At 70.8% G+C, this 49,698-nt stretch carries 51 protein-coding genes, 1 pseudogene and 1 riboswitch (1 of these 53 cut by a window edge); of the genes and pseudogenes, 21 read left to right on the plus strand and 31 right to left on the minus strand.

Features of this window, described 5'->3' with window-relative positions; translation table 11 throughout:
• The 5 genes from ACFVYL_RS27925 to ACFVYL_RS27945 form a co-directional block, all read right to left on the minus strand.
• On the minus strand, nucleotides 1-183 hold the start of the coding sequence (locus tag ACFVYL_RS27925) for an enoyl-CoA hydratase/isomerase family protein (RefSeq protein ID WP_389720573.1). 870 nt of this gene lie to the left of the window's left edge; the window shows 183 of its 1,053 coding nt (coding positions 1-183); its start codon is at nucleotides 181-183; its stop codon lies beyond the left edge, outside the window.
• 17 nt (nucleotides 184-200) lie between these two features.
• Complete coding sequence (gene meaB / locus ACFVYL_RS27930) at nucleotides 201-1,208, minus strand: methylmalonyl Co-A mutase-associated GTPase MeaB (RefSeq protein ID WP_389720576.1); 1,008 nt, start codon at nucleotides 1,206-1,208, stop codon at nucleotides 201-203.
• Nucleotides 1,209-1,226: 18 nt separating this feature from the next.
• Nucleotides 1,227-3,428 carry a methylmalonyl-CoA mutase gene (gene scpA, locus ACFVYL_RS27935; protein WP_389720579.1) on the minus strand — a complete coding sequence of 734 codons (2,202 nt, stop codon included), beginning with the start codon at nucleotides 3,426-3,428 and terminating at the stop codon, nucleotides 1,227-1,229.
• Nucleotides 3,428-5,275 (minus strand): methylmalonyl-CoA mutase small subunit, encoded by a 1,848-nt coding sequence (gene mutA / locus ACFVYL_RS27940; protein ID WP_389720582.1) that lies wholly within the window; start codon nucleotides 5,273-5,275, stop codon nucleotides 3,428-3,430. Before mutA ends, scpA begins: the two co-directional genes overlap by 1 nt.
• A 157-nt stretch (nucleotides 5,276-5,432) precedes the next feature.
• The gene (locus ACFVYL_RS27945; RefSeq protein WP_389720585.1) at nucleotides 5,433-6,221 is read right to left on the minus strand and encodes a GNAT family N-acetyltransferase; all 789 of its coding nucleotides are present in this window, start codon (nucleotides 6,219-6,221) and stop codon (nucleotides 5,433-5,435) included.
• A gap of 367 nt (nucleotides 6,222-6,588) precedes the next feature.
• Here ACFVYL_RS27945 and ACFVYL_RS27950 point away from each other — a divergent pair, with 367 nt between their 5' ends.
• Together ACFVYL_RS27950 and lysA are read left to right on the plus strand one after the other, a co-directional pair.
• Entirely contained in the window at nucleotides 6,589-6,996 is a 408-nt protein-coding gene (locus ACFVYL_RS27950) for an SAV_915 family protein (RefSeq protein ID WP_389720588.1), read from the plus strand.
• 44 nt (nucleotides 6,997-7,040) lie between these two features.
• Nucleotides 7,041-8,426, plus strand: a complete 1,386-nt coding sequence (gene lysA / locus ACFVYL_RS27955) for a diaminopimelate decarboxylase (RefSeq protein WP_389720591.1) — start codon at nucleotides 7,041-7,043, stop codon at nucleotides 8,424-8,426.
• Between the two features lie 61 nt (nucleotides 8,427-8,487).
• On the opposite strand, the gene purB is transcribed toward lysA, so the two are convergent.
• Entirely contained in the window at nucleotides 8,488-9,930 is a 1,443-nt protein-coding gene (gene purB, locus ACFVYL_RS27960; protein ID WP_389720594.1) for an adenylosuccinate lyase, read from the minus strand.
• 84 nt (nucleotides 9,931-10,014) lie between these two features.
• A complete protein-coding gene (locus ACFVYL_RS27965) occupies nucleotides 10,015-10,794 on the minus strand; it encodes an SGNH/GDSL hydrolase family protein (RefSeq protein ID WP_389720597.1) in 780 nt (259 codons plus the stop codon).
• A gap of 224 nt (nucleotides 10,795-11,018) precedes the next feature.
• Between ACFVYL_RS27965 and ACFVYL_RS27970 the strand changes: the two genes are divergently transcribed.
• Nucleotides 11,019-11,282 (plus strand): holin, encoded by a 264-nt coding sequence (locus tag ACFVYL_RS27970; protein ID WP_389720600.1) that lies wholly within the window; start codon nucleotides 11,019-11,021, stop codon nucleotides 11,280-11,282.
• Nucleotides 11,283-11,329: 47 nt separating this feature from the next.
• Here the strand turns inward: ACFVYL_RS27970 and ACFVYL_RS27975 are convergent, their stop codons facing one another.
• The 5 genes from ACFVYL_RS27975 to ACFVYL_RS27995 all read right to left on the minus strand — a co-directional run bounded on the left by ACFVYL_RS27975 (nucleotide 11,330) and on the right by ACFVYL_RS27995 (nucleotide 17,747).
• Nucleotides 11,330-12,343, minus strand: a complete 1,014-nt coding sequence (locus tag ACFVYL_RS27975) for a hemolysin family protein (protein WP_389720603.1) — start codon at nucleotides 12,341-12,343, stop codon at nucleotides 11,330-11,332.
• Nucleotides 12,340-13,674: a hemolysin family protein gene (locus ACFVYL_RS27980; RefSeq protein ID WP_389720606.1), complete on the minus strand. Its 1,335-nt coding sequence runs from the start codon at nucleotides 13,672-13,674 to the stop codon at nucleotides 12,340-12,342. The genes ACFVYL_RS27975 and ACFVYL_RS27980 overlap by 4 nt, the downstream gene beginning before the upstream one ends.
• A gap of 173 nt (nucleotides 13,675-13,847) precedes the next feature.
• Nucleotides 13,848-14,273, minus strand: coding sequence for a GNAT family N-acetyltransferase (locus tag ACFVYL_RS27985; protein WP_389720609.1), 426 nt, complete (start codon nucleotides 14,271-14,273; stop codon nucleotides 13,848-13,850).
• 77 nt (nucleotides 14,274-14,350) lie between these two features.
• Nucleotides 14,351-16,915: an ABC transporter permease gene (locus tag ACFVYL_RS27990; protein WP_389720611.1), complete on the minus strand. Its 2,565-nt coding sequence runs from the start codon at nucleotides 16,913-16,915 to the stop codon at nucleotides 14,351-14,353.
• Between the two features lie 10 nt (nucleotides 16,916-16,925).
• Nucleotides 16,926-17,747, minus strand: a complete 822-nt coding sequence (locus ACFVYL_RS27995; protein WP_389720614.1) for an ABC transporter ATP-binding protein — start codon at nucleotides 17,745-17,747, stop codon at nucleotides 16,926-16,928.
• Between the two features lie 163 nt (nucleotides 17,748-17,910).
• On the opposite strand from ACFVYL_RS27995, the gene ACFVYL_RS28000 reads away from it, so the two are divergent.
• Nucleotides 17,911-18,159, plus strand: a complete 249-nt coding sequence (locus tag ACFVYL_RS28000) for an antitoxin (RefSeq protein WP_389720617.1) — start codon at nucleotides 17,911-17,913, stop codon at nucleotides 18,157-18,159.
• A gap of 4 nt (nucleotides 18,160-18,163) precedes the next feature.
• Nucleotides 18,164-18,535 carry a fic family toxin-antitoxin system, toxin component gene (locus ACFVYL_RS28005; RefSeq protein ID WP_389720619.1) on the plus strand — a complete coding sequence of 124 codons (372 nt, stop codon included), beginning with the start codon at nucleotides 18,164-18,166 and terminating at the stop codon, nucleotides 18,533-18,535.
• Nucleotides 18,536-18,618: 83 nt separating this feature from the next.
• Here ACFVYL_RS28005 and ACFVYL_RS28010 read toward each other — a convergent pair whose 3' ends face one another.
• Together ACFVYL_RS28010 and ACFVYL_RS28015 are read right to left on the minus strand one after the other, a co-directional pair.
• Entirely contained in the window at nucleotides 18,619-19,506 is an 888-nt protein-coding gene (locus tag ACFVYL_RS28010) for an SDR family oxidoreductase (protein ID WP_389720622.1), read from the minus strand.
• Between the two features lie 105 nt (nucleotides 19,507-19,611).
• Nucleotides 19,612-20,493 carry an SDR family oxidoreductase gene (locus tag ACFVYL_RS28015; protein ID WP_389720625.1) on the minus strand — a complete coding sequence of 294 codons (882 nt, stop codon included), beginning with the start codon at nucleotides 20,491-20,493 and terminating at the stop codon, nucleotides 19,612-19,614.
• Between the two features lie 85 nt (nucleotides 20,494-20,578).
• On the opposite strand from ACFVYL_RS28015, the gene ACFVYL_RS28020 reads away from it, so the two are divergent.
• Nucleotides 20,579-21,157, plus strand: a complete 579-nt coding sequence (locus ACFVYL_RS28020; protein ID WP_389720628.1) for a TetR/AcrR family transcriptional regulator — start codon at nucleotides 20,579-20,581, stop codon at nucleotides 21,155-21,157.
• Nucleotides 21,158-21,444: 287 nt separating this feature from the next.
• On the opposite strand, the gene ACFVYL_RS28025 is transcribed toward ACFVYL_RS28020, so the two are convergent.
• Complete coding sequence (locus ACFVYL_RS28025) at nucleotides 21,445-22,122, minus strand: class I SAM-dependent methyltransferase (RefSeq protein WP_389720631.1); 678 nt, start codon at nucleotides 22,120-22,122, stop codon at nucleotides 21,445-21,447.
• A 118-nt stretch (nucleotides 22,123-22,240) separates the two neighbouring features.
• Between ACFVYL_RS28025 and ACFVYL_RS28030 the strand changes: the two genes are divergently transcribed.
• A complete protein-coding gene (locus tag ACFVYL_RS28030) occupies nucleotides 22,241-22,987 on the plus strand; it encodes a DUF1838 family protein (RefSeq protein WP_389720634.1) in 747 nt (248 codons plus the stop codon).
• Between the two features lie 118 nt (nucleotides 22,988-23,105).
• Here ACFVYL_RS28030 and bioD read toward each other — a convergent pair whose 3' ends face one another.
• The 3 genes from bioD to bioB are packed head-to-tail and all read right to left on the minus strand — an operon-like array spanning nucleotide 23,106 to nucleotide 26,380.
• The gene (bioD, locus tag ACFVYL_RS28035) at nucleotides 23,106-23,858 is read right to left on the minus strand and encodes a dethiobiotin synthase (protein ID WP_389720637.1); all 753 of its coding nucleotides are present in this window, start codon (nucleotides 23,856-23,858) and stop codon (nucleotides 23,106-23,108) included.
• Nucleotide 23,859: 1 nt separating this feature from the next.
• On the minus strand, nucleotides 23,860-25,140 hold the full coding sequence (locus ACFVYL_RS28040) for an adenosylmethionine--8-amino-7-oxononanoate transaminase (RefSeq protein ID WP_389720640.1): 1,281 nt from the start codon (nucleotides 25,138-25,140) through the stop codon (nucleotides 23,860-23,862).
• Nucleotides 25,133-26,380, minus strand: a complete 1,248-nt coding sequence (gene bioB, locus ACFVYL_RS28045) for a biotin synthase BioB (protein WP_389720643.1) — start codon at nucleotides 26,378-26,380, stop codon at nucleotides 25,133-25,135. Before bioB ends, ACFVYL_RS28040 begins: the two co-directional genes overlap by 8 nt.
• Before the next feature lie 120 nt (nucleotides 26,381-26,500).
• Between bioB and ACFVYL_RS28050 the strand changes: the two genes are divergently transcribed.
• A complete protein-coding gene (locus tag ACFVYL_RS28050; protein WP_389720646.1) occupies nucleotides 26,501-27,718 on the plus strand; it encodes an 8-amino-7-oxononanoate synthase in 1,218 nt (405 codons plus the stop codon).
• 34 nt (nucleotides 27,719-27,752) lie between these two features.
• Here ACFVYL_RS28050 and ACFVYL_RS28055 read toward each other — a convergent pair whose 3' ends face one another.
• Nucleotides 27,753-27,896, minus strand: a complete 144-nt coding sequence (locus ACFVYL_RS28055; protein ID WP_389720649.1) for a DUF397 domain-containing protein — start codon at nucleotides 27,894-27,896, stop codon at nucleotides 27,753-27,755.
• A gap of 90 nt (nucleotides 27,897-27,986) precedes the next feature.
• Nucleotides 27,987-28,850 carry a helix-turn-helix domain-containing protein gene (locus ACFVYL_RS28060; protein ID WP_389720652.1) on the minus strand — a complete coding sequence of 288 codons (864 nt, stop codon included), beginning with the start codon at nucleotides 28,848-28,850 and terminating at the stop codon, nucleotides 27,987-27,989.
• 272 nt (nucleotides 28,851-29,122) lie between these two features.
• Between ACFVYL_RS28060 and ACFVYL_RS28065 the strand changes: the two genes are divergently transcribed.
• Nucleotides 29,123-29,575 carry an ATP-binding protein gene (locus tag ACFVYL_RS28065; RefSeq protein WP_389720655.1) on the plus strand — a complete coding sequence of 151 codons (453 nt, stop codon included), beginning with the start codon at nucleotides 29,123-29,125 and terminating at the stop codon, nucleotides 29,573-29,575.
• Between the two features lie 59 nt (nucleotides 29,576-29,634).
• On the opposite strand, the gene ACFVYL_RS28070 is transcribed toward ACFVYL_RS28065, so the two are convergent.
• The 3 genes from ACFVYL_RS28070 to ACFVYL_RS28080 all read right to left on the minus strand — a co-directional run bounded on the left by ACFVYL_RS28070 (nucleotide 29,635) and on the right by ACFVYL_RS28080 (nucleotide 31,597).
• Nucleotides 29,635-30,108, minus strand: a complete 474-nt coding sequence (locus tag ACFVYL_RS28070) for a C40 family peptidase (protein WP_389720658.1) — start codon at nucleotides 30,106-30,108, stop codon at nucleotides 29,635-29,637.
• Nucleotides 30,109-30,111: 3 nt separating this feature from the next.
• A riboswitch (cyclic di-AMP (ydaO/yuaA leader) is annotated at nucleotides 30,112-30,288 on the minus strand.
• 357 nt (nucleotides 30,289-30,645) lie between these two features.
• Nucleotides 30,646-30,954: a hypothetical protein gene (locus ACFVYL_RS28075; RefSeq protein WP_389720661.1), complete on the minus strand. Its 309-nt coding sequence runs from the start codon at nucleotides 30,952-30,954 to the stop codon at nucleotides 30,646-30,648.
• A gap of 7 nt (nucleotides 30,955-30,961) precedes the next feature.
• The gene (locus tag ACFVYL_RS28080) at nucleotides 30,962-31,597 is read right to left on the minus strand and encodes an ATP-dependent Clp protease proteolytic subunit (RefSeq protein WP_389720664.1); all 636 of its coding nucleotides are present in this window, start codon (nucleotides 31,595-31,597) and stop codon (nucleotides 30,962-30,964) included.
• A 214-nt stretch (nucleotides 31,598-31,811) separates the two neighbouring features.
• Between ACFVYL_RS28080 and ACFVYL_RS28085 the strand changes: the two genes are divergently transcribed.
• The 7 genes from ACFVYL_RS28085 to ACFVYL_RS28115 all read left to right on the plus strand — a co-directional run bounded on the left by ACFVYL_RS28085 (nucleotide 31,812) and on the right by ACFVYL_RS28115 (nucleotide 37,245).
• A complete protein-coding gene (locus ACFVYL_RS28085) occupies nucleotides 31,812-32,090 on the plus strand; it encodes a type II toxin-antitoxin system Phd/YefM family antitoxin (protein ID WP_389720667.1) in 279 nt (92 codons plus the stop codon).
• Nucleotides 32,091-32,488: 398 nt separating this feature from the next.
• Nucleotides 32,489-32,791, plus strand: coding sequence for an urease subunit gamma (locus ACFVYL_RS28090; RefSeq protein WP_389720670.1), 303 nt, complete (start codon nucleotides 32,489-32,491; stop codon nucleotides 32,789-32,791).
• A gap of 49 nt (nucleotides 32,792-32,840) precedes the next feature.
• The gene (locus ACFVYL_RS28095) at nucleotides 32,841-33,152 is read left to right on the plus strand and encodes an urease subunit beta (protein ID WP_389720730.1); all 312 of its coding nucleotides are present in this window, start codon (nucleotides 32,841-32,843) and stop codon (nucleotides 33,150-33,152) included.
• A complete protein-coding gene (locus tag ACFVYL_RS28100) occupies nucleotides 33,145-34,866 on the plus strand; it encodes an urease subunit alpha (protein ID WP_389720673.1) in 1,722 nt (573 codons plus the stop codon). The genes ACFVYL_RS28095 and ACFVYL_RS28100 overlap by 8 nt, the downstream gene beginning before the upstream one ends.
• Nucleotides 34,867-34,896: 30 nt before the next feature.
• Nucleotides 34,897-35,571, plus strand: a complete 675-nt coding sequence (locus tag ACFVYL_RS28105; RefSeq protein WP_389720676.1) for an urease accessory protein UreF — start codon at nucleotides 34,897-34,899, stop codon at nucleotides 35,569-35,571.
• A gap of 145 nt (nucleotides 35,572-35,716) precedes the next feature.
• A complete protein-coding gene (gene ureG, locus ACFVYL_RS28110; RefSeq protein ID WP_389720683.1) occupies nucleotides 35,717-36,400 on the plus strand; it encodes an urease accessory protein UreG in 684 nt (227 codons plus the stop codon).
• On the plus strand, nucleotides 36,382-37,245 hold the full coding sequence (locus ACFVYL_RS28115) for an urease accessory protein UreD (RefSeq protein ID WP_389720686.1): 864 nt from the start codon (nucleotides 36,382-36,384) through the stop codon (nucleotides 37,243-37,245). The genes ureG and ACFVYL_RS28115 overlap by 19 nt, the downstream gene beginning before the upstream one ends.
• A gap of 124 nt (nucleotides 37,246-37,369) precedes the next feature.
• On the opposite strand, the gene ACFVYL_RS28120 is transcribed toward ACFVYL_RS28115, so the two are convergent.
• Both ACFVYL_RS28120 and ACFVYL_RS28125 read right to left on the minus strand, forming a co-directional pair.
• Nucleotides 37,370-38,449 (minus strand): aromatic acid exporter family protein, encoded by a 1,080-nt coding sequence (locus ACFVYL_RS28120; RefSeq protein WP_389720689.1) that lies wholly within the window; start codon nucleotides 38,447-38,449, stop codon nucleotides 37,370-37,372.
• Between the two features lie 295 nt (nucleotides 38,450-38,744).
• Nucleotides 38,745-39,608: a SigB/SigF/SigG family RNA polymerase sigma factor gene (locus tag ACFVYL_RS28125; protein WP_389720692.1), complete on the minus strand. Its 864-nt coding sequence runs from the start codon at nucleotides 39,606-39,608 to the stop codon at nucleotides 38,745-38,747.
• A 238-nt stretch (nucleotides 39,609-39,846) separates the two neighbouring features.
• Here ACFVYL_RS28125 and ACFVYL_RS28130 point away from each other — a divergent pair, with 238 nt between their 5' ends.
• Together ACFVYL_RS28130 and ACFVYL_RS28135 are read left to right on the plus strand one after the other, a co-directional pair.
• On the plus strand, nucleotides 39,847-40,491 hold the full coding sequence (locus ACFVYL_RS28130; protein ID WP_389720695.1) for a GNAT family N-acetyltransferase: 645 nt from the start codon (nucleotides 39,847-39,849) through the stop codon (nucleotides 40,489-40,491).
• A gap of 97 nt (nucleotides 40,492-40,588) precedes the next feature.
• On the plus strand, nucleotides 40,589-41,647 hold the full coding sequence (locus ACFVYL_RS28135) for a hypothetical protein (RefSeq protein WP_389720698.1): 1,059 nt from the start codon (nucleotides 40,589-40,591) through the stop codon (nucleotides 41,645-41,647).
• Nucleotides 41,648-41,771: 124 nt separating this feature from the next.
• Here ACFVYL_RS28135 and ACFVYL_RS28140 read toward each other — a convergent pair whose 3' ends face one another.
• Nucleotides 41,772-42,002, minus strand: coding sequence for a formylglycine-generating enzyme family protein (locus ACFVYL_RS28140; RefSeq protein ID WP_389720701.1), 231 nt, complete (start codon nucleotides 42,000-42,002; stop codon nucleotides 41,772-41,774).
• A gap of 54 nt (nucleotides 42,003-42,056) precedes the next feature.
• Nucleotides 42,057-42,647, minus strand: a complete 591-nt coding sequence (locus ACFVYL_RS28145) for a TetR/AcrR family transcriptional regulator C-terminal domain-containing protein (protein ID WP_389720733.1) — start codon at nucleotides 42,645-42,647, stop codon at nucleotides 42,057-42,059.
• A gap of 97 nt (nucleotides 42,648-42,744) precedes the next feature.
• On the opposite strand from ACFVYL_RS28145, the gene ACFVYL_RS28150 reads away from it, so the two are divergent.
• Both ACFVYL_RS28150 and ACFVYL_RS28155 read left to right on the plus strand, forming a co-directional pair.
• Nucleotides 42,745-43,995, plus strand: coding sequence for an FAD-dependent monooxygenase (locus tag ACFVYL_RS28150; RefSeq protein WP_389720704.1), 1,251 nt, complete (start codon nucleotides 42,745-42,747; stop codon nucleotides 43,993-43,995).
• A gap of 96 nt (nucleotides 43,996-44,091) precedes the next feature.
• Nucleotides 44,092-44,949 (plus strand): maleylpyruvate isomerase family mycothiol-dependent enzyme, encoded by an 858-nt coding sequence (locus ACFVYL_RS28155; RefSeq protein ID WP_389720707.1) that lies wholly within the window; start codon nucleotides 44,092-44,094, stop codon nucleotides 44,947-44,949.
• 70 nt (nucleotides 44,950-45,019) lie between these two features.
• On the opposite strand, the pseudogene ACFVYL_RS28160 reads toward ACFVYL_RS28155, so the two are convergent.
• The 4 genes and pseudogenes from ACFVYL_RS28160 to ACFVYL_RS28175 form a co-directional block, all read right to left on the minus strand.
• A pseudogene (locus tag ACFVYL_RS28160) lies at nucleotides 45,020-45,292 on the minus strand (DoxX family protein); the annotation flags it as partial.
• A 184-nt stretch (nucleotides 45,293-45,476) separates the two neighbouring features.
• Nucleotides 45,477-46,070 carry a hypothetical protein gene (locus ACFVYL_RS28165; RefSeq protein WP_389720710.1) on the minus strand — a complete coding sequence of 198 codons (594 nt, stop codon included), beginning with the start codon at nucleotides 46,068-46,070 and terminating at the stop codon, nucleotides 45,477-45,479.
• Nucleotides 46,071-46,321: 251 nt separating this feature from the next.
• Nucleotides 46,322-46,783, minus strand: coding sequence for a hypothetical protein (locus ACFVYL_RS28170; protein WP_389720712.1), 462 nt, complete (start codon nucleotides 46,781-46,783; stop codon nucleotides 46,322-46,324).
• 333 nt (nucleotides 46,784-47,116) lie between these two features.
• On the minus strand, nucleotides 47,117-47,473 hold the full coding sequence (locus ACFVYL_RS28175; protein ID WP_389720715.1) for a beta/gamma crystallin domain-containing protein: 357 nt from the start codon (nucleotides 47,471-47,473) through the stop codon (nucleotides 47,117-47,119).
• 504 nt (nucleotides 47,474-47,977) lie between these two features.
• Between ACFVYL_RS28175 and ACFVYL_RS28180 the strand changes: the two genes are divergently transcribed.
• Entirely contained in the window at nucleotides 47,978-49,621 is a 1,644-nt protein-coding gene (locus tag ACFVYL_RS28180) for an alpha/beta hydrolase (RefSeq protein ID WP_389720718.1), read from the plus strand.
• Nucleotides 49,622-49,698 lie beyond the last annotated feature (77 nt).

Below are 49,698 nucleotides of genomic sequence, written 5' to 3' on the forward strand. Positions count from 1 at the left end.
GGCACCGGTGAGCACCACCGTCGCCACCGCCTCGTCGCTCTCCCACGCGTCGAGGGCGTCCTGGATGATCCGGATCATCGCGTGGTTCAGGGCGTTGATGGCGCGGGGCCGGTTCAGGACGAGATGCGCGGCACGGCCCGCGCGGCGCAGCAGGACGGGGGCGTCGTCGGGGGTGGCGCTCATGGTGCGGGTGGCTCCGTTCACGTGGGGCGCGTCGCGGGGCGGTCGCCCTGGAACGCGTCGAGGATCTGCTCGGCGGCCGAGGTGGCCGTCAACGTACCCTCCCGCACCCGCTGTTCCAGCTCAGGGGTGGCGCTTCGCACGGCAGGGCTGTCCCTGAGCCTGTCAAGGAGCGCGTCCCGCACCATCGCCCACGTCCAGTCGATCTGCTGGTCGCGGCGCTTGGCGGCGAGCCGGTCGGTCGAGTCGAGCAGCGTCCTGTGCTGCTCGATCCGCTCCCACAGGGTGTCCAGGCCGCTGGACTCGCGGGCACTGCACGTGAGCACCGGAGGTGTCCACGCGGAGTCGGCCGGATGCATCAGACGCAGCGCGCCGGCCAGCTCACGCGCGGCCGAGCGCGCGTCGCGTTCGTGCGGGCCGTCCGCCTTGTTCACGGCGATCACGTCCGCGAGCTCCAGGACACCCTTCTTGATGCCCTGCAGCTGGTCGCCGGTGCGGGCGAGGGTCAGCAGCAGGAACGTGTCGACCATGTTCGCGACCGCCGTCTCCGACTGCCCGACCCCCACGGTCTCCACGAGCACCACGTCGTACCCCGCGGCCTCCATCACCACGATCGACTCCCGGGTCGCCTTGGCGACCCCGCCAAGGGTCCCGGCGGAAGGAGACGGCCGCACGAAGGCCGCCGGATCCAGCGAGAGCCGTTCCATCCTGGTCTTGTCGCCCAGGATGGAGCCGCCCGTCCGCGTGGACGACGGGTCGACGGCGAGCACCGCGACCCGGTGCCCGAGCGAGGTGAGCATCGTGCCGAGCGCGTCGATGAACGTGGACTTGCCGACGCCGGGCACCCCGCTGATGCCGACCCGCCGCGCCCGCCCGCTGTGCGGAAGCAGCTCGGTCAGCAACTCCTGTGCCAGCGCCCGGTGCTGCGGCCTGGTCGACTCGACGAGGGTGATGGCGCGCGCGATGAACGCGCGCTTCCCGTCGAGGACGCCCTTCGCATACGTGTCGATGTCGATCGTCACAGGCATGAGTCGGCGCTCACCGGCTCACAGTTCGTGGCCGAGATCGGCCGCAAGACGGTTCACCAGGTCGTACGCCGCGTCCGGGATGACCGTGCCGGGCGGGAAGACGGCGGTGGCACCGGCCTCGTGCAGGGCGTCGACGTCCTGCGGCGGGATCACCCCGCCCACCACGATCATGATGTCGTCGCGGCCCTCGGCGGCGAGCTCCTCGCGCAGCGCGGGCACCAGGGTGAGATGGCCCGCGGCGAGCGAGGAGACCCCGACGATGTGCACGTCCGCCTCGACGGCCTGGCGCGCGACCTCCGCCGGGGTCTGGAACAGCGGGCCGACGTCGACGTCGAAGCCCAGGTCGGCGAAGGCCGACGCGATCACCTTCTGGCCGCGGTCGTGGCCGTCCTGGCCCATCTTGGCGACCAGGATGCGCGGCCTGCGCCCCTCGGCCTCGTCGAAAGCGTCCACGAGCGTGCGGGTCCGCTCGACGGACGGCGACTGGCCTGCTTCGGTGCGGTACACACCGGAGATCGTACGGATCTGGCCCGCGTGCCGCCCGTACACGCTCTCCAGTGCGTCGGAGATCTCACCGACCGTGGCCTTCGCGCGGGCCGCGTCCACCGCGAGCGCGAGCAGGTTGCCCTCCAGGCCCTGGCCGGGGCCTCGCTCGGCGGCCGCTGTCAGCGTGCGCAGCGCGTCCTGGCAGGCCGCCTCGTCGCGCTCCGCGCGCAGCCGCCGCAGCTTGGCGATCTGCTGGGTGCGCACCGAGGAGTTGTCGACCTTGAGGACCTCGATCTGCTCGTCGCTGTCCACCCGGTACTTGTTGACGCCGATGACCGGCTGGCGCCCCGAGTCGATGCGGGCCTGCGTGCGCGCCGCTGCCTCCTCGACGCGCAGCTTCGGGATGCCGGCGTCGATGGCCTGCGCCATGCCGCCCGCCGCCTCGACCTCCTCGATGTGCTGCCAGGCACGGCGTGCCAGGTCGTACGTGAGCTTCTCGACGTACGCGCTGCCGCCCCACGGATCGATGGTCCGGGTCGTGCCCGACTCCTGCTGGATCAGGAGCTGGGTGTTGCGGGCGATGCGCGCGGAGAAGTCGGTCGGCAGGGCGAGCGCCTCGTCCAGGGCGTTCGTGTGCAGCGACTGGGTGTGGCCCTGGGTGGCCGCCATCGCCTCGACACATGTGCGCGTGACGTTGTTGAACACGTCCTGCGCGGTCAGTGACCAGCCCGACGTCTGCGAATGGGTGCGCAGCGAGAGGGACTTGGCGTTCTTCGGGTCGAACTGCTTCACCAGCTTCGCCCACAGCAGGCGCGCCGCGCGGAGCTTGGCGACCTCCATGAAGAAGTTCATGCCGATCGCCCAGAAGAAGGAGAGCCGCGGCGCGAACGCGTCGACGTCAAGGCCCGCTTCCTGTCCCGCCCTCAGGTACTCCACGCCGTCGGCGAGGGTGTACGCGAGCTCCAGGTCGGCCGTCGCACCCGCTTCCTGGATGTGATAGCCCGAGATCGAGATGGAGTTGTAGCGCGGCATCTTCTGCGAGGTGTACGCGAAGATGTCGGAGATGATCCGCATCGAGGGCTTCGGCGGATAGATGTAGGTGTTGCGGACCATGAACTCTTTGAGGATGTCGTTCTGAATGGTCCCGGCCAGCTTCTCGGGCGGTACGCCCTGCTCCTCGGCGGCCACGATGTAGAGCGCGAGCACGGGAAGCACCGCGCCGTTCATCGTCATCGACACGGTCATCTTGTCCAGCGGGATGCCGTCGAAGAGCTGACGCATGTCGTAGATCGAGTCGATGGCGACGCCCGCCATGCCGACGTCGCCCGTCACGCGCGGGTGGTCGCTGTCGTAACCGCGGTGCGTGGGCAGGTCGAAGGCGACCGAGAGGCCCTTCTGGCCGGCCGCGAGATTGCGGCGGTAGAAGGCGTTGGACTCCTCGGCGGTGGAGAATCCCGCGTACTGCCGGATCGTCCAGGGCTGGTTCACGTACATCGTCGGGTAGGGGCCGCGCAGGTACGGCGCGACACCCGGGTACGTGCCGAGGAAGTCGAGGCCCTCCACATCGGCCCCGGTGTACAGCGGCTTGACCGCGATGCCCTCGGGCGTCTCCCACAGCAGATCGCTCTCGGACCGGCCGGTGGATTCCTTCACCGCCGTGCGCCACTGCTCGTGCGAGCCCTCGGCGCCCGCGCCGGGGCCGAGGTCGATGGAGGAGAAGTCGGGGATGCGCATTACGCCACTCCCATGCGGTCGAGGGTGGAGGAGAGCACGGCGACGGCGTCACAGCCCGCGAAGACGTACGCGTCGACACCGGCGTACTCCCCGCGCCCGGCCAGGAAGACCCGCTCGGCGCCCGCCGACTTGAGGGCCTGCGCGACCGCGTCGGCCTGTTCGGCGTAGAGCGCGTCGCTGGAGCACAGACACGCGACGCTCGCGCCGCTGGCCCTGAAGGCATCGGCGGCCGTCCCGGGATCCACCGACGCCGGCTCGTGCACGGCCTCGATGCCGCCCGCCTGGAAGAGGTTCGAGGCGAAGGTGGCCCGCGCGGTGTGCGCGGCGGCGGGGCCGAGCGCGGCGAGGAACACCCGAGGCCGCGCGCCGGTCTGCGCCAGGTGCGCGTCCGAGCGGGCGCGCAGGGCTTCGTACGCCTCGTCGCGGCGCACCCGGGGCAGGCCGCCGGGGGGCGCGGACGGCGCCGGATCGCGCTCCACGGGACGCTCGGTGAGCTGGGGGAACTCGCTGACGCCGGTGATGGGTTCGCGGCGCGAGACGAGCTTCTTGCTCCGCTCGGCCCAGGTGGCCGCGAGGCGCTCGCCGATCATCCCGGACCGCAGGGCCGCCGCCTGGCCGCCCGCTCGCTCGATCTCCTGGAAGAAGTCCCAGCCCGCCTGCGCGAGTTCGTCGGTGAGGCGCTCCACGTACCAGGAGCCGCCCGCCGGGTCGATGACGCGCGCGAGGTGCGACTCCTCGATGAGGATCGTCGACGTGTTGCGGGCGATCCGGCGTGCGAACGCGTCGGGCAGGCCCAGCGAGTGGTCGAACGGCAGCACGGTGACGGAGTCGGCGCCCCCGACACCCGCCCCCAGGCAGGCCACCGTCGTGCGCAGCATGTTCACCCACGGGTCACGACGGGTCATCATCACCGACGACGTCACCGCGTGCTGACGCTGCGCGCCCGCCGCGGGGGCCCCGCACACCTCGGCCACGCGGGCCCAGAGGCGCCGCGCCGCGCGGAGCTTGGCGATGGTCAGGAACTGGTCGGCGGTCGCCGCGTAGCGGAACTCCAGCTGCGCGCAGGCCTCTTCGACCGGGAGCCCGGCGGCGGAGAGCTCGCGCAGGTAGGCGACGCCGGTGGCGATCGAGGCGCCCAGCTCCTGTGCCGCCGAACCGCCGGCCTCGTGGTAGGGCAGCGCGTCCGCCGTGAGCGCCCTGAGGGCGGGGTATCGCCGCGCACACAGCTCTGCGAGCTCCACGGCCCCGGCCGGGTCCAACGCCTCGCCGGTGCGGGCCTCGTGGGCCAGGACGTCCGCGCCGAGCGTGCCGCGCGCCGACGCGTCGGGGACGCCCGCCGCCTCGTACAGGCCGAGCAACGCGTGGGCGGCGGGGGCGAATTCCGCTCCCGCGTCGAGCGCCACGGGGGCGAGGTCGAGATAGACGCCCTTCAGGGCCGACGCCAGAGCGGACACCGGGACACCGTTCGCGCCGACGCCGAGCCATACCGACGTGACGCCGTGCTCCAGGTCCGCGAGTACGGCCTCGTTCGTCCGGGCGGGGTCGGTGCTCGCGTGGCGCTGCCGCACGTCCCAGCCCGTGGCCGCGTTGCCGCCGGCCGTGCCACCCCGTACGAAAGGGGCAAAGCCGGGATGTCCGACATCGGATGCGGCGTCGCGGGCGGTGTACAGGGGACGGGTGGTGAGCCCGTCCTCGAGAGCGGTGGACAGTGCTTCTTCGGCGGCCGGGCCCGATACGTCTTTACCCGACTTGCGCAGCACGCCTTCCACAAGGCGGTGCCACTGCTCATGGGTTGCATCGGGGAACTCGGCGGCCAGCGAAAGCCCGTCGTCAGGCAGGACCGTCATGCCCCGATGCTAGGGCGCAACCCCTGGCACGCGGTGCCATCAAGGGCTGTGACCTTGCCCTCTCCTGATCGCTCTTGATCTCGAACGAGCAGACGACTATTGATTGCCGCTATCGACTGCCGCGGGCATCGAGCCGTCCGTCGGCGGGCCCGGCTCGTCAGGCGGAGGCACGCGTGGTGTGCCGGGGGCGGGCGACGGGCTTGCCCGTGACGTACTGGACGTACTCCCGGTGCAGCCGGAAACCCGCCGTCCAGGCCAGCAGCCGGCTGGGCCGGTTGTCGCGGGCGCAGGACCAGCTCGCGGTGCGGCCGCGCGCGGTGACGTCCGCGCACAGAGCGGTCACGCAGGCCAGCGCGAGACGCTCGCGCCGACGCTCGGGCGTGGTGAGCACCGCCACGTCCTCGTACACCTCACCGGTGAAGTAGCTGCAGGCCACGGCGGCGATCTGACCGCCTCGGTCGACCGCGCCCCAGCCGTGCCCGGATGCGGCCAGACCCTCGGGACCGCCCCAACTGTCATGGATCCAGGACGCGTCGGGGGAGAGGGCGGCGAGCGCGGGGGCGTCGGCGGACGTCAGCCGGCGGACGGTCACACCCCGGGGCGTCCGGGGCGGCTCGGCCTGCTCACGGTGTACGTACACCATCCGCTCGGCCGGTACGAGCCGGTCGAAGGCGGCGCCGAGCACCGGCAGGAAGCGGTCGGGAGCCTCGACGTGGCTGTGCGCGAAAGGGGCAAGCAGGTCCGGGGCGACACTGCCCGCGTCGCCGCGCAGCAGCACGTGGCCCGCGCAGGAGACCGCCACGGCCCGGGGGTCGAGCGCGCGGTCGGCCCACCAGCGCCCGGTGCCGACGGCCGCGACGTGCTCGGGCAGGGAGCCGGGGCCGGGCGTGCCGGGAGCGAACCAGCGGGGCACGGCGGGCAGGTGGTGCGGGGGAAGCTCGATCATCAGCGGCTCCTGCGGAGTGAGGCCTACGGGTGAAACGGGTGCGCTGGTCGGCGGGGCCGTGACCGGCGGTCGGCTGCCTCGGCGCCGTGTTCCCGCTCCGTTGGACATCCAACTGTCCCGCGCCCGCGGACTCAAGAGCGCCCCATCGACTTTGACTCGACCCGAACGAGTGGACACCCCATGCGTCGGCATTGCGTCAGAGGACGGCGTCGATGCGTCAACGTCGCATCATGAAGGGTCGGTTGGCACCCTGTGCCGGGCATAACGTCACCGTATGCCGCGGCATTCCACGGATCCGCGGTGCCGTACCCGGTTTTTCGCATTCCCAGCTTCCCAGCTTCCCTGCTGTCCCCTCTGGAGGAACCCCATGGCAGAGCTCTTGTGCGGCGAGGACCCCGAGCCCTGTGAACCCGGCCCGGCCGGGCCGCTGTTCGTCCCCGTCCGGCCGGGACCCGCGGGCTGGGTGGCCCGCTTGTTCCGCACGCCCGTCGGCGGGCGCACCGCCGTCGCCTTCACCAGCGCGGAGCTGCTGAGTACCGCGCTCGGTTCCCGGCAGCCGTGGATCAGGCTCTCCGAACCGGCGCTGCGCTCGCTCACCGAGCCGCTCGGTGTCGCCGGGGTCACCGTCGACCCGCGCCTCGCCGCGCACCCTGTCGGCCCTCGGCCGCTGCGGCCCGGCGATCGGTACGACGCCGTCCGGCGGCTCCGGGACCCGAGGACGGCGGACGCCCTGCGGGTCACCGGCACGGCGGCCCAGGCCCTGTGGATCGGCTGAGGCCGAGTGGACCGGCTCAGGCCGAGCCGAAGAGAGAAGCAAACATGACCACACTGCGCGTACCCCCGATCCCGGCCGTGCCCGCCCCCGCGGCCCCGGTGGCCGCCCCGGCCGACGCCGTCACCGGGCACGACGACGACCTGTCCGTCTGGCCCGCCTCCACCACCCGGCTCGCCCGCGGCGACCTCGCCGTCGGCGGCGTGCCGCTCACCGGCATCGCCGAGCGCTTCGGCACCCCCGCCTACCTCGTGGACGAAGGTGACATACGCGCCCGCTGCCGCGCCTACCTGCGCGCCTTCCCGGACGGCGAGGTGCTCTACGCCGCCAAGGCGTTCCTGTGCCGCGCCATGGCGCACTGGATGCACGAGGAGGGCCTCGGACTCGACGTGTGCTCGGCAGGCGAGCTGGAGCTCGCCGTCACGACGGGCTTCCCCGCGGACCGCATCGTGCTGCACGGCAACGCCAAGAGCCCCCAGGACCTGCAGGCGGCCCTACGGCTCGGGGTCGGCCGGATCGTCATCGACAGCGCGTCGGAGATCGCCCGCCTGGCCGCGGCCGTGCCCCCGGGCAGTCGGCAGAAGGTGCTGGTCAGGGTGGTGCCGGGCATCGCGGCCGGCGGGCACGCCAAGATCCGCACGGGCACCGACGACCAGAAGTTCGGCCTGTCCATCACGGACGGCTCCGCCCAGCACGCCGTCGCCCGCATCCTCGGCCAGCCGACGCTCGAACTGGTGGGCCTGCACTGCCACCTGGGCTCGCAGATCACCACGGAGAAGCCGTTCCTCGCCGCGGTGCGGCGCATGGTCGGGCTGATGGCCCGGATCGAGGACCAGCACGGCGTCACTCTCCCCGAACTGGACCTCGGGGGCGGCCACGGCATCGCCTACCGACCCGGCGACGAGTCCCTCGACATCGCCACGCTCGGGCGCAAGGTGCGGGCCGAGCTGACCGAGGCCTGCGCGGCGGCCGGTCTCCCGGTGCCGCGCCTGATCGTGGAGCCGGGGCGGGCCGTCGCGGGCCCCGCCGGGGTGGCGCTCTACCGGGTCCTCGCCGTCAAGCGGACCAGCGGGCGGACGTTCGTCGCCGTGGACGGCGGGATGAGCGACAACCCGCGCCCGGCGCTCTACGGCGTGCGGTACGTGCCCCGCCTGGTCGGACGGTGCTCCACGGCCGGGCCCGCGCCGGTGACGGTCGTCGGCCGGCACTGCGAGGCGGGCGACATCCTCGCCTCGGACGTCCCGCTGCCCGGCGACGTACGGCCCGGGGACGTGCTCGCCGTCCCGGTCGCCGGGGCGTACCACCTGTCGATGGCCTCCGGTTACAACCTCGTCGGCCGCCCGCCCGTGGTCGCCGTCTCCGGCGGGCACGCCAGGCTGCTGGTCCGCCGCGAGTCCCTGGAGGACTTCCGCAGCCGGGACGTGGGCCTGTAGCGGGACGCGCGACGGCCCCGGGCGGTCGTGCCCGGGGCCGTCGTGTCACGCGTGGGGACCGTCAGAGAATCGCGCCCGGCGTGTAGGCCGCGGCCTCGGGGTGCTCCTTCAGGAGCGCCTCGATCTGCGCGACGACCATGCCCACCTGGTCGCTCGCGGCGCCGGTGAAGGACAGCTTGTCGGCCATCAGCTCGTCCAGCTCGGCGCGGTCCAGCGGGATGCGGGAGTCGGCGGCGAGCTTGTCGAGCAGTTCGTTGCGCTCGGCGCCCTGCTCCCGCATGGCCAGCGCGGAGGCGACCGCGTTCTCCTTGATGGCCTCGTGGGCCTCCTCGCGGCCGACGCCCGCGCGCACCGAGGCCATCAGGACCTTGGTGGTGGCGAGGAAGGGGAGGTAGCGGTCGAGCTCGCGCGCGACGACGGCGGGGAAAGCCCCGAACTCGTCGAGCACGGTCAGGAAGGTCTCAAGGAGCCCGTCGAGCGCGAAGAACGCGTCGGGCAGGGCGACCCGGCGCACGACGGAGCAGGAGACGTCGCCCTCGTTCCACTGGTCGCCCGCGAGCTCGCCGGTCATCGAGGCGTAGCCGCGCAGGATGACGGTGAGGCCGTTGACGCGCTCGCAGGAGCGGGTGTTCATCTTGTGCGGCATCGCGGACGAGCCGACCTGACCCGGCTTGAAGCCCTCGGTGACCAGCTCGTGCCCGGCCATCAGGCGGACCGTCTTGGCGATCGAGGACGGCGCGGCGGCGACCTGCACGAGCGCGGTGACGACGTCGTAGTCGAGGGAGCGCGGGTAGACCTGGCCGACCGAGGTGAAGGCGGTCTCGAAGCCCAGGTGCGAGGCGATGCGCTGTTCCAGGTCGGCCAGTTTCGCGGCGTCGCCGCCGAGCAGGTCGAGCATGTCCTGGGCGGTGCCGACCGGGCCCTTGATGCCGCGCAGCGGGTAGCGGTCGATGAGCTCGTCGAGGCGGCGGTAGGCGACGAGCAGCTCGTCGGCGCCGGTCGCGAAGCGCTTGCCCAGCGTCGTCGCCTGCGCGGCGACGTTGTGGGAGCGGCCCGCCATGACCAGCTCGGCGTACTCGCCGGCGAGCTTGCCGAGGCGGGCGAGAACGGCGACGGTGCGGGAGCGGATCAGCTCCAGGGAGAGCCGGATCTGCAGCTGCTCGACGTTCTCGGTGAGGTCGCGGGAGGTCATGCCCTTGTGGACGTGCTCGTGCCCGGCGAGGGCGTTGAACTCCTCGATACGGGCCTTCACGTCGTGGCGCGTGACCTTCTCGCGCTCGGCGATGGAGGCCAGGTCGACCTGGTCGAGCACGCGCTCGTAGTCGGTGATGGCGGCGTCAGGAACCTCGATCCCGAGGTCCTTCTGCGCACGCAGCACGGCGAGCCAGAGCTGACGCTCCAGCCTCACCTTCTGCTCGGGCGACCAGAGGGTGGCGAGCTCGGCGGAGGCATAACGTCCGGCGAGGACGTTCGGGATACGGGGCTTTGCGGGCGCGGCAGTCACGTGTACGGATTCTACTGGGCGTTCATGCAGGCCAGCGCCACGCCCCCGTTCGTTCGAAGCTACGAGAGCGGGCGGCGCGCACTGCTACGAGAACGGGTCCTCGTAGGGCAGCAGTTCAGGGCGCTTGGGGGAGCGGCCGTCGCCGGAGGAGCGGCCGGTGAGGCGGCGGCCTATCCACGGGCCGAGGTGCTGCCTGGCGAAGCGGGCGTCGGCGACACGGCGCTTGGCCCAGCCCGGCGGCACGGCGGCGGGCAGCGGGCTCTGCCAGTCGTCCTCCGGGTCGTAGCCGAGCGCCTGCCAGACGGCCTCGGCGATCCTGCGGTGGCCCTCGGCGGTGGGGTGCAGCCGGTCCACGTCCCACAGGCGCTGGTCGCCGAGGACGGCCGCGCCGTAGAGGTCCACGACGAGCGCGCCGTGCCGTTCGGCCAGGTCCTCGACGTGGGAGTAGAGCTCCTCCATGCGCGGACGGAACCGCTGCATCACCGGTCCGTTCCGTCCCGGGCTGCGCATCAGGACGAGCTGCTTGCAGGACGGGGCGAGCCGTTCGACGGCCTCTTCGAGCAGGCCGCGCACGCGTCCCATGTCGCACTTGGGGCGCAGCGTGTCGTTGAGTCCGCCCACCAGGGTGACCACGTCGGCCTGCATCGCGGCCGCGACGTCCACCTGCTCGTCGACGATCTGGCCGATGAGCTTGCCCCGCACCGCGAGGTTCGCGTAGCGGAAGCCGGGGCTGTGCGCCGCCATCCGGGCGGCCAGGAGATCGGCCCACCCGCGGTAGCTGCCGTCGGGCAGCAGGTCCGACATTCCCTCGGTGAAGGAGTCGCCCACCGCGACGAGACTGGTGTAGTTGGCATTCATCTGCATGGCGGGAGTGATGTTATCCCGCCGGAGCCGACCGCGCCCGGCGTCACCGGGTCCCGGGCCCGGTGACGCCGGGCCACCACCGTTTCCCCGATGTCGGCGAAACGCCTCGATCGCGCGCAGCCCCTCCTCCGTACTGGGGGCTCAGGGGTGCGAAGGATCTGGGCAGCGTGGTCCGGCGGCGGTATGCCATAGGCACGCCGTCGTCACGAGAGAGCGAGCCCGCCATGTGGAACGCAGCCTTCTGGAAGGCCACCACCGAACGCGCCGTCCGCACCTTCGCGCAGGCGCTGGCCGCCGTGCTGGTGGCGGGGGCCACCAGCCTGCTCGACGTCGCGTGGGACGCCGCCTTCGCGACGGCGGGACTGGCCGCGGTCCTCGCGGTCCTGACGGCCATCGGGGCCTCGGAGGCCGGGGCGGCGGGCCCCGGCCTCACCGAGCAGCCGACGCGGCCGAGCACGAAGGCGGGCACGGGCGAACCCGCCGTGTGACGCGGCCGACGAAGCTCTCGTCGGCCGCGCCGCGCCCGCCGAGGGGCTCACGCGGGCTGGCCGAAGAGCTCCCGCAGCACGTCCTCCATCGTGACCATGCCGGCGAGCCGGCCGTCCGCGCCGAGCACCGCGGCCACGTGGGTACGGCTGCCGCGCATGGCGGTCAGCACGTCGTCCAGCGGCGTGGTCTCGCGCACCTGGGCGATCTTGCGCATCTCCGGCACCCGGAACGGCAGATCGCGCGGCGCCCGGTCCAGGGCGTCCTTGACGTGCAGGTAGCCGACGATGCGACGGCCGTCGTCGACGACGGGGAAGCGGGAGAACCCGGACTCGGCGGAGAGCTGCTCCAGCTTCTCCGGAGTGACGCCCACGCGCGCGTAGACCACGTCCTCCAGCGGCAGGACGACGTCCCTGACAGGGCGGCGGCCCAGTTCCAGGGCGTCGCGCAGCCGCTCCTGCGCACGGTCGTCGATCAGACCCGCGTCACTGGAGTCCTTGACCATGCGGGCGAGGTCCTCGTCGGAGAAGCTCGCCGACACCTCGTCCTTGGCCTCCACGCGCAACAGTTTCAGCAGGCCGTTGGCGAAAGCGTTGATCGCGAAGATCACCGGACGCAGCGCCCGCGCGAGCGCTACCAGCGGCGGCCCGAGGAGCAGCGCCGAGCGCACCGGCTCGGCGAGCGCGATGTTCTTGGGGATCATCTCGCCGAGCAGCATGTGCAGATAGGTCGCCACGACCAGCGCGATGACGAACGAGACCGGGTGGATCAGACCGTGCGGCACCCCGACCGCGTCGAACACCGGCTCCAGCAGGTGCGCGATGGCCGGCTCCGCCACGATGCCGAGGACCAGGGTGCACAGCGTGATGCCCAGCTGCGCGGCCGCGAGCAGCGCCGAGACGTGCTGCAGACCCCACATCACGCTCTTGGCGCGCCGGTCCCCCTCCTCCGCGTGCGGCTCGATCTGGCTGCGGCGTACGGAGATGAGAGCGAACTCGGCGCCCACGAAGAAGGCGTTGACGACGAGCGTCGCCAGGGCGATCAGCAACTGGATGGCGATCATCGGGCATCCTCCTCGTGGTCGTCGGTGGCCGAAGGGGCGTGCAGCATGACGCGGGCGGCGCGGCGCCCCGCGGCGTCGACGACGTCCAGTCGCCAGCCGCCGACCTCGACGCCGTCACCGACGGCGGGGATGCGGCCGAGCTCCGTCGCGACGAGCCCGGCGAGCGTCTCGTACGGCCCGTCGGGCACCCGCAGCCCCACCCGCGCGAGCTGGTCGGTGCGTGCCGCGCCGTCGGCGGAGTAGAGCGTCCTGCCGTCGTCGTCGGTGCCGGCGGCGGCGATGTCGGGCGTCTCGTGCGGGTCGTGCTCGTCGCGCACCTCGCCGACGACCTCCTCGACGATGTCCTCCAGGGTGGCGACACCGGCGGTGCCGCCGTACTCGTCGATGACCACGGCCATGGTGCGCTTGCCCGAGAGCCGGTCGAGGAGCCGGTCGACGGTCAGCGTCTCCGGTACGAGCAGGGGCTCACGCATCCGTTCGGCGACGGACACGCGGTGCCTGCGCTCGGCGGGCACGGCGAGCATGTCCTTGATGTGGGCGACACCGACGACCGTGTCGAGGTTGCCGCGGTACACGGGGAAGCGGGAGAGGCCGGTGGCGCGCGTGGCGTTCGCGACGTCCTCGCAGGTCGCGTGCACGTCCAGGGCCATGACCTGGACCCGGGGCGTCATCACGTTCTCCGCGGTGAGGTCGGCGAGGTTCAGCGTGCGCATGAACAGCTCGGCGGTGTCCGCCTCCAGGGCGCCCTCCCTGGCGGAGTGCCGGGCGAGCGCGATCAGCTCCTTGGGGCCGCGCGCGGAGGCGAGCTCCTCGGTGGGCTCCAGGCCGAAGCGGCGGACGGACCGGTTCGCGGTGTTGTTCAGATGGGCGATGAACGGCCGGAAGGCGGCGCTGAACAGGCGCTGGGGCGTCGCGACCCGCTTGGCGACGGCGAGTGGCGAGGAGATCGCCCAGTTCTTGGGGACCAGCTCGCCGATGACCATCAGGAAGATCGTCGACAGGGCCGTGCCGAGGACCAGGGCGACGGAGGAGGCCGCCGACGAGGGGATCCCGAGGCCGCGCAGCGGTCCCGCGATGAGTTTGGCGATGGAGGGCTCGGAGAGCATGCCGACCACCAGGTTGGTGACGGTGATGCCGAGCTGGGCGCCGGAGAGCTGGAACGTGAGGTTCTTGACGGCTTTGAGCGCGCCGGGAGCGCCGCGCTCGCCCCGCTCGGCGGCCCGTTCGAGCTCGCTGCGCTCGACCGTCGTGAGGGAGAACTCCGCGGCGACGAACACGCCGCACGCCAGGCAGAGCAGCAGCGCCACGAGGAGCAGGAGCACTTCGGTCATCGGGTCACCTCCGTCCCATGATCGGGCAGGGGCGGGAGGAATGCGCGATGTCGGGTACTGGGAGGCTCGCCCATGGGCGGACGCTCACACCTTTCAGTCGATACGAGTAATGGGTCCATGGTAAAGGACGGGCAAAGGGGTCCGTACCCGAGGCGGGCGCGAGGGCCCGCACCTCAGTCCGCGAGGGGCTTCACCCAGCGGCTCCACTGCGGCTGGGGAGCGTAGCCCGCCGCGCGCCAGGCGTGGTGGGCGAGATCGTTGCGGTCCAGGACCATCGCGTCGCCACGGCGGCCACCGAGCCGTACGAACCGCTCCTCCGCCGCGGCGAGCAGCGCCGAGCCCACGCCGCGACGGCGGTGGTCCGGGTGCACGGCGAGCCGGTAGAGGTGGCAGCGCCAGCCGTCGAAACCGGCGATGACCGTGCCCGCGAGCCCGCCGCCGCACTCGGCGAGGATCAGCGCCTCGGGATCGCGGGCGACGAGCCGTGCCACCCCGGAAAGGTCGTCGCTGATGCTCGTGCCCTCCGCGGCGTCCTTCCAGAAGGCCAGCACCGCATCGAGGTCCCCGGGCCCGGCGGCCCGTATACGAAGATCGTTCATAGGGGTCATCCCATCACCGGCGGCCCCGGCGGCGCGTGGGAATTCCAGCATGCGGGCCGGGGCCCCGCGTCGGCCGCTCACTCGTGCGCGATGGCCGCCAGTACGTTCATGCGGGAGGCGCGGAGCGCGGGCAGCAGCGCCGCGGCGAGTCCGACGACCACCGAGCCGATCACCACCGCGAGGATGGTCGTCCAGGGGAACGCCAGCTCCTTCATCCCCTGCAGTGCGAGGACCTGCTGGACGGCGACACCCCAGACCAGACCGAGCGCGAGCCCGAGCAGCGCCCCGAACACCGCGATCACCACCGACTCCAGACGGATCATCCGGCGCAGCTGACGCCGGCCGAGACCGATGGCGCGCAGCAGCCCGATCTCCCGGGTGCGCTCGACGACCGACAGGGCGAGGGTGTTGACCACGCCGAGGACCGCGATGACGATCGCGAGTCCGAGGAGCGCGTAGACGAGGTAGAGCATCACGGCAATCTGCTGCCGGATCAGCTCCTTGTAGTCGGCCTGGTCGCGCACCTGTACCTGCGGATACGGGTCGAGGGTCTTGTCCAGGCGCTCGCGCAGGGTGTCCGCGTCCGTGCCCGGCGCCGCGTTGACGAACAACGCGGAGTCCTGGCCGCCCGGCACGTACTTCTCGACCGTGCCGAACCCGAGGAACAGCCCGCCCTCCACGCCGAACCCCTCGGCGGAGTCCTGGTCGGTGAGCGCGCCGACCGTCAGCTTCGCCGCTCGCTCGCCGGGGAACCTCGCGGGCAGCGCGTCACCGACGCGCACCTTGTGCTTCGCCGCGAAGTCCTTGTCCATGCCGATCCGGCCGGGCGCGAGCGCGGCACGTGAACTCCCCTGCGTGTACGTGACCTTGGCGACGTCGTCGAGCCGCGGACCGTAACCCGCGGCGGTCGTCTCGACCTTCTTGCCGTCGGGCAGCGCCAGTTCGATGGGGGTGAAGCGCTGGCGCACGACGAGGCCCGCGCCGTCGGTGCGCTCGACCTTCCCGGTGATCTCCGACGAGAACGGCATGAAGTTGCTGTTCTGCACCACGAAGTCGGCGCCGAGTGTTTTGTCTATCTGCCGGTCGAACGACTTCGTCATCGAGGCGCTGGCCACCGAGAGGCCGCCGACCAGCGCGAGCCCCACCATGAGCGCGGCTGCCGTGGCGCCCGTGCGGCGCGGGTTGCGCAGCGCGTTGCGCTGGCTCATCCGGCCGACCGAACCGAAGACCGCGGGGAACACGCCGCCGAGGACCCGGATCACCGGACGGACCAGGAGAGGGCCCGCGATGACCGTGGCGATCAGGGTCAGGACGATGCCGAGCCCGAGCAGGGACGCCGCCGACGAGGTCTTCTCCGCCCGCGCACAGCCCACCAGGGCGGCGGCGCCGGCCGCCCCGACGACGGAGCCCGCGGCGGCCCGCACCTTCAACGGCCGCCCCACGCCCGCGATCTCGGCGTCGGCGAGCGCCGCCATCGGCGAGACGTGCGCGGCCCGCCGGGCCGGGAGGTACGCGGCGACGAACGTGACGCCGACCCCGACGACGTACGCGGCGACGGGCGTCGCCCAGCCGACGACCATCTCTGTGGACTTCAGGTTCATCCCGAACAGGCCCATCAGCTCGATCAGGCCGAGGGCGAGGCCGATGCCCGCGGCGAGGCCCAGCGTCGCGCCGACCAGGCCGAGCAGCAGCGCCTCGACGAGGACGGAGCGGCGCACCTGCCTGCGGTCGGCGCCGAGCGCGCGCAGCAGCCCCAGTTCGCGGGTGCGCTGCGCGATGAGCATGGAGAAGGTGTTGACGATCAGGAAGATGCCCACGAGTACGGCGACGCCGGCGAAGCCGAGCATGACGTACTTGATGACGTCCAGGAAGCCGCCGAGCTCGGACGCGGCGGAGTCGGCCTGTTCATCGGCCGTCTCCAGGTCGTAGCCGGAGCCGAGTTCGGCGGCGATCCGCTGCTTGAGGGCGGTGTCGGAGACGCCGTCGGCGGCCGTCACCGAGATGCCCGTCGCCGCGTCCGTCGAACCGAGGAGCTCGCGCTGGGCGGTCGGGGTGTCCAGGAAGACGAGGGCGGCCCCGGGGTTCGTCGTGGTGAACGTGGCGATGCCGACGACCTCGACCTTGAACGAGCCGGGGCGCGCGAGGACGGTGAGCGTGTCGCCGATCTCCACGTCCTTCTTGTCGGCCGTGTCCGCGTCGATCATCGCCTGACCGGCGCCGCGCGGGGCGTGGCCCGAGGTGAGCTCCACGGGGCTGCGGTCGGTGGGGTACCAGTTGGTGGCGATGGTGGGGGCGCCGGTCGTCGGGCCCACGGATTCGTTGTCGCGGTCGACGATGGTGATGTTCTCGACCTTCGTGTCGACGTGCGCGTCCGCGACCCCGGCGACCTTGGCCACCCGCTCCTTGAGGCGCGCGGGCACCGTCGGTGTCTGCCCGGACGGCACCGCCTCGTCGAGGTCCTCCTTGGGCTCGACCGTCACATCGGCCGACGTGGAGGCGAACAGCCGGTCGAAGGTGCGGGTCACCGTGTCCGAGAAGATCAGGCTGCCCGCGACGAACGCCACCGAGAGGATCACGGCGAGCGCGGAGAGCATGAGCCGGCCCTTGTGCGCGAGGAAGCTCCTCAGCGTCGCCTTCAGCACCGCGGCCGCCTCAGCTCTGTTCGGACGGACGGTCGGTGGGCGCGTGCGCGCCCGGTGGTGCCATCGCCTGCAGGGCGTCGAACCGTTTCATGCGTTCGAGGACGGTGTCGGCCGTCGGGCGTTCCATGTCGTCCACGATCCGCCCGTCGCCGAGGAAGAGGACCAGGTCGGAGTGGGCGGCCGCGCCGGGATCGTGGGTCACCATCACCACTGTCTGGCCGAGCTGGTCCACCGCGTCACGCAGGAACCCGAGTACTTCGAGCCCGGCCCGCGAGTCGAGGTTGCCCGTCGGCTCGTCGGCGAAGATCAGCTCGGGCTTGGCGGCGAGGGCCCGTGCGCAGGCCACCCGCTGCTGCTGGCCGCCGGAAAGCTGCGCGGGACGGTGCCCCAGACGGTCCCGCAGGCCCAGCGTGTCGATGATGTGCTCCAGCCAGTCGTGGTCGGGCCGCTGCCCCGCGATGTCCATCGGGAGCGTCATGTTCTCCAGGGCGTTGAGCGTGGGGATGAGGTTGAACGACTGGAACATGAACCCGATCCGGTCCCGCCGCAGCCGGGTCAGCTCGCGCTCCTTCAGGCCCGTGATCTCCGTGTCCCCGAGCCACACCTGGCCCGCGGAGACGCTGTCGAGCCCGGCCAGGCAGTGCATCAGCGTGGATTTTCCCGAACCGGAAGGGCCCATGACCGCCGTGAAGCGCTCGCGCGCGATGTCCACGTCGACCGAGTCGAGGGCGAGGACGGTCGTCTCGCCCGAGCCGTACGCCTTGGTGAGGCCGCGGGCGCGGGCGGCGGGCCCGGAACGGCCCGTGAACGGCGCCGAAGCAGGTGTGGACAAGGCGGCCTCCTGGGTTGTGGCCGGGCCAACTCCCATGACTCCGCCGAGAGTAGTGGGCCACCTGGGCGTCCGGTATCCCTCCGAGGTCGCGCCCCACAGACGTATGTAAGGGGCATGGTCCTGCGCCCTTGTCGCGCTAGCACCTGGACGCTAGCTTGACGGTATGGCGAAGACCCAGTTGAACGTGCGGGTGGACGAGGACACCGCCCGGGCCGCGCGGGAGCGCGCCCTGGCCCGGGGCATGAGCGTCAACCGCTACATCGAAGAACTCGTCAAACAGGACTCGGGCGAAGTGGGACACACCTTCGTCGAGGCCGCCGCCGACTTCATGAAGCAGTACGAGTCCGTCTTCGCCGAGGAGTTCGGCGTCGAGCGCGAGGGCCGCCGCCCGGTGCGTGAAGGTCGTCGCTGAGCCGTTGGACCTCAGAATCGACCTTGCCTGGCTCTTGATGATCGCCGAACACAAGACGCCCGGTGACCCGCAGGTCACCGACTGGGGCGCGCTCGTCGCCGCCGTCAGCCGCCACGAGGCGGAGATATTCGGCCTGCCCGTCTACGAAACCCCGCACGACCGCGCGGCAGCACTGCTCCAGCTCCTGCTCCACATCCCCGCGCTCGAACGCTCCAACGCGCTCTTCGCCGCCTCCGTCGCGTACGCCTACCTCGTCTCCAGCGGCCTGAAGGTCGTCACCTCGCCCGAGCAGGTGCGTGACCTCGCCCGCCTGGTGAAGGAGGACGGCGTGAGCGTGCACACCATCGCGGAGGAACTGCGTCAGTGGAGTCTGTGAGCCGACAGGCTCTGAGAGGGAAGTAGGTTCGGCTATGCGCCTTTCAGGTGTTGAGCGGTCTTTTTAGGATTGTTGGCGATGTATCACCGCTCGATGTCGTGAGGTTGGAGGCCTGGCCGAGAGCCGTGGAAGTCGTTGGCGTGGTCGACGGCCCATTGGGCGTAGGTGTGTGCTGGCGCGCCGGTGATTTTTTCGACGATGGCGGAGGTCAGGGCCGGGACGCCGTTGGCGGCGGCCCACTGACTCACGATCGCCTCGGCCACGATCGGATGCATTGTTCTGCCGACTTCCGCGCGAGCCTGCTTGTCGGAGATGTGTTCAATCCGGATGGGGCGGTCGATGGCCTCGCCGATGTGCTCGACCTGGCGTCGCAGGGTCAGGGACTCGGCCCCGTAGATGGTGTAGGTCTGGTGCGAGTGGCCCGGTTCGGTCAGGGCGGTGACCGCGAGCGCCGCGATGTCCTTCTCGTGTACCGGCGCCGACTGTGCGAGCGGATAGGGAAGACGGACAACGTTGTCGGTGCGGATTGATTCGGCCCACCAGGTGCGGGTGTTGGTGGCGAATGTCCCCGGCCTGAGGAACGTCCAGTCCATACCGGACCGTTGGATGGCCTGCTCGATCGTTCGATTCAGGAGGGGGACCGGATGGTCGGCATCGGGGTCCAGGACCGCCACCGACGAAAGCAGAACCACCTGGCGGATCCCCGCAGCTGCGGCCGTCGCGGCGACCTTCTCGATGTCGTAGGGCTTTTGGGGGTTGAGCATTCCGTAGAGGAACAGCTTGTCGGCGCCGTCGAGCGCTGCGCGCAGCGTCTCGGGACGGTCCAGGTCGGCGGCGACAGCTTCCAACCCGGGTGTCCGGCCTGCGGCTGGGGTTCTGCTGACTGCTCTGACGTGTTCGCCGGCGGCCAACAGGCCGTCAGTCACGTGTCGGCCCACGTTTCCGCGAGCGCCGAAGACAACTACCACCATGACGGGATCTCCTGTTATTTGTAGACATGAATTGCCGCATAAAGTGCATTTCCAGTGAAAATCCACTTTCGGCACCGGTATGTCGACAGTGCGGGACGGTTGCCCTTAGGGCTGGATGTTCTCCAGGTCCTCCAGAAGGCGCGGGTGCTTCGGCTCCCAGCCGAGAGCCTGCCGGGTGTGGGCGCTGGACGAGGGCTGGTCGGTCGCGAAGATCGGGCCGAGAGGGCCGTAGGTCTCCGATGGCACCGACTCGACCGGCAGGCCCAGCCGTCGGCCGATGACCGCAGCGATGTCACGCACCCTGTCTCCCTCATCGTCCACGGCGTGCCAGGCGGTACCGGCTTGCGCCTGTTCCAGGGCGAGCCGGAAGAGGACTGCCGCGTCGAGCGCGTGCACGGCCGGCCAACGCTGTGTGCCGTCGCCCGGGTAGCCGGACACTCCGGTCTGGCGTGCGATGTTGGTCAGCAGCCCGGCGAACCCGCCCGTGCCCTGGTTGTGAACCGTGCGCGGCAGGCGTACGGCCGTGCTCCGGACCCCGCGCGAGGCCAAGTCCAGGACCGCCGTGACCGCGCGACCGCGACCACCGACCGGCCCGTCGGTCGATACCGGGTCGGCCTCGGTGGAGACGCGGCCCGGCACATCGGGCGTACCCGAGACGGTGACGAAGGGGCGGTCGCTGCCGACGAGTTCCTCGCCGAGGGCCGCGAGGGCGGCACTTTCCTCGGCGACCGCATTTGCCAGGGCGTCGGGGCTGCTGAAGTCGTTGCCGAACGCAAGGTGGATCACCCCGTCGGCCTGAGCGACGCCGGCCCGAAGGATGTCCAGATCGGTGAGACCTCCCCGGAGCGGCTCGGCGCCGGCCGCCTCGGCGGCCAGTGCGGACGCGTCGGAGCGGGCTAAGGCAAGGACGGTGTGGTCGTTGCCGAGCAGTTCGGCGACGACGGCGGAACCGATCAGACCGGTGCCGCCGGTGACGAAGACGCGCATGGAACTCTCCCGGAAGTGATGGGACTCTTGTCCCGTCACTCTAGCAGGGTGATGGGACAAGAGTCCCATCACGTAGGATGGGCCCATGGGTAGATGGGAACCAGGGGCGCGCGAACGCCTCGTCGTGGCTGCCGTCGACCTGTTCACCGAGCAGGGGTACGACGCCACGACGGTCGCGCAGATCGCCGAGCGTGCCGGAGTCACCAAAAGCACCTTCTTCCGGCACTTCCCCGATAAGCGCGAGCTGCTGGTGGCCGGGCAGGAGACGCTGAGCCGGCTGCTGGCCGAGGGGATCGCCGAGGCGCCCGGTAACGCCAGCCCGCTCGAGGCGGTCGCTGCCGGCCTCGAGCGCGCCTCGAGCGCGATGGGCCCCACGAGTCGGGAACTCGCCCCTCGCCTGAAGGCGGCCGTTGCCGCCAGCACCGAACTTCAACAGCGTGACGCCCTCAAGAGCGTCAGCCTCGCGGCCGCGGTGACAACCGCCCTGGTCGCCCGCGGTGTGCCCGATCCGACTGCGGCTCTCGCGAGTGAGCTGGGCCTCCTCGCCTTCAAACGGGGGTTCGCCGAATGGTCCGAGGGCGACCGTGATGGCAAGGACGAGCTCGCCGGGTACATCCTGGCGGCCCTGGACGAGCTGCGTGCGGCGAGCGCATCGCTGGGCTGACCGGACAACCTCACCCGCTCATCGGCTGCTTGCGCCTTGACCTGTCACTCGTCACCGCGGCCGAAATCCACGGAAAGTGATTTGCCAACACCCTGCCGACCTCGCCGCTGCCTCGGACTCAGAGGGCCGGTATGTGGGTTGATAGGCTGGTGGTCGCTCACGAAGGACACTCCAGCACGGCAGAACTCCCCGATCAGCGCTGATGGGCCTGCGCCACACGTTCCGGTGACGTCAAATGTGACATCACGTCACTTGGCCCTCTGAGGCCTTGAGGGCTCGGCCGTACCTCAGTGAGCGGCGCCGTCCGGGCGCACGGCCGTACCGAGCACGCAGTACGACGTGGGCAGGCGCGGCCCCTTCGCGGGTACGAGGAGACGACGGTGCTCGCCGATCTCGAACCCGGCCGCGCGCAGCGCCCCCAGCGTGTCCCGCCCCACGTGGCAGCCGCCGAACAGCGGCGGCCACACCGTACGGTCCAGGACGCCCTGGGTGGCGGCCATCAGCGTGCCCGGCGCGCGGCCGTGCTCGAAGAACCGCAGCTCACCGCCGGGCCGTAGCACCCGCCGCAACTCGCCCAGGGCCCGCGGCACATCGCGCACGCTGCACAGCACCAGCGAGACGACGGCCGCGTCGAACGCCTCGCTCTTGACCGGCAGTGCCTCGGCGGCGCCCGGCACGACGTCGACGGGCACGTCCGCACGCAGGGCCGCGGACACCGCCAGCCGCCGCAGGATCCGCTCCGGTTCGATCGCCACGACCTCGGAGACCGCGCCCGGATAGTGCGCGAAGTTGAGGCCGTTGCCCGCCCCCACCTCGATGACCCGCCCGGAGAGCCCGGCGAGCAGTTCCCGCCGGTACGCGCCGATCACGGGTTCGGCGGCCACACTCTGTCGTGCGTAGAAGCGGGCGAAGACGGGGTGGTGCACGGCGTCCCGGGACACGGACCTGGTGGAGCGAGCCGACATGGGCCCTCCTCGGCGAAAGCGAGCGGATACCGCCATGGTGCCCCCGAAGGGACCGTTCTCCGCCGCATCGGCTGGAGGTGCTGTCACCGGGCGCGGGAGATCGCGCACAGTACTCCGTATGACGACACCCGCAGAGTCTCTCCGCTCCTTCGCCCGTGCCCGGGCTTCGCTGGATGGTGAGGAGGTCACGTACTGGTGGTCAGGAAACGTGTACTCCTGGGCGCCCGACGAGCCGTACCAGCGCCTCTTCGGCTTCGAAGGGCTCAACGTCGCCCGCCTCGTCCAGGACCCAGAGGACGGTCCGGACACCTATCAACTGCTCAGCCGTGAGGCCGCGTTCTACCTGGACCCTGCCACCCGCGAGATCCTGGAGAGCTGGCAGGACCTGCCGGTGGTGCACATATGGAACGACCCCGCGAACCAGAAGTGGCGCCCCTTCCCGGTCCCGACGACCGACCTCGGCGACCAGGTCTGCTTCAGCCTGGAAATCCCGCTGGCCTACCCCTCGCCGCTGCCGGTGGCCCAGTACCCGCGCCATTCGGCCGGCGACACGTACCAGGCCCTGGAGCTCTTCCAGTTCTTCGTGGACCGCGCCGATCTGGCCACGGCGGCGCCCGGCGTCCCGGCCACCATGTCGTGGACCCGGATGTCGCAGTGGCTCCCGTGGATGGCGCGCGGTCAGCGGCCCGGTGGCCTCACCTACCACTGCCGGGGCCGCAAGCTCGGCTCGTACGCCGAGGTCCCCGAGCGCACGCGCGCCTACATAGCCGACCGGCATCCGGAGTTCGCCCGCGCCCCGGAGAAGTGGAGCGAGCCGAACGAGACCAGCTGGACGTACTTCCGCAAGCTCAACCCGCCGAAGTAGCCGCCTGGCGCCTGCCGTCCACCGGAGGGGGCGGGGCGGCCGGAGTGAGCCGAGCCGGCGGGGCGGGCGGCGCGGCCACGACCGCCCCGCCCGCCCGGCGCCCCGACAGTGCAGCGGCTCAGCGCTCCCGCGCCCCCTCCGCCGACCACGCCGCAGGCGCCTCCCGCTCCGTGAACGCCGCTCCGTTCCACGTGCCGCCCAGTTCCGGGCCCAGCCAACTCCCGGACCGCGTACGGAAGTCGGGGCCTTCGAGGGTTCCGGAACCTGCCGGGATCGCGCCGAGCAGACGCCTGCCCGATGCCTCCGGGAGGTCGGCGAGGTTGCACCGGGAGGCCAGGTCCGGCGCCGCGGGCCAGCTGCCGACGACGACGCCCAGCTGCTCGATCCCGCGCGCCCGCAGCGCCTCCGTGGTCAGCGTCGTCGCGTTGAGGGTGCCCAGCCCCGCGGTGGCGACCACGAGGACCGGGGCGCCGAGCAGCCGGGCCGTGTCGGCCAGCGTGCCGCCCTCGTCGTCGAGACGGACGAGCAGGCCGCCCGCGCCCTCGACGAGGACCAGGTCGTGCTCCGTCGCCAGCTTCGCCGCCGCGTCGGCCACGTCCGCGGGACGTACGGGCTCCAGGCCGGCCCGGCGCGCGGCGGTGTTCGGCGCAAGGGGCTCGGGGAACCGGGCGAGTTCCAGCGTCGTGACGGCCTCGCCCGCCAGCCGCGCGACCTCCTGCGCGTCGCCCGGCTCGCCCGGCGCGACCCCGGTCTGGGTGCCCTTGAGGACGGCGACGCTGCGGCCCGCCGCGAGCGCGACGGCGGCCACCGCGGCCGTCGTCACCGTCTTGCCGATCTCCGTGCCCGTCCCGGACACCACGATCACTGTCATGTCAGCCCTCCTTCGCCGCGGCGCACACCGCGCGCGCGATCCGCGCCACGTCGTCGTCCCCCGTGATGAACGGCGGCATCGTGTAGATCAGGTCGCGGAACGGCCGCACCCATACGCCCTCGCGCACCGCGGCCCGCGTCGCCGCCGCCATGTCCACCGGATGGTCCAGCTGGACGACCCCGATGGCGCCGAGGACACGGACCTCCCGTACGGAGGGCAGGCCGGCCGCCTCGGCCAGGCCCTCGCGCAGACCCGACTCGATGCGCTTGACCTCGCTCTGCCAGTCCTGCCCGATGAGCAGGTCGATCGAGGCCCCGGCCACCGCGGTGGCCAGCGGATTGCCCATGAACGTCGGGCCGTGCGCGAGGACCGGCACCTTCCCCTGGGAGATGCCGTCCGCGACCCGCGGCGTGCACAGGGTCGCCGCCAGCGTCAGATAGCCGCCGGTCAGCGACTTGCCCAGGCACATCACGTCGGGCGTGACGCCCGCGTGGTCCGCCGCGAACAACGCCCCGGTGCGGCCGAAGCCCGTCGCGATCTCGTCGAAGACGAGCAGCACGTCGTGCGCGTCGCACGCCTGGCGCAGCACCCGCAGATAGGCGGGGGAGTGGAAGCGCATGCCGCCCGCGCCCTGCACGACCGGCTCGACGATCACGGCCGCGAGCTCGTGGGCGTGGCGTCCGATGATGTCGTGCAGATGGGTCGCGTACGCCTCCTCGTACTCCGAGGGCGGGGCGTCCGCGAACACCTGACGCGGCAGGACGCCCTGCCAGAGTTCGTGCATGCCGCCCTCGGGGTCGCAGACGGCCATCGGCTGCCAGGTGTCCCCGTGGTAGCCGCCGCGCCAGGTCAGCACCCGCTGCTTGGCCGGCCGGCCGAGCGAGCGCCAGTACTGGAGGCACATCTTGAGGGCGACCTCGACCGAGACGGAGCCGGAGTCGGCGAGGAAGACATGCTCAAGACCTTCGGGCGAGATGTCGACAAGACGCTTCGCGAGCCGGACGGCGGGTTCGTGCGTGAGCCCGCCGAACATGACGTGGCTCATCCGGTCCAGCTGGCCGCGCACCGCGTCGTTGAGCACGGGGTGGTTGTAGCCGTGGATCGCCGACCACCAGGACGACATGCCGTCGATCAGCTCGGGACCGCCGTCCGCGAGGCGCAGCCGGACGCCGCTCGCCGACTCGACGACCAGGGGCTCCTGGCGGCCCGGCATCGGCCCGTAGGGGTGCCAGACGTGCTGCCGGTCGAGTGCGAGGAGCTCGGAGGTGGAGAGGTCAGGCATTGGGCGCGAGATCCGTTCCCGCACCCCGGCGCCGCACCGCCACCAGGTCCGTTCGTGCCCCGGCGGGCTCGGCCACCGCCTCCGCGGCGGGCTCAGCCACGGGCTCCCCGGCGGGCTCGGCCGCCCCGCAGGGGCCGCAGCCGCCACCCGCGTGCGAGCCGCAACCGGCCTCGTCGTGCGAGCCGCAGCCCGCCTCCGCGTGCGAGCCGCAGCCCCCCGCGGCGGCCGCCGCGTCCACGCGGTGCTGCGGCAGCGTCACCTGATCCGTGCCCTCGACCTCGAAGCCGGCGTCGGCGATCATCTCCAGGTCCGTCTTGCCCGCCTGGCCCTCACTGGTCAGGTAGTCGCCCAGGAAGATGGAGTTGGCGAGGTTCAGGGCGAGCGGCTGCATAGAGCGGAGATGGACCTCGCGACCGCCCGCGATGCGCACCTCGATGTCCGGGCAGACGAAGCGGACCATGGCGAGGATCCGCAGGCACCGCTGCGGCGTGAGGTTCCACTCCTTGGCCAGCGGCGTGCCCTCGAAGGGGATCAGGAAGTTCACCGGCACGGAATCCGCGTCGAGCTCGCGCAGCGCGTACACCACGTCGACGAGGTCCTCGTCGCTCTCGCCCATGCCCGCGATCAGCCCCGAGCAGGCAGAAAGGCCCGCCGAGTGCGCCTTCTGGACGGTGTCGACACGGTCGGCGTACGTGTGCGTCTTGGTGATGTCCGCGTACGTCGCCTCGGACGTGTTGAGGTTGTGGTTGTAAGCGTCCGCGCCCGCGCCGCGCAGGCGCTCCGCCTGGCCGTCCGAGAGCAGACCGAGGCAGGCGCACACCTCGACGCCCTCGTTCTGCTCCTTGACCGCCGCGATGGTCTGGGCCACCCGGTCGACGTCGCGGTCCGTCGGGCCGCGGCCGCTGGCCACCAGGCAGACCCGCTTGGCGCCGCCCGCGACCCCGGCCGCCGCGGCCTGCGAGGCCTCGTCCGGCTTCAGCCAGGTGTACTTGAGGATCTCGGCCTTGGAGCCGAGGCGCTGCGAACAGTACGAGCAGTCCTCGGGGCACAGCCCCGACTTGAGATTGACCAGATAGTTGAGCTTCACCCGTCGCCCGAACCACTGCCGCCGCACCTTCCCGGCGGCGGCCACTACGTCCAGGAGATCGTCGTCGGAGGTGGCCAGTACGGCCAGCGCCTCTTCGCGGGTCGGCAGTTCGCGCCGAAGTCCCTTTTCCACCAGCGTGTTCAGCAGGTCCATGGCGCTGATCCTTACGCACGGCAGCCTGCCGGGCCAAGGAGAGTTCGCACAACAGAAACGCTTTGAGGTGTAAGTATTGCCACACCCTGGCCGGGTGGCACGGCGGCTAAGGTCTGTGCAATGTCTACAAACAGGCACCCCGTGACGAGCGCGTCCACCGCGCCGAGCCACGCGCCGGGCGGCGCATCCGGCGCCGAGCCGGGCGCGGCGTTCGGCTGGCTCGACGAACAGGCGCGGCTGCGCGCCGACGCCGGCCTCGTGCGCATCCTGCGGCCGCGCCCCGCCGACGCGGGCGCCCTCCTCGATCTGGCGGGAAACGACTACCTCGGCCTGACCCGGCACCCGGAGGTCACCGAGGGCGCGGCCGCCGCGGCCCGGCGCTGGGGCGGCGGCGCCACCGGATCCCGGCTCGTCACGGGCTCCACGGAGCTGCACGCGGAACTGGAGCGAGAGCTCGCCGAATTCTGCGGCTTCGAGGCGGCGCTCGTCTTCTCCTCCGGCTACGCGGCGAACCTCGCCGCCGTCACCGCACTCGCCCCCGGCGATTCGCTGATCGTCTCCGACGCGGGCAACCACGCGTCCCTGATCGACGGCTGCCGCCTCGCCCGCGCGGCGACGCAGGTGGTGCCGCACGCCGATCCCGAAGCGGTACGCAAGACGCTCGGCGCCCACGACGGCCCCGCCGTCCTGGTGTCCGACTCGGTGTTCTCGGTCGACGGGGACATGGCGCCGCTGGCCGAACTGGCCGCCGCCTGCCGCGAGTCCGGGGCCGGGCTGATCATCGACGACGCCCACGGGCTCGGCGTGCTCGGCGACGGCGGCCGGGGCGCACCGTACGCCGCGGGGCTCGCGGGCGCGCCCGACACCGTGGTCACCCTCACCCTCTCCAAGTCCCTCGGCAGCCAGGGCGGCGCCGTCCTCGGCCCGGCCAGGGTCATCGAGCACCTGGTGAACGCGGCCCGCACCTTCATCTTCGACACCGGCCTCGCACCCGCCGCGGCCGGCGCCGCGCTCGCCGCCCTGCGCCTGCTGCGCCGTGAGCCCGAACGCGCGGCCCGTGCCCGTGAGGTCGCGGCCGAGCTGCACCGGCGCCTCACGGCCGAAGGCCTCTGTGCGGTACGGCCCGACGCCGCCGTCGTCTCGGTGCGCGCCCCCTCACCGGAGCAGGCCGTCCGGTGGGCGGCCGACTGCCGGGCCGATGGCCTGGCCGTGGGCTGTTTCCGTCCGCCGTCGGTGCCGGACGGCATCTCACGGCTGCGGCTGACCGCCCGCGCGGATCTCACCGACGAGCAGATCGCCGGTGCCGTACGGGTGATCAGCCGCCGCGCACCTCGATGAGCCGCTCCGGGTCCGCATGGGGCCCGGGCCGCGCTCAGCGCAGGCTGTCGACGAACGTCTCCCAGGGGCCGGGGGAGATGAGCAGGGCGGGACCTGCGATGTTCTTCGAGTCACGCACGGCCCGCAGGCCGGTCGGCTGACCCGGGTCGAGGGTGGCGGTCTCGACACAGTTGTTCATTCCGTTGCTGTAGCTGCTGCGCTGCCACCGCGCACCTTGAAGCGTTGTGCTGGAAGGTACGTACCGAGGCATTGCGGTCATGGTGCCTCCTTACGCGCCGTCGCCTAGTCCGGCGATGAATACCGTTGATTCCTCGGGTGAAAGCGCCTGTACCTGAAGGGAGTTGAAGGCCTCCGTGTACGCCTGGAGGTCTTCTTTCCGTTCGAGGTAGAGGCTACTCGTCAAATGGTCGAGAACAACCACATCCAGATCAGCAATGTCCGGAAATGAAAAGATAACGAAAGAACCGATCAGGCCTGCATGCTCACCGGCGGCGAACGGCAGTACCTGAAGCCGGACATGAGGCAGAAGTGACACCTCCCGCAAGCGCGCCAACTGCCCCGCGAGAACCTGCGCCCCGCCCACCGGCCGCCGCAGCACCGCCTCGTCCATGACCACGCTCAGCCGCACCGGCGGATCCGCGCGCAGCACGTCCTGGCGGGCCAGACGCACCTCCACGAGCGCGTCGACCTGCTTCTCCGGCAGCCCGCCGAGCGCCGCCCGGGTCACCGCACGCGCGTACTCGGGGGTCTGCAGCAGACCCGGGACCACGGTGGTTTCGAGCGTGCGCACCCAACGCGCCTGCGACTCCAGGCTGATGAAGTCCCGGTAGGTGGCGGGCAACAGGTCGCGATACGCCTTCCACCAGTGATGACGCCCCGCACCGGGATCGTCGGCCCCCGCGAACGCGATGAGCAGCTCGCTGCGCCGGGAGTCCCGCACCTCGTACGCCGCGAGCAGCCGCCGCACGTCGGAGGCCTTCACGCCGCTGCGGCCCGTCTCGATCCGGCTCACTTTCGACTGGTGCCAGCCGAGCCTGGCGGCAGCCTCACTGCTGGTGAGACCCGCCTCGTTGCGCAGGGTGCGCAGTTCGGCGCCGAGCTGGCGGCGACGCACCGCGGGGCCGTACTGCATGCCCGTCTCCTTCCGGCCGGAGCCGTCGGATCTTCCGGCGGCGAGGCGGGGCAGTAGGCGAGATTAGAGGAAGTGCGAGTCCCTCGCCCAAATACGCTCTGCCGTAGCAGAGTTCACCGCATCGAGCGACAGATATATGCACATCTCGGTGGATCGCCACGCGTGCCCGGCCAAGGAGTGGCAGTCTGGCGCGAAGCACCAGTCCGGGACGGTCCTTGAGTCATCCGCCGCGAGTCGGGGACCGGTCCCGGTGGGAAAGGGACAACGTCGCCATGGCAGATCACCAGGAAGCCTCCGTCACCCTGCCGAGCGATCCTGCCTCGGTCCCCGCCGCCCGGAAGTACGTCTTGCGTGTGCTCTCCGAATGGGGCCTGCCCGGCGACGCCGAGGTGACCGACACGATCCGGCTCATCGTCTCCGAACTCGCCACGAATGCCGTGCAGCACACCCTGGGGCAGTCGCCCACGTTCACCGTCGACATCGAACTGGACCGGGACGAGCAGCTGCGCATCGGCGTCACCGACAGCCACCCGCGCTATCCCAAACGGCTTCCCGCGGCCGTCCAGCAGGACAACGGCCGCGGCCTGGTCATCATCCGCTGGCTGACCGCCGAGTGCGGCGGCAAGCTCTCGGTCAGCCCCACCGACGAAGGAGGCAAGACCGTGTGGATCGCGCTGCCCTGGCGGGCCCCCGTCCAGCGCAGACACCGCGACGCCGCCCACTGACCCGGGTGACGGAGCGGGTCAGTCGGCGGCCGAGCGCCCGAGGGCGCCGCGTGGCGGGGTCAGCGCACCCTCCCGTACCAGACGCTCTTGGACCAGATCTTCTCCAGGCGCACCACGGTGCCCCTCTTGGGGGCGTGCCAGATGCGGTTGCCGCCCGCGTAGATCCCCACGTGGTACACGTTCCGCCCGGAGTGGAAGAACACCAGGTCGCCGCGGGTGCGCTGGGACCTGGAGACGTGCTTGGTCTTGTTGTACTGCGCGGCGGCGGTGCGGGGCAGCTTCTTGCCCGTTCGCTTGAACGAGTAGAGCGTCAGGCCCGAGCAGTCGAACCGGTGGGGTCCGACCGCCCCGTAGCCGTACGGGGAGCCCTTCTTGGACGCCGCGATCTTGAGCGCCTTGGTCCCATGGGTTGCTGCCTCGGCCTCCGACGTGAGCCCGGGGGCCACGACGGTGCCGCCTACGACGGCGAGCGTGAGGACCGATGCGGCACCGGTCCTGCTGAGCAGCGACGGAACATGATTCAGCGCGGTCATGCGCAACCCTTCGTCAGCCGCCTGTGAAAGATGACCTGTCGGGTTCGGGCAGGCGAAGATGCCCGGCCGCGTCGTGCTCTGCGGCTTCACCCCAAGGGCGTCGCCCGGACTTTCCGGACGGGCCCGTCGTACCTGGGTCCTCCACTCCTGCCGTTGCACAGATGTCGACCGGTCATCCGGGTGGCGGCAGGACTCGGCGTCCGCCCGGACCGCCCCACCGCTGTGGCAGGGGCTTGTCGTCGAAAGGGATCTTGACCCGACATGGGTCCGAAAACCGAGCCGAAACGGCTTTTTGTGAGGCTCCTCACGACTGACCTGTTCAGGTGGACACGGTCGAATTGGACCTCTCGGTGGGTGGTCTGACGACGGCTCGACCAGCAGCGGAATGTCAAATTCCAGACCTGCTGTACTCGCTGGACGCAAGTTCAGAACGTGCGGCGAAGGATGTTCGAATACGCCGTCCGTGGTAGCCCGACTGGTCCGTTTCGAAGCGGGCCGGGACGTTTCGGCGTCAGCGGGCGGCCGGTTGACGGGCGCTCAGCCGCCCGGCGGAGGCGGGAGGGCGATCCGTCCTGCACGCCGTTCACCGTCGAGGACGCGCAGGGCCCGGGCGAGCGTGGGCGCGTGCACCTCACTCTCGCCCCGCTGGTGCATGACGGCGAGTGCGTCCCGCAGGGCGGTCGCACGGCCGACCAGCGCCTGAGCGGCACGGAGGCCGCCGTAGGTGTGCTCGGCGCGGGCCGGGTTGATCCGGCCGAGGAGGTCGACGACCTCGAGATAGCGGTCGATCAACTCCGCCTCGGCGCGGGTCAGGGCGGGCAGGGGCGGAAGCTCCGGCGGCAGCATCGGCAGGTCACCTCGCGTCCCGCTCGGCGAGCGAGCTCTTGCGGTTCGCGATGATCCGGTCCACGAGCCCGTACTCCACGGCGGACCGGGCGTCGAAGATTTTGTCCCGCTCGATGTCCGCGCTGATCCGGCCCGGGGCCTGCCTCGTGTGCCGTACGAGCAGCTGCTCCAACAGCCGCCGGGTGCGCAGGATTTCGTCGGTCTGGATCGCGAGGTCGGTCGCCTGGCCGTGGATCGGTTCGGAGACCGCGGGCTGGTGGATCAGTACGCGGGCGCCCGGCAGAGCGAACCGTTTGCCGGGTGTGCCGGCGGCGAGCAGGACGGCGGCCTCCGCCGCGGCCTGCCCCAGGCAGGTCGTCTCCACGTCGCAACTGACGAACCGCATCGTGTCGTAGATGGCGGTCATCGCGCTGAACGAGCCGCCGGGGGAGTTGATGTACAGCGAGATGTCGCGGTCCGGCGCCTGGTACTCAAGGTGCATGAACTGCGCCATCACGTCGTTCGCCGAGGTGGCGTCGACGGGGGTGCCGAGAAAGATGATCCGCTCTTCCAGGAGCTTGGAGTACGGGTCCATGGTCCGCGTCCCCGAGCTGGTGCGTTCGGTGAACTCGGGCAGGACGTAGCGGGCGGACGGACGGTTCATGGCGCGCCTCTCTTCCTCCGGTCGCGGTGCGGTCCGGGCTCTGTACAAAATGTACAGGACGTACGGACGATCGGGGAGGGAGGTGACCCGTCGGGCGCGGGCGTGTGTGAGGGTGTCGGGGGCGGGGCCTCACCGCGCTGGGCCGGGTCTGGACGGTGTGCTGAGCGCCCGCTCGCACCGGCAGCCTGCGAAAGGTGACGTCTAAGCTGGAGGCATGGCCTACGAGATTCCGGTGACTCAAGCCCGCGCAGAGCTCGCCGAGCTGATCAACCGCGTCGTCTACGGCGGCGAACGGGTCGTCGTCACCCGGCACGGCAAGCCGCTCGTGGCGCTCGTCTCCGCCGAGGATCTGGAGCGTCTCGAAGGGCTCGCGGACGCGTCGCAGGAGCGGACGGTCAGCACCGTCACGTCGATCGGTTCCGTGTCGGCCACTCCGTCCGAGCGGCAGCGGTTCGGTATCGCGGCCGAGCACCGGGGGCCTGGCGCGACGTAACGGAGCGGTTGCCGGTTGCCGGTTGTCGGCGTGCGGGCCGTGGAATCGGCATGCCCTCGTCGGCGCATCTGCTCGTGCTCTGCTCGCAGACGGATGCCACTCGGCGAGTCTCCGTGCAGTGTGATCCTTTCAGCGACGCCCCTGTCGAGACGCCTCGGCAGGGGCGTCGTGCAGTGACGGGTATGGCGCAGCCCTGCTGACGGTCATGAGTCGGTCAATGACTGGTTAACCTCGTTGAAACTCCTCTCAACTACCTTCCCGTGCCACGCCACCAGCGGATTTTCTATCCGGGGTGCGCAAGATCGCGCGCCTTCGCTGTGTGTTACATCTATATCCGTCGCGGTGGCCGCGGCAGCCGGACCCGCATGGTTCGGAGTGAGAACTTTGAGGTGGGACGCGTGCAACTGACCCCGCACGAGCAGGAGAGACTGCTCATCCATGTGGCCGCGGACGTGGCCGAGAAGCGAAAGGCGCGGGGGCTGCTCCTCAACCACCCCGAGGCGATCGCCCTCATCACCTCGCACATCCTCGAAGGGGCCCGCGACGGCCGCTCCGTCGCCGAGCTGATGTCCTCCGGGCGGAAGGTCCTCACCCGCGACGACGTCATGGTGGGCATCCCGGAGATGATCCACGACGTCCAGGTCGAGGCCACCTTCCCGGACGGCACCAAGCTCGTCACCGTTCACGAGCCGATCGTCTGACGGGAGTTCGCGCCTCATGCATGCCGCATCGCACGGCACCGGCTACGGGATGGTCCCCGGAGAGATCCTCTTCGCGGACGACCCCGTCCCCTTCAACGTAGGCCGCGAGGTCACCCGCCTCACCGTCCTCAACGCCGCCGACCGCCCCGTCCAGGTCGGCTCCCACTACCACTTCGCCGAGGCCAACCCGGGTCTGGACTTCGACCGCGGCGCCGCGCACGGAAAGCGGCTCAACATCGCCGCGGGAACCGCCGTGCGCTTCGAGCCCGGAATCCCCGTCGACGTCGAACTCGTCCCGCTGACCGGCAAGCGCATCGTGCCCGGTCTGCGCGGCGAGACCGGAGGTGCCCTCGATGCCTGAACTGTCCCGCGCCGCGTACGCCGATCTGTTCGGCCCCACGACGGGCGACCGGATCCGGCTCGCCGACACCGACCTGCTCATCGAGATCGAGGAGGACCGCTCGGGCGGCCCCGGACGCTCCGGCGACGAGTCGGTGTTCGGCGGCGGCAAGGTCATCCGTGAGTCGATGGGCCAGTCCCGCACCACCCGCGCCGAAGGCGCCCCGGACACCGTCATCACCGGTGCGGTGGTCATCGACCACTGGGGGATCGTCAAGGCCGACATCGGCATCCGCGACGGCCGGATCACCGGCGTCGGGAAGTCCGGCAACCCGGACACCATGGACGGCGTCCATCCCGACCTCGTCATCGGCCCCGAGACCGAGGTCATCGCGGGCAACGGCAAGATACTCACCGCGGGCGGTATCGACACCCACATCCACTTCATCTCGCCGACCATCGTCGACGAGGCGCTGGCCTCGGGCGTCACCACGCTCTTCGGCGGCGGCACCGGTCCCGCCGAGGGCAGCAAGGCGACCACCATCACGCCCGGCGCCTGGCACCTCGCCCGGATGTTCGCGGCGCTCGAGTCCAGCCCGGTCAACATAGGCTTCCTCGGCAAGGGCAACACCGTCAACGCCGAGTCGATGCACGCCCAGCTCCGCGCCGGCGCCGTCAGCTTCAAGATCCATGAGGACTGGGGCGCGACGCCCGCCAGTATCGACGCGTGCCTGAACGTCTGCGAGGAGACCGGCGCCCAGCTCGCCGTCCACACGGACACGCTGAACGAAGCGGGCTTCATCGATGCGACGTTCGACGCGGTCGCGGGCCGGACCCTGCACGCCTTCCACGTGGAGGGCGCGGGCGGCGGACACGCCCCCGACATGATCACGGCGGTCTCGCTCCCCAACATGCTGCCGAGCTCCACCAACCCGACCCGGCCGCACACCGTCAACACCGTCGAGGAGCACCTCGACATGCTGATGGTCTGCCACCACCTCAACCCGGCGGTCCCCGAGGACCTCGCCTTCGCGGAGTCCCGCATCCGGCCCACCACGATCGGCGCGGAGGACATCCTCCACGACCTCGGCGCCATCTCGATCATGTCCTCGGACTCCCAGGCCATGGGCCGCATCGGCGAGGTCATCATGCGGACCTGGCAGACCGCCCACGTGATGAAGCGGCGCCGCGGCTTCCTGCCCGGGGACACCCGCGCCGACAACCGTCGCGCACGTCGCTATGTCGCCAAGTACACGATCAACGCGGCAGTCGCCCAGGGCATCGACCACGAGATCGGGTCGGTCGAAAGCGGCAAGCTCGCCGACCTGGTCCTCTGGGAGCCGGCGTTCTTCGGCGTCAAGCCGCAGGTCGTCCTCAAGGGCGGACAGATCGCGTACGCGCAGATGGGCGACGCCAACGCCTCCATCCCGACACCGCAGCCGGTCCTGCCGCGCCGCATGTTCGGGGCGCACGGCAGGGCGCCGGGCCTCAACTCGATCAACTTCGTGACGCAGTCGGCGCTGGACGACGGGCTCCGGGAACGCCTCGGCCTGGACAAGCCGTTCGCCGCGATCCACTCCACTCGCGGCCGCAGCAAGGCCGACATGCGCGAGAACGACGCGCTGCCCCGGGTCGAGGTCGCCCCCGACAGCTTCGCCGTCACCATCGACGGTGAACTCGTCGAACCGTCACCCGCCTCCGAACTGCCGCTCGCCCAGCGGTACTTCCTCTTCTGACGGCCCCGAAGCGCACAGGCGACGATTCCCATGTCACGAGCAGCATTCCTTGTCCTCGCGGACGGCCGCTTCCCCGCCGGAGGGCACGCCCACTCCGGCGGGGCGGAGGCCGCCGTCAAGGCGGGACGCATCGCCGGCGCCGCAAGCCTGGAGGACTTCTGCCGGGGGCGGCTGCACACCTCCGGGCTCGTGTCGGCGGCCCTGGCCGCGGCCGCCGCCCTCGGGGTCGACCCCGGCACCCTGGACGAGGCCGCGGACGCGCGGACGCCCTCGCCCGCCCTGCGCACGGCGGCGCGGCGGCTCGGCCGTCAGATGATGCGGGCCGCCCGTGCCACGTGGCCGCACCCCGAACTCGACGCGCTGGCACGGCAGTTCCCCAAGGGGGCCCACCAGCCCATCGTCCTCGGACTTGCCGCCCGGTCAGCCGGGCTCGGGCCCGACGACGCCGCGTACTGCTCCGCGTACGAGGGGATCAGCGGACCGGCGACCGCCACTGTGCGGCTGCTCAGCCTCGACCCCTTCGACGCCACGGCGGTCCTGGCCCGGCTCGCCCCTGACCTCGACCACGTCGCGCGGCAGGCGGCCGACGCGGCGAGACGCGTCCTCGACGAGGGTGTCGACGCGCTGCCCGCGGCGTCGGCGCCGCTTCTGGAGATCGGCGCGGAGGTCCATGCCGCCTGGCCTGTGCGGTTGTTCGCCTCGTAGCGGTGTCCCGTAGAGCCGGACCATCCGATCCCCGACCCCCTGGGGCCTTGCCGCCCCTCCAGACCCCCGCCGGCCCCCACGGGCCGCGATCCGAAACACCGCACGGGCTGCAGCCCCCGCCCGAGCCGAACCATTGGAGTCGCACATGCACCTCGACCACTCCCACGACGGCCCCGCCGCGGTCAGCGCCGACGCCCACCGCCCCGACGGCAGCCGCCGCGCGCTGCGCATCGGGCTCGGCGGTCCGGTCGGCTCGGGGAAGACCGCGACCGTCGCCGCGCTCTGCCGCGAGCTGCGCGACCAGCTCTCCCTCGCCGTCGTCACCAACGACATCTACACCCGGGAGGACGCCGAGTTCCTGCTGCGTGAGGCCGTTCTGCCGCCCGAGCGCATCACCGCCGTCGAGACCGGTGCCTGCCCGCACACCGCGATCCGCGACGACATCTCCGCCAACCTGGAGGCCGTGGAGGATCTGGCAGACGAGGTCGGACCGCTCGACCTGATCCTCGTCGAGTCCGGCGGAGACAACCTCACGGCCACCTTCTCCAAGGGCCTCGTCGACGCGCAGATCTTCGTGATCGACGTCGCGGGCGGGGACGACATCCCGCGCAAGGGCGGCCCCGGCGTCTCCACGGCGGACCTGCTCGTCGTCAACAAGACCGACCTCGCCCCGCACGTCGGCTCCGACCTCGCCCGGATGGCCGCCGACGCCAAGGATCAGCGCGCCGAACTGCCCGTGATATTCCAGTCATTGCGGTCGGATGACGGCGTCGGACCGGTCGCCGCCTGGGTGCGTGAGCAGTACGCCGCATGGACCGCGTCGGCGTGACGGTGGACCTCGCCCCCCGGGGCGCACAGGAATCGGACCGCATCACTGCGTCCGCTGCGGTGCTAGCGGCCGGGGCAGGGGCGAGGGCCGGTGGCGCGGGCATTCGGGCCACGGCCCGCGTCGAGGCGCGGGCCGACGGGCGGGGCGGCACCTCCCTGCCCGTCCTCGACGGCGAGGGCCCGCTCGCCCTGCGCCGCACCCGCTCCACCGGCGCCGCGGCGCAGATCACGCTCGTCGGCGCGATGAGCGGCCCCCTGGGCGGCGACCATCTCACCGTCGAGGCGGCCGCCCACCCGGGAGCGGCGCTGCACATCGCCTCGGCGGCGGCCACCATCGCGCTGCCCGGCCAGACCGAGACATCGGCACGCTACGATGTTCGGCTCACCGTTTCCGAGGGCGCCGAACTGCACTGGCTGCCGGAGCAGTTGATCTCCGTGTGCGGCAGCGACCTGCGCGTCACGACGTGTGCGGAGCTCGCCCCGGGCGCCCGTCTGGTCCTGCGCGAGGAGCAGGTCCTCGGCCGCACCGGCGAAGCCCCGGGCCGCCTCACCAGTCGCCTCACCGTCCGCCGTGCCGGGCGGCTCCTCCTGGACCAGGAACTGGCCTGCGGCCCCGGTGCTCCCGGCGGCTGGGACGGCCCCGCGGTCCTCGCCGGTCGGCGCGCGGTCGGGCAACTCATCGTCGTAAGACCAGAGTTCGAGCAAGAGAAGCCGCAGGCCGCGCCGCTGGGGGAGTGGGCCGCCCTCACCCCGCTCGCCGGCCCCGGCGTCCTGGTCACGGCCGTCGCCCCGGACGCTCTCCTGGTACGGAAGGCGATGGACGAGGCCCTGCGCCTGCTGGGCTGAACCGCCGCGCCCGGGGCCCGCGTCTCCCGCCGTGGAGGTGCCCCGTGGACAATCGCGCCCCGCCCCTACGTCTCGACTGCCCATGAACACGATCGGCAGCCTCATCTTCGGCGCCAGTACCGGCTCAGTCCCCCGCCGTGTCCTTCAGTACGTCGCAGGTGTTCTGGAACTCCTCCATCAAGCGGGTGGCCTCGACGACGAGGACTCCGTACGGCCGGGAGGCGTTGGCCAGCGGCAATTCGTTCTCCCGGGCCGCGTTGAGCACCTTCTGCAGGTGATCCTGCGCGACGGTGGCCAGCTCGCACATCTCCCCGGCCTGCTCGGTGAGGATGTCGCTGTCGAGTTCCGCGATGACGTGCGCGATGTCGCGCAGCCGGAGAGCGAAGTCGGCGTACGCCTCGAGGACCGGGGCGTAGTTGTAGGTGTCCTCCGTCTCACGCCACCGGCCGAGACTGCGAGTGAGCGAGGCCAGCTGGTAGACCGCGCGCTCCATGGCATCCAGCGCCTGACGGTAGCGGCCGAAGGCCAGGTAGCCGCGGTGGGCGGGCAGCAGCCGCCGAGGATTGAAGGGCAGACTGTTCTCCGCCGCGGTCAGCCCCTCACGGGCCTGCCCCACGGCGCTCTGCACGCGTTCACCCGCGGCCCGCCACTGCTCGGCGCGCTCCGCGTCGACGTCCCCGCTGCACAGACCGTCGGCCATGTCGTCGAGGAGGGACTCCATCTCGGCGGCCAGGATCTGCAGGCCCTGCTCGGCGCTGCGGTAGCGCAACGGGGGAGCGATGCACAGGTTGACGATCAGCCCGATGCCGCAGCCGATGAGGACGAGCAGAATGATCTGGCCGAGCTGAAGCGCCCGGTCGGAGTTGGTGGAGGCCGCCGCATAGGTGGAGAACGCGAAGAACGCCGCCGTGGCGATCTGGTTGCGCTGCTCGCCCAGCGCCGACCACTGTCCCAGCGCCAGCGCGATGACAGCGACCACGATGAACGCGAACAGGTCGGGCCCCGCCGTGAAACCGATGGCCGACTGCACCGCCACACCGAGGACGACCGCGGCGATATAGCGCAGCGTCTGCCACACGGATCTGTAGATGGTGATGCTCATGGTCAGCACCGCGGAGAACGGTGCGAACGCCGGCGACGTCGCCTTCAGCAGATCGTGTGCGACCCACCAGGCCAGCGTCGCCGCCAGCACGCTCTTCGCCACCAGAAGACATGTGTGGCGCTCATGCCCGGATGAATTCCACGCGCGCGACAACCACGCCCAACCACTTCGTACCCGACCCACCACGCGCTCTTTCTTCCCTCTCTGTGCGCGGTCCCGCGAGTCAAGGACCGGAACAGGACACGTAACCACAGGGGGCCCGGTGAAACAGGGATGAACGCCTGAGCCGTCGCGGTGGTGCGGCGGACACGGAAACTGCCCCCGTGCTTTGTTTACGCACGGGGGCAGCGAAGTGCCGATGAAGCCGAGATGAAAGCCGATGAAAGGGCGGCGGTGTTTATTCGGTCGTCAGCAGGCCGGCGCGGAGCTTGGCCACGACGCGGCTGATGAGCCGGGACACGTGCATCTGCGAGCAGCCCAGCGTGTCGGCGATGGCCTGCTGGGTCTGCTCCTCGACGAAGCGAAGGTGGATGAGGGTGCGATCCCTTTCGTCGAGTTCCGCGATCAGCGGAGCGAGGGAGTGGAAGTTCTCGACGAGCTCGAAGGACTGCTCGTCCACACCGATGAAGTCGGCGAGCATCGTGTCGGACTCGTCGTCGCTGCTGTTGACCGCCGCGTCCAGGGACACCGCGTTGTAGCCGTTGGACGCCTTCTGCGCCTCGGTGACCTCCGCGGGCTCCAGCTGCATCAGCTCGGCGAGCTCGGCCGTCGACGGCAGACGGCCCAGGCGGGTGCGCAACTCCTCCGTGGCCTTGGACAGCTCTATGCGCGCCTCCTGCAGACGGCGCGGCACGTGCACGGCCCAGGAGGTGTCGCGGAAGAACCGCTTGATCTCACCGGTGATGTACGGGACGGCGAAGGAGGTGAATTCGACCTCCCGTGTCAATTCGAACCTGTCGATCGCCTTGATCAGGCCGATGGTACCGACCTGGATTATGTCTTCCATCTCCTGCTGGCCCCGGTGCTTGAACCGCGAGGCCGCGTACTGCACAAGGGAGAGGTTGATCTCGATCAGGCAGTTGCGTACGTACTGATACTCGGTCGTGCCCTCCTCGAGTTGGGCCAGGCGGTCGAACAGCCGCTTGCCCACCTCTCGAGCATCCCTGGGCGCGATGGAAGAGGGATCCGTGTAGGCACGCTCCACGAGATCCGCCTCAGCCTGGTTGCCCTGGGCCTGTTCCCGCGCCGCCACGGTGATCATTGAGTCCCACCCTTTCGAATTCGGACTTGCTTGCCATCCCCGTAGCGGCGCGGTTACCCGGGAAACGTCGGTGTATACCTGCAACTTGCAATGACTCTTCCGGCAGAGGCGGAGGCGGAGAAAGACGAAGGACGTAGGCCAGCACTGGCCGCGACCTCCAACGACACGTGGGGTGAGGGGGGTTCAGCCGCTCGCGTAAGGTGCAGTCGTCATCTCCGAACATTACGAAAGGACCTGGATGGACGCCGAACTCGTACGTTCATGGGTCGAGGGCTGGGTTGTTTCGCGCGGAGCCGCGCCGCCTGTTGTCGAGCCCTGGGGGTTCACCGTCGACGTCGGGCTGAGCGGCCATGTCACTCGGCACGTGCTGACCGACGCCGACGAGTCGCTGGTCCGCAAACTGACGGAGACGGTTACCGCCCCCGGCACCTGGCTCAAGGTCTTCCTGCCGCCGCAGACCGTCGCCCCGTGGGTGGCGCCCGGCTGGCGCTTCGACGACGACGGATTCCTGATGACGGCACCGCTGCGCCCAACCGCCGCCGAGGCCCCCGACGGTTACCAGGTACGAACGTGGACGCGGGGCGGCGTCACGCGGGTGCTCGTCCTGACCCGGGACGGCGCGTTCGCCGCCCGCGGACAGGTCGCGGTGCCGGGCCCCGGGCACACCGCTGTATTCGACCAGATCGAGACCTCGGTGGCCCACCGACGCAAGGGTCTCGGGAGCCTGGTCATGCGGGCGCTGACGAACGCCGTCGCCGCCGGCTCCTCGGCTGCCGTGCTGGGCGCGTCGGCCGAGGGCCGGGCGCTGTACGAGTTCCTGGGCTGGCGCACGCACGGCCCCCTGACCAGCCTGGTCCGTGAGGTTCCAGCGCAGATGCCGTAGACGCCGCGGGACCATACCGATGTGCCCCCCGACGTCGCCGCCTGCGTGTCCGGCACTTAGGCTCGGTCGCCGTACCGCACGGACACGGGGGATGGGCATGAGCCAGGTGCTCTATACGGAACAGTCGTGGAATCCGCTGGCGCGGACCGTTGAGCTGACGGAGGAACACCTGCGTCGTGGCGGAAAGGTCACGCCGCTCAGCGAGCTGAACCTGGCGGCCATGGCCGAGGCGTTCCAGCGCGGTCACTGGCTCGGCGGCGGCGGCGCGGAACGTCCGCTGGACCGCCTGGCCGCCGGCAGCGGTGTGGTCCCGGTCACGCGCGTCACCGGGACCACTCTTCCCGTGAAAGTGCGCCGGGCGGCCGAATTCACTGAGAAACTCGGCTCGTTCGCGGTACGGCACTGTGGCGGGCCCGCGCAGGTGAACGCGCTGGCAGAGCTGGCGCGGGCGCAGGACGTGCCGCTTTGGATGGCCCGACGGTACGCCGACGGGCCGGTCGGCCAGGTGGGCGTGGCGGTGGACCGCCGGCTGGTGCGCGTGGACGTGTGGGGGCCGGGCGCTCCCCGCGTACGGATACGGGCGCCGCACGGCTTCCTGAGCAGCACCGTCGACCAGGCGCAGGGGCTGCGGATGACCGTCGGGGACGCACCGGCCGTCCTCGTTCTGCAGAAGAAGAAGCTGCGCAAGTCCAAGAGCTATGTACGGGCACGGCTGCCCCAGGGCATCTGGGAGTTGCGGCGGGAGAACGGCAACAGCTCGTGGCTGCTGCGCGACGAGCGGCGGGTCGCCCTGCTGCAGCGGCCGCCGCGCCGTCCCGACCTCGACCCCGGCACGGTGCTGCTGCCTCTGGCGCCCGTGCACTACGAGAGTCCGGACCCGCTGGACGCCGTCATGGCCCACGCCTTCGCGACCGCGTTCGGCCTGGGCGACACCACGGGCACGGCCCGCTTCCGGCTCCAGCGCCCGCACACCGGCGCCGGCGAGCCGATCGCGACCGACGACGCCTGGGACCGCCCCTGGTTCAGCAACCTGGGCAGTGGCGGCGACGACAACGAACCGGGCGGCTCGGACGGCTGGGGCTCCGACGGGGGAGACGGGGGAGACGGCGGGGACGGGGGCGGCGACGGTGGTGGGGGAGACGGCGGCGGGGACTAGGGTCCTTCTGGTGGCTCCCTGCCGGTTGGCTTTCCGGCCCGTACGCGCCGTGCCGACGGGCGCACCGCGCCAGGTCCCGGTCGTGGCGGAAGGCGCCGCCTCGGGTGACATGCCGGTCGAGAGCTCAGTCCTCCGTGCGCGGCACCTCGGCGGGCGCCTCCGAGGGCAACCGCACCGCGACACCGAGCCGTTCCTCGAGCCACCCGCAGTAGGTCGCCGCCGCCTCCCAGCCGCCTCCGATGACCGGGTGGTCCGCCGGACCTCGTGGGGCCGGTCGCCCGCTGGCCGCCGCAAAGAGTGCCCACTGCCCGACCGTGACCGGCGTACGGGCGATCCGGAACGCGGGAATGGACATCCGCGCGCGGGGGCCCATTAGGCGCGCCTGCCGCCTGCCACCCGCCACCTGGCGTCAAAGCCTGGTTTCCGGCAGCGAGGCGGTCCGCATCGCGGTGCGGTGCACCAGGCCCTCCAGGATGAGGGCCAAACCGGCCTCGAATGCCGACTCGTGGTCGATCACCGGCATGTCCGCCGGCAGCTCCGAGCCGTCGCCGGAGCCGGCGTCCGCCTGTTCCTCCAGGACGCTGCCGACCGTGTAACGGCCAGCGGCCAGCATCGCCATCTGCGCGTCCCGCTCGGCCACTCCGGAACTGACCAGGAAGTGCATCTTGCGGCGGATTCGGTCGAGGTCGCTGACAGGGGTGCTGCCTGCGTGGAGGCGTGCGCCGTCCCGGCGCATCAGCAGGGTGTGCCGGAAGCTTCGCGTGTTGTCCAGGAACCAGTCACGCCAGTCGTCGTCAGGCGTCGGCAGCGGGGCGGCCGCATGCGGGGCCATCGCCGCCGCCGCCATGGCGGCGAGGAGGTCCTTCTTGGTGCGGAAGTACCAGTAGAGCGAGGGCTGTTCGACGCCCAGCCGCTGCGCCAGCCGCCGCGTACTGACCGCGTCGAGACCGACCTCGTCGAGCAGGTCGAGCGCTCCGGAGACGACGATCTCGCGGTTCATCTTGGTCACGTTGACAAATCTATCACTGATAGATGACCCTGAGGACGAATCATTCACTGATAGATTTTCGGGGTGATGGGGCGATGGGTTGATGGGGATGACCGACGGATCGGGAGCACACCCCCTGAGGGTCCTTGTCGCCGGCGGCGGGATAGCGGGCCAGGCGCTGGCTTTCTGGCTCACGCGGGGCGGCCACAAGGTGACGGTCGTCGAACGCTTCCCGGCGCTGCGGGCCACCGGGGCGCAGGTCGACCTCCGAGGGCAAGGCATCGAGGCCGTCGAGCGGATGGGACTTCTCGACGCCGTCCGCGGCAAGCTCGTGGACGAGGAGGGTGTTGCCTTTGTCGACGCGGGCGGCAGGACCAAGGCGACGATCATGGCCAACACCTCCGGCCGGGGCCGGCAGACCCTCACCTCCGAGTACGAGATCATGCGCGGTGACCTGGTACGCATCCTGTACGACGCGTCGAAGGACGACGCCGAGTACGTCTTCGGCGTGAGCGTGGACGGCTTCGAGCAGGACGAGCAGAGGGTCGTCGCGCACTTCTCCGACGGTTCCTCCGGCGAGTTCGACCTCCTGGTCGGCGCGGACGGGCAGGGATCGCGCATCCGCCGGGCGGTACTCGCCGCGGACTTCGACCCGTACTGGCGGGTCGGCATCCACATGGCCTACTGGTTCATCCCGCGCGTGGCGTCCGACAGCAACATCCGGGACACCTACATGGTCCCGGGCGGCCGTCAGATCATGCGGCGCAGCCACAACTCGACCGAGACCCAGGTGTACTTCGTGCTGCGGGAGGAGTCCGAGGAGGCCTCGGCGATCCACCGGGAACCCGTCGAGCGCCGGCGGGAGTTCTGGGCGCGCAGGTTCCGCGACGCGGGCTGGCAGACCGAGCGCTTCATCGACGGTATGCGGACGAGCCCCTTCTTCTACTCCCAGGAGATCGTCCAGGTCCGGACAGACACCTGGTCCAGGGGCCGCGTGGTCCTCGCCGGCGACGCCGCCCACTGTGCGTCCCCGTACAGCGGCATGGGCATCTCGGGCGGCCTGGTGGGCGCCCACGTCCTGGCAGGCGAGATCAACCGGCACCCGGGCGACGTGCCGACCGCGCTGGCGAACTACGATAGTGTGCTGCGGCCCTTCGTGGACGAGATCCAGGGGGGAGTGAAGCCGCGTCTCCTGCGCCTGGGCATGCCGATGACCCAGCGCGCGATCGACGCCTTCCATGCCGCGACCGCACTGGCCTGCTTCCTGCGCGTTCCCGATCTCGCCGCGCGCTTCGCGAAGGAGGACCGCGGCGGCAGCTGGCGGCTCCCCGAGAACCCGGCGCCGGTCATCGGCGTCTGAAAGGCCGCCGGACGTGGGGCGGACTGAGGCGCGGTGTGATGGACCCGAAGGGAATATTCGGTAACCGCCAGGCCACTTGGTTGGCAGGCTTGAGCCATGAACTCCCGGCCCACCGACGCGACCAGCTGCTCCTGTCTCGGCGCTCCGATCGACGCCCGTTCTCTGTTCGCCCCGGAGCAGGCAGCGCTGATGGTCACGCTACGGGGTCTGGCGTCCGCCGACTGGAGCAAGGAGGCGGTGCCGGGCTGGAGCGTCCGTGATCTCTCCACGCACATCCTGGGCGACTTCTACGGACGCCTCGCGCGGGACAGGGACGGCCACCATGGCGGTCCCGCTTTCGCGCCGGGCGACACTCTGGAGTCGTTCATCCACCGCATCAACCAGGAGTGGGTCGATGCCCACCGTCGGGTGAGTTCGGCTGCGCTCATCGACACCCTCGACCTGGTCGGCGGGCAAGTCGCCCGATTCTTCCAGGGCACAGACCCCGGTGCTCCCTCACTGGGGGTGTCCTGGGCCGGCGTCGACCCGGCGCCCATGTGGTTGGACAGCGCGCGCGACTTCACGGAGTTCTGGAGTCACCGCCAGCAGATCCGCCTGGCTGTCGGCCAGGACGCCGACGCCGATCCGCGGTTCTTGTCCGTGGTCCTGGACACGTTCATGCGGGCCTTGCCGCACACGCTGCGCGAGGTCGACGCGCCGGTCGGTACGCAGGTGAGGGTGTTGATCGACGGCCCTGCCGGGGGCGTCTGGACGACAACGGCCACCGGGGACGGCTGGTCTCTCGCCGAGCCGCAGGCCGAACGACCCGCCACCGTCGTGCGGTTGGACGCGGAGACCGCCTGGCGGCTGTGCACTCGCGGCATCCAGCCGGACACCGCCCTGACGCGCGTCGGGATCGACGGCGACCGCCAACTGGCCGAAGCGGTCTGCCAGATCGTGTCGATCGTTTACTGACCAGGGCCGCGCCGCGCCAGTGCCTCCCGGGCGGGGCGAGTCACAGCCATGTCGTCCCCAGCCAAGCCGTTATGGCCGCGGCCAGGGCCAGCCAAGGCGCGATGCTGGTCAGCGGCGGGAGGATCATCCCGATCGCGCCGAGTATTTCGATTACTCCGATGGCCCTGACGGCCCACATCGGGGTGCTGTCCACCCAGGCCATCATCGGGAGGAGCTGCTCACGGCTCTGGGCCACCTTCACCCAGCCCCCGTAGAGGTGGAAGAGAGCGAGCAGGCCGGCGACGAGCGACGACGTGCGTGCCGGAGTGCGTCGGCATGCTCGGTCGGATGCGAGGACGGACAGGCGCTCCTGATCACGATGCCCCAAATAAGTAACCGACACATCGACTGTCTCTGCGACGACATAGCGCGGTCGGAGCGCTGAGCCGCCGACGGAGGGGCTGCCTGCCTCCTTGGCGCCGCGCAGCACGGCTAAACGCGGACGTTCTTGGCCTCGACCCTCTCAGGGTTGGTGCGGCCGACCGTCGTTACTGGGAGCGGGAGTACGTGGTCCCGCGGTCACCGCTGCCGGCGCGCCGCAGGTTGTCTTCTCCCACCAGGGTCAGCGTCGAGCGTGTGCCGGGCTGGCACGAGGAGGGCGGTTTCGCTGAGATCACCGTCGAACCGCTCGTCTCGATGGCGCCGGCATGGACGGATTCCAGCCGCGCTTGAAACACGCAGCGGTAAACGCCCCCGCCATCTGTCGGTCCGATCGCCGTCAAGGTCATCACGGTGTCGCCCACTTCGCCCTGTCGAATCACCATCCACCGAGTGTTGCGACCGAGGTCATTTTCGATCGTGCCCTTCCAAGTACCGAGGTACTTATTCGGTATTACCCCTGTTGGTGGCGCCTTGTCCGTCGGCGTTTCCGCGCCCGTCGGTGTCGCCGTGGGCGTGTCATTCGCAGGGCCCTCCACGGAAGCGTTCTCGTGGTAGACGTAGACGCCGAAGGCGATGGCCATCACGGCGGCAGCCGAGGTCAGGATGAGTCCGCGGCGCGGCGGCCGTTCTCCGGCCCGGACGCGTCCCCGGCGCGGCGGCCGTCCCCTGACTCGGTAGTCCTCGGGCACGCCGAGGGACACCGCAGCGAGGGTAACCAACGGGAGTTGCTCGGAATGCGAGCTCTCGCCCTCACTCTTCACGTTCGCTTCCCGTGCCGGTGCTTCAGCTTTCGCCGCCGGGGGCTGGCGGAACACGCGGACGCCGATGATGGCGGCAGCGGCCCTGCGCGTCAATGTGAAGCCCTGCGCAAGAGGTCGGGTGCGGGCGTGACCCGGGCGGCGGTCGACTCCGATCGCGGCGGCGGCGGCGCGACGGAGCAGTGTGGGCCGGGTCATTCAGCGCCCCGCGGGCCTGCGGTCGGGCGGGGCTGCGCAGCTTGCTCGTTCGGCGGCCCGCTCGCTGGTGGCTGGGCGTCCTGAGACTGGGGGCTCTGCGGTGCGGCGGGGTCACCGATGACGATCTCCGCCAGCCGTGTGTGCTTGAGCTGGACGAGAATGAGGGGTGCCGACGCCCCGACAGCGAAGGTCGCGACGCCACCGTTGGCCTGACCCCAGGCTGCCATGAGCGCTGCCACTCCGGCGCCCATGAGGATGTGCACCACGGCTGCGATGCTCTGCCCCGCGACATCGTAGAACTCACCGAACGCGGGCGGCGACCCCCCGGCCTCGGGCTGCTCGGAGTGCCGGAACTCCTGTCGCCGCAGGAGCCATTCGGACATGCAGTCGTATGCGTGCACGACTCCACGCACCGCTCCGCCTGCCGCGCCGATCAGGAGCAGACTCGCAGTGTCCACGTGTCCTCAGCCCCTGCGGAGAGTCTTGGACGGTCGACATAAAAGGCTACGGACCTCTTCATCACAAGAGAAGAGCAGCAACCGAACCATGCAGGCCAAAGACCTCTGCCCAGAACTCCGCTTCCGGGCCTGTGCGCCGGGACGCCGGCGGTGGCCGCCCGATGGGCCAGACCCGGGGGGACCCGGTCCCACGCCTGGGTGACGGTCTTGGTTGAAAGCCGGAACCGGCCACGCCCGAAAAGGCGTGGCCGGGCCAAACGAAATGACCACGGTGCGGAGATGGCCATCGGTTTGCCGAGTTATTGGCTCCTATTTACCGGAGCCCTTGGCTCGTCACAGGATTTCGATGTCCTTCACCTTCGGCGGACGGTGCGGGAAGGTGATGTCGGTCCACCGGTTGACGCGCACGGAGTCGCCATTGGCGTCGTAGTAGATCAGGTCATTGTTGCCCGTGGAGATGCGGTCGACCCACCAGTTGCCGAAGCCGGTACGGCCCTTGTTGGCGTAGCAGTCCACACTTGAGCGGCCGTCGCCGCTGTGCGACCAGATCTTCAAGAAGTTCTCGCCGCCACGGCATTCGACGTGGTCGATGGCGAAGGCGTTGCCGCTGGGCATCACCACGGTGAACGCGGCGGCCGCGGCGATCGCGACGGTCGCGGAGCGGGCGACTCTCTTGGTTTTCGACAGCACAAGTACTCCCTGGTTCGGGCCCGTGCGTGGCCATTTGAAGGCCATTTCCGGGAAACGTTTTGCGCTTGCACGATGACGATCCTGTAGGACTCCTGTACATGGCAATCTTTGAAATGGCGCACGACCGAAACGTGTCGCCCGATGTCCTGATCGGTGCCACTGGGGGTGTTTTGATGACCCTAAGGGCCAAGATTTCGGGCAGAGCGGACGAGAGGAGGGGGGGGGCTCGCGTGGATCCGCAACTGACTGGAGAGAACGGGCTGGTGACCGGCGCGAGCCGCGGCATCGGTCTCGCGACGGCTTCGGCGCCTCGCTGGAGCCGTAGGCGCTCAGTTGGGCATGCGACGAGCCCCGTAGGGCCGGGAGGAGGCCGGTGACCTGCTGCAACCGATGACCGGTACCACCCGCACCGTTTATCGGATTGGTAAAGAAGCCCCGCCGCGTCTGTTCTCGGTGACCTCGCAGGCGCAAGGATCCCCGTACTGATCGAATCTGCTCGAATCGATGTGCGGGAGGCCCCACTTGAGAAGGACCCCAGGGACTAGACGGACGGCGGTGCTCGGATCGGCGGGTGCTCTCGTCGCGGCGACGCTCATAGCCGGGGCCGTCGCGGCTCCGGTGGCGAACGCCGATGCCGAGGCGGGTGGGAAGAGTGCCACCGCGTCCCGTTCCGGCAAGGACCGGGAGGCGCGCGGCGCCGCCCTCGCCGCGCAGCGTGCCGCGAAGGCCGGAATCGACTGGCAGGACTGCCCCGCCGACTGGGGGCTGGAGAAGCCCATCCAGTGCGGCTGGGTCACCGTCCCGCTCGACTACGCCAAGCCGAACGGCAAGAAGATCAAGCTCGCCGTCGACCGCATCGGCAACACCGGCGGCGAGGACGAGCGCCAGGGCGCCCTCGTCTACAACCCCGGCGGCCCCGGCGGCTCCGGTCTGCGCTTCCCGCGCCGCGTCACCACCAAGAACGAGATCTGGAAGAAGACCGCGAAGGCGTACGACTTCGTGGGCTTCGAGCCCCGCGGTGTCGGCCACTCCGCGCCCGTGTCCTGCGTCGACCCGCAGGAGTACGTCAAGGCGCCCAAGCCGGACCCGATCCCCGACAGCGAGGCCGACAAGCGCGCCCAGCGCAAGCTCGCCGCCGCGTACGCGGACGGCTGCCAGGAGCGCAGCGGCCACCTCCTGCCGCACATGACGACGCCCAACACCGCTCGTGACATGGACGTCATCCGTGCCGCGCTCGGCGAGAAGAAGCTCAACTTCCTCGGCGTCTCCTACGGCACTTACCTGGGCGCCGTCTACAGCAACCTCTTCCCGGCCCACGTGCGCCGCATGGTCTTCGACTCCGTGGTGAACCCGTCGACGGACAAGATCTGGTACGAGGTCAACCTCGACCAGGACGTCGCCTTCGAGAAGCGCCTGGCCGACTGGATGAAGTGGGTCGCGAAGAACGACGCCGCCTTCCACCTCGGCACCACCTACGACGAGGTCCGTGCCGCCTGGAACAAGCTGCGTGCCACCGCGAAGAAGCAGCCTCTGAACGGCGTGGTCGGTCCTGCCGAACTGAACGGGTACTTCCAGAACGCGCCGTACTACGACTCCTACTGGGTCGAGATCGCCACGAACTGGAGCAAGTACGTCGCCGGGGACCCGAAGCCCCTCATCGAGGCGGCCAGCCCCGACCTGGCCGACAAGGCGGGCAACATCGCCCAGGAGAACAGCAACGCCGTCTACACCGCCGTCGAGTGCGCGGACGCGAAGTGGCCGCGCAGCTGGCAGAAGTGGGACCGCGACAACACCCGCATCCACCAGACAAGCCCCTTCCTCACCTGGGCCAATGCCTGGATGAACCTGCCGTGCGCGACCTGGTCGAGCAAGCAGCAGCGCCCCCTGGAGATCCGTACGCACGACGGCCTTCCGAAGACGCTGATCGTCCAGTCGACGCGTGACGCGGCCACGCCGTACCCCGGCGCCGTCGAACTGCACAAGCGCCTCAAGGGCTCCCGTCTGGTCACGGAGAAGGGCGCCGGTTCGCACGGTGTCACCGGCCTCGTGAACTCCTGCATCAACGACCGCGTGGACCGCTATCTGCTGTCCGGCAAGCTCGACGCCTCCGACGCGACGTGCGGCCCGCACGCCACGCCGAAGCCGTAAGGACGCAAAGTCGTCACGACGAGACGCGGCGGGGGGGGCGGGCGGGGCGCCGCCGCCCAGGGCCGCCCCCCCCGCGC

This window comes from Streptomyces sp. NPDC058308, from assembly GCF_042880275.1.
GTDB lineage: Bacteria > Actinomycetota > Actinomycetes > Streptomycetales > Streptomycetaceae > Streptomyces.

Coding starts and splice junctions, on each gene's coding strand:
- ACFVYL_RS28135 (WP_389720698.1), top strand. CDS start 40,589: ATGAGCCAGGTGCTCTATACGGAACAGTCGTGGAATCCGCTGGCGCGG.
- ACFVYL_RS28125 (WP_389720692.1), bottom strand. CDS start 39,608: ATGATCACCGTGGCGGCGCGGGAACAGGCCCAGGGCAACCAGGCTGAG.
- ACFVYL_RS28020 (WP_389720628.1), top strand. CDS start 20,579: ATGGGTAGATGGGAACCAGGGGCGCGCGAACGCCTCGTCGTGGCTGCC.
- ACFVYL_RS28145 (WP_389720733.1), bottom strand. CDS start 42,647: ATGAACCGCGAGATCGTCGTCTCCGGAGCGCTCGACCTGCTCGACGAG.
- bioB (WP_389720643.1), bottom strand. CDS start 26,380: ATGGACCTGCTGAACACGCTGGTGGAAAAGGGACTTCGGCGCGAACTG.
- ACFVYL_RS28130 (WP_389720695.1), top strand. CDS start 39,847: ATGGACGCCGAACTCGTACGTTCATGGGTCGAGGGCTGGGTTGTTTCG.
- ACFVYL_RS28080 (WP_389720664.1), bottom strand. CDS start 31,597: ATGAACCGTCCGTCCGCCCGCTACGTCCTGCCCGAGTTCACCGAACGC.
- ACFVYL_RS28065 (WP_389720655.1), top strand. CDS start 29,123: ATGGCAGATCACCAGGAAGCCTCCGTCACCCTGCCGAGCGATCCTGCC.
- scpA (WP_389720579.1), bottom strand. CDS start 3,428: ATGCGCATCCCCGACTTCTCCTCCATCGACCTCGGCCCCGGCGCGGGC.
- mutA (WP_389720582.1), bottom strand. CDS start 5,275: ATGACGGTCCTGCCTGACGACGGGCTTTCGCTGGCCGCCGAGTTCCCC.
- ACFVYL_RS28030 (WP_389720634.1), top strand. CDS start 22,241: ATGACGACACCCGCAGAGTCTCTCCGCTCCTTCGCCCGTGCCCGGGCT.
- ACFVYL_RS28010 (WP_389720622.1), bottom strand. CDS start 19,506: ATGGTGGTAGTTGTCTTCGGCGCTCGCGGAAACGTGGGCCGACACGTG.
- ACFVYL_RS27965 (WP_389720597.1), bottom strand. CDS start 10,794: ATGCAGATGAATGCCAACTACACCAGTCTCGTCGCGGTGGGCGACTCC.
- ACFVYL_RS28060 (WP_389720652.1), bottom strand. CDS start 28,850: ATGCAGTACGGCCCCGCGGTGCGTCGCCGCCAGCTCGGCGCCGAACTG.
- ACFVYL_RS27985 (WP_389720609.1), bottom strand. CDS start 14,273: ATGAACGATCTTCGTATACGGGCCGCCGGGCCCGGGGACCTCGATGCG.
- ACFVYL_RS28040 (WP_389720640.1), bottom strand. CDS start 25,140: ATGCCTGACCTCTCCACCTCCGAGCTCCTCGCACTCGACCGGCAGCAC.
- ACFVYL_RS28095 (WP_389720730.1), top strand. CDS start 32,841: ATGGTCCCCGGAGAGATCCTCTTCGCGGACGACCCCGTCCCCTTCAAC.
- ACFVYL_RS28000 (WP_389720617.1), top strand. CDS start 17,911: ATGGCGAAGACCCAGTTGAACGTGCGGGTGGACGAGGACACCGCCCGG.
- lysA (WP_389720591.1), top strand. CDS start 7,041: ATGACCACACTGCGCGTACCCCCGATCCCGGCCGTGCCCGCCCCCGCG.
- ACFVYL_RS28100 (WP_389720673.1), top strand. CDS start 33,145: ATGCCTGAACTGTCCCGCGCCGCGTACGCCGATCTGTTCGGCCCCACG.
- ACFVYL_RS28025 (WP_389720631.1), bottom strand. CDS start 22,122: ATGTCGGCTCGCTCCACCAGGTCCGTGTCCCGGGACGCCGTGCACCAC.
- bioD (WP_389720637.1), bottom strand. CDS start 23,858: ATGACAGTGATCGTGGTGTCCGGGACGGGCACGGAGATCGGCAAGACG.
- ureG (WP_389720683.1), top strand. CDS start 35,717: ATGCACCTCGACCACTCCCACGACGGCCCCGCCGCGGTCAGCGCCGAC.
- ACFVYL_RS28155 (WP_389720707.1), top strand. CDS start 44,092: ATGAACTCCCGGCCCACCGACGCGACCAGCTGCTCCTGTCTCGGCGCT.
- ACFVYL_RS27975 (WP_389720603.1), bottom strand. CDS start 12,343: ATGATCGCCATCCAGTTGCTGATCGCCCTGGCGACGCTCGTCGTCAAC.
- ACFVYL_RS27950 (WP_389720588.1), top strand. CDS start 6,589: ATGGCAGAGCTCTTGTGCGGCGAGGACCCCGAGCCCTGTGAACCCGGC.
- ACFVYL_RS28140 (WP_389720701.1), bottom strand. CDS start 42,002: ATGTCCATTCCCGCGTTCCGGATCGCCCGTACGCCGGTCACGGTCGGG.
- ACFVYL_RS28180 (WP_389720718.1), top strand. CDS start 47,978: ATGTGCGGGAGGCCCCACTTGAGAAGGACCCCAGGGACTAGACGGACG.
- ACFVYL_RS28105 (WP_389720676.1), top strand. CDS start 34,897: ATGTCACGAGCAGCATTCCTTGTCCTCGCGGACGGCCGCTTCCCCGCC.
- ACFVYL_RS28085 (WP_389720667.1), top strand. CDS start 31,812: ATGGCCTACGAGATTCCGGTGACTCAAGCCCGCGCAGAGCTCGCCGAG.
- meaB (WP_389720576.1), bottom strand. CDS start 1,208: ATGCCTGTGACGATCGACATCGACACGTATGCGAAGGGCGTCCTCGAC.
- ACFVYL_RS28050 (WP_389720646.1), top strand. CDS start 26,501: ATGTCTACAAACAGGCACCCCGTGACGAGCGCGTCCACCGCGCCGAGC.
- ACFVYL_RS27945 (WP_389720585.1), bottom strand. CDS start 6,221: ATGATCGAGCTTCCCCCGCACCACCTGCCCGCCGTGCCCCGCTGGTTC.
- ACFVYL_RS27980 (WP_389720606.1), bottom strand. CDS start 13,674: ATGACCGAAGTGCTCCTGCTCCTCGTGGCGCTGCTGCTCTGCCTGGCG.
- ACFVYL_RS28015 (WP_389720625.1), bottom strand. CDS start 20,493: ATGCGCGTCTTCGTCACCGGCGGCACCGGTCTGATCGGTTCCGCCGTC.
- ACFVYL_RS28115 (WP_389720686.1), top strand. CDS start 36,382: ATGGACCGCGTCGGCGTGACGGTGGACCTCGCCCCCCGGGGCGCACAG.
- ACFVYL_RS28075 (WP_389720661.1), bottom strand. CDS start 30,954: ATGCTGCCGCCGGAGCTTCCGCCCCTGCCCGCCCTGACCCGCGCCGAG.
- ACFVYL_RS28150 (WP_389720704.1), top strand. CDS start 42,745: ATGACCGACGGATCGGGAGCACACCCCCTGAGGGTCCTTGTCGCCGGC.
- ACFVYL_RS28055 (WP_389720649.1), bottom strand. CDS start 27,896: ATGAACAACTGTGTCGAGACCGCCACCCTCGACCCGGGTCAGCCGACC.
- ACFVYL_RS27970 (WP_389720600.1), top strand. CDS start 11,019: ATGTGGAACGCAGCCTTCTGGAAGGCCACCACCGAACGCGCCGTCCGC.
- ACFVYL_RS28070 (WP_389720658.1), bottom strand. CDS start 30,108: ATGACCGCGCTGAATCATGTTCCGTCGCTGCTCAGCAGGACCGGTGCC.